The 56,376-nt window shown below is 63.9% G+C and carries 51 protein-coding genes (1 of these 51 only partly in view); 29 read left to right on the plus strand and 22 right to left on the minus strand.

Annotation, left to right across the window (positions count from 1 at the left end; translation table 11 throughout):
- The first annotated feature begins 314 nt into the window (after positions 1–314).
- Positions 315–1,421, plus strand: a complete 1,107-nt coding sequence (locus LOY53_RS05455; RefSeq protein WP_258703696.1) for an NADH:flavin oxidoreductase/NADH oxidase — start codon at positions 315–317, stop codon at positions 1,419–1,421.
- Positions 1,422–1,724: 303 nt separating this feature from the next.
- Here the strand turns inward: LOY53_RS05455 and LOY53_RS05460 are convergent, their stop codons facing one another.
- The 5 genes from LOY53_RS05460 to ydcS all read right to left on the minus strand — a co-directional run bounded on the left by LOY53_RS05460 (position 1,725) and on the right by ydcS (position 7,226).
- Positions 1,725–3,149: a gamma-aminobutyraldehyde dehydrogenase gene (locus LOY53_RS05460; RefSeq protein WP_258703697.1), complete on the minus strand. Its 1,425-nt coding sequence runs from the start codon at positions 3,147–3,149 to the stop codon at positions 1,725–1,727.
- Positions 3,150–3,166: 17 nt separating this feature from the next.
- Complete coding sequence (locus LOY53_RS05465) at positions 3,167–3,973, minus strand: ABC transporter permease (protein WP_027595737.1); 807 nt, start codon at positions 3,971–3,973, stop codon at positions 3,167–3,169.
- Entirely contained in the window at positions 3,963–4,895 is a 933-nt protein-coding gene (locus tag LOY53_RS05470; RefSeq protein ID WP_252826915.1) for an ABC transporter permease, read from the minus strand. The genes LOY53_RS05465 and LOY53_RS05470 overlap by 11 nt, the downstream gene beginning before the upstream one ends.
- 1 nt (position 4,896) lies before the next feature.
- On the minus strand, positions 4,897–5,937 hold the full coding sequence (locus LOY53_RS05475; protein WP_027595739.1) for an ABC transporter ATP-binding protein: 1,041 nt from the start codon (positions 5,935–5,937) through the stop codon (positions 4,897–4,899).
- A 137-nt stretch (positions 5,938–6,074) separates the two neighbouring features.
- Positions 6,075–7,226, minus strand: a complete 1,152-nt coding sequence (gene ydcS / locus LOY53_RS05480; RefSeq protein WP_027595740.1) for a putative ABC transporter substrate-binding protein YdcS — start codon at positions 7,224–7,226, stop codon at positions 6,075–6,077.
- A 217-nt stretch (positions 7,227–7,443) separates the two neighbouring features.
- Between ydcS and LOY53_RS05485 the strand changes: the two genes are divergently transcribed.
- From LOY53_RS05485 to LOY53_RS05555, 15 genes are all read left to right on the plus strand, one after another.
- Positions 7,444–8,142: a tellurite resistance TerB family protein gene (locus LOY53_RS05485; protein ID WP_085272725.1), complete on the plus strand. Its 699-nt coding sequence runs from the start codon at positions 7,444–7,446 to the stop codon at positions 8,140–8,142.
- Positions 8,143–8,270: 128 nt separating this feature from the next.
- Positions 8,271–9,893 (plus strand): methyl-accepting chemotaxis protein, encoded by a 1,623-nt coding sequence (locus LOY53_RS05490; protein ID WP_027595742.1) that lies wholly within the window; start codon positions 8,271–8,273, stop codon positions 9,891–9,893.
- A 5-nt stretch (positions 9,894–9,898) separates the two neighbouring features.
- The gene (locus LOY53_RS05495; protein WP_252826916.1) at positions 9,899–10,417 is read left to right on the plus strand and encodes a chemotaxis protein CheW; all 519 of its coding nucleotides are present in this window, start codon (positions 9,899–9,901) and stop codon (positions 10,415–10,417) included.
- Positions 10,414–11,688 carry a CheR family methyltransferase gene (locus LOY53_RS05500; protein ID WP_099453102.1) on the plus strand — a complete coding sequence of 425 codons (1,275 nt, stop codon included), beginning with the start codon at positions 10,414–10,416 and terminating at the stop codon, positions 11,686–11,688. The genes LOY53_RS05495 and LOY53_RS05500 overlap by 4 nt, the downstream gene beginning before the upstream one ends.
- Complete coding sequence (locus tag LOY53_RS05505; protein ID WP_252826917.1) at positions 11,685–12,350, plus strand: chemotaxis protein CheW; 666 nt, start codon at positions 11,685–11,687, stop codon at positions 12,348–12,350. Before LOY53_RS05500 ends, LOY53_RS05505 begins: the two co-directional genes overlap by 4 nt.
- Positions 12,347–14,650, plus strand: a complete 2,304-nt coding sequence (locus tag LOY53_RS05510) for a hybrid sensor histidine kinase/response regulator (protein WP_252826919.1) — start codon at positions 12,347–12,349, stop codon at positions 14,648–14,650. Before LOY53_RS05505 ends, LOY53_RS05510 begins: the two co-directional genes overlap by 4 nt.
- Positions 14,647–15,660, plus strand: coding sequence for a Wsp signal transduction system protein-glutamate methylesterase WspF (gene wspF, locus LOY53_RS05515; RefSeq protein ID WP_252826921.1), 1,014 nt, complete (start codon positions 14,647–14,649; stop codon positions 15,658–15,660). The genes LOY53_RS05510 and wspF overlap by 4 nt, the downstream gene beginning before the upstream one ends.
- A gap of 51 nt (positions 15,661–15,711) precedes the next feature.
- Complete coding sequence (gene wspR, locus LOY53_RS05520) at positions 15,712–16,716, plus strand: Wsp signal transduction system regulator diguanylate cyclase WspR (RefSeq protein ID WP_027595748.1); 1,005 nt, start codon at positions 15,712–15,714, stop codon at positions 16,714–16,716.
- Positions 16,717–16,843: 127 nt separating this feature from the next.
- Positions 16,844–17,939 (plus strand): peptide chain release factor 2 gene (prfB, locus tag LOY53_RS05525; protein ID WP_258703698.1). Its coding sequence is split into 2 segments (ribosomal slippage): positions 16,844–16,915 and positions 16,917–17,939, totalling 1,095 coding nucleotides; the frame shifts between segments, so codons are not numbered across the junction.
- 93 nt (positions 17,940–18,032) lie between these two features.
- Positions 18,033–19,535 (plus strand): lysine--tRNA ligase, encoded by a 1,503-nt coding sequence (lysS, locus tag LOY53_RS05530; RefSeq protein ID WP_027595750.1) that lies wholly within the window; start codon positions 18,033–18,035, stop codon positions 19,533–19,535.
- A 205-nt stretch (positions 19,536–19,740) separates the two neighbouring features.
- Complete coding sequence (locus LOY53_RS05535; RefSeq protein ID WP_027595751.1) at positions 19,741–20,445, plus strand: TetR/AcrR family transcriptional regulator; 705 nt, start codon at positions 19,741–19,743, stop codon at positions 20,443–20,445.
- A 29-nt stretch (positions 20,446–20,474) separates the two neighbouring features.
- Complete coding sequence (locus LOY53_RS05540; protein WP_027595752.1) at positions 20,475–21,023, plus strand: hypothetical protein; 549 nt, start codon at positions 20,475–20,477, stop codon at positions 21,021–21,023.
- Between the two features lie 170 nt (positions 21,024–21,193).
- Positions 21,194–22,471, plus strand: a complete 1,278-nt coding sequence (locus LOY53_RS05545; RefSeq protein ID WP_027595753.1) for a flavohemoglobin expression-modulating QEGLA motif protein — start codon at positions 21,194–21,196, stop codon at positions 22,469–22,471.
- Positions 22,443–23,366, plus strand: coding sequence for an alpha/beta hydrolase (locus LOY53_RS05550; protein ID WP_252826923.1), 924 nt, complete (start codon positions 22,443–22,445; stop codon positions 23,364–23,366). Before LOY53_RS05545 ends, LOY53_RS05550 begins: the two co-directional genes overlap by 29 nt.
- Positions 23,363–23,689: a hypothetical protein gene (locus LOY53_RS05555; protein WP_258703699.1), complete on the plus strand. Its 327-nt coding sequence runs from the start codon at positions 23,363–23,365 to the stop codon at positions 23,687–23,689. Before LOY53_RS05550 ends, LOY53_RS05555 begins: the two co-directional genes overlap by 4 nt.
- A 190-nt stretch (positions 23,690–23,879) precedes the next feature.
- Here LOY53_RS05555 and LOY53_RS05560 read toward each other — a convergent pair whose 3' ends face one another.
- The 3 genes from LOY53_RS05560 to LOY53_RS05570 form a co-directional block, all read right to left on the minus strand.
- The gene (locus tag LOY53_RS05560) at positions 23,880–24,668 is read right to left on the minus strand and encodes an OmpA family protein (RefSeq protein WP_099453108.1); all 789 of its coding nucleotides are present in this window, start codon (positions 24,666–24,668) and stop codon (positions 23,880–23,882) included.
- Between the two features lie 50 nt (positions 24,669–24,718).
- Positions 24,719–25,132 carry a DUF4398 domain-containing protein gene (locus LOY53_RS05565; RefSeq protein ID WP_027595759.1) on the minus strand — a complete coding sequence of 138 codons (414 nt, stop codon included), beginning with the start codon at positions 25,130–25,132 and terminating at the stop codon, positions 24,719–24,721.
- 275 nt (positions 25,133–25,407) lie between these two features.
- Entirely contained in the window at positions 25,408–25,752 is a 345-nt protein-coding gene (locus LOY53_RS05570; protein WP_099455792.1) for a pilin assembly protein, read from the minus strand.
- Between the two features lie 180 nt (positions 25,753–25,932).
- Between LOY53_RS05570 and ppc the strand changes: the two genes are divergently transcribed.
- The 7 genes from ppc to LOY53_RS05605 all read left to right on the plus strand — a co-directional run bounded on the left by ppc (position 25,933) and on the right by LOY53_RS05605 (position 33,085).
- The gene (gene ppc, locus LOY53_RS05575; protein WP_258703700.1) at positions 25,933–28,560 is read left to right on the plus strand and encodes a phosphoenolpyruvate carboxylase; all 2,628 of its coding nucleotides are present in this window, start codon (positions 25,933–25,935) and stop codon (positions 28,558–28,560) included.
- A 257-nt stretch (positions 28,561–28,817) separates the two neighbouring features.
- Positions 28,818–29,468 (plus strand): adenylate kinase, encoded by a 651-nt coding sequence (adk, locus tag LOY53_RS05580; RefSeq protein ID WP_252826925.1) that lies wholly within the window; start codon positions 28,818–28,820, stop codon positions 29,466–29,468.
- 86 nt (positions 29,469–29,554) lie between these two features.
- Positions 29,555–30,229 (plus strand): tRNA (adenosine(37)-N6)-threonylcarbamoyltransferase complex dimerization subunit type 1 TsaB, encoded by a 675-nt coding sequence (tsaB, locus tag LOY53_RS05585; protein WP_258703701.1) that lies wholly within the window; start codon positions 29,555–29,557, stop codon positions 30,227–30,229.
- Positions 30,230–30,360: 131 nt separating this feature from the next.
- Positions 30,361–30,657, plus strand: a complete 297-nt coding sequence (locus LOY53_RS05590) for a hypothetical protein (protein ID WP_099453111.1) — start codon at positions 30,361–30,363, stop codon at positions 30,655–30,657.
- 3 nt (positions 30,658–30,660) lie between these two features.
- Complete coding sequence (locus LOY53_RS05595) at positions 30,661–31,530, plus strand: DUF72 domain-containing protein (RefSeq protein ID WP_258703702.1); 870 nt, start codon at positions 30,661–30,663, stop codon at positions 31,528–31,530.
- A 28-nt stretch (positions 31,531–31,558) separates the two neighbouring features.
- Entirely contained in the window at positions 31,559–32,389 is an 831-nt protein-coding gene (locus LOY53_RS05600; RefSeq protein WP_099453113.1) for an oxaloacetate decarboxylase, read from the plus strand.
- 6 nt (positions 32,390–32,395) lie between these two features.
- The gene (locus LOY53_RS05605) at positions 32,396–33,085 is read left to right on the plus strand and encodes an extensin family protein (RefSeq protein WP_252826928.1); all 690 of its coding nucleotides are present in this window, start codon (positions 32,396–32,398) and stop codon (positions 33,083–33,085) included.
- A gap of 12 nt (positions 33,086–33,097) precedes the next feature.
- Here LOY53_RS05605 and LOY53_RS05610 read toward each other — a convergent pair whose 3' ends face one another.
- The gene (locus tag LOY53_RS05610) at positions 33,098–33,718 is read right to left on the minus strand and encodes an energy transducer TonB (RefSeq protein WP_258703703.1); all 621 of its coding nucleotides are present in this window, start codon (positions 33,716–33,718) and stop codon (positions 33,098–33,100) included.
- A 104-nt stretch (positions 33,719–33,822) separates the two neighbouring features.
- Between LOY53_RS05610 and LOY53_RS05615 the strand changes: the two genes are divergently transcribed.
- A complete protein-coding gene (locus LOY53_RS05615; RefSeq protein ID WP_099453115.1) occupies positions 33,823–34,599 on the plus strand; it encodes a class I SAM-dependent methyltransferase in 777 nt (258 codons plus the stop codon).
- Positions 34,600–34,744: 145 nt separating this feature from the next.
- Here the strand turns inward: LOY53_RS05615 and LOY53_RS05620 are convergent, their stop codons facing one another.
- Complete coding sequence (locus tag LOY53_RS05620; RefSeq protein WP_258703704.1) at positions 34,745–35,386, minus strand: TetR/AcrR family transcriptional regulator; 642 nt, start codon at positions 35,384–35,386, stop codon at positions 34,745–34,747.
- A 169-nt stretch (positions 35,387–35,555) separates the two neighbouring features.
- On the opposite strand from LOY53_RS05620, the gene LOY53_RS05625 reads away from it, so the two are divergent.
- Together LOY53_RS05625 and LOY53_RS05630 are read left to right on the plus strand one after the other, a co-directional pair.
- Positions 35,556–36,656 (plus strand): efflux RND transporter periplasmic adaptor subunit, encoded by a 1,101-nt coding sequence (locus tag LOY53_RS05625; protein WP_252826933.1) that lies wholly within the window; start codon positions 35,556–35,558, stop codon positions 36,654–36,656.
- A gap of 6 nt (positions 36,657–36,662) precedes the next feature.
- Entirely contained in the window at positions 36,663–39,737 is a 3,075-nt protein-coding gene (locus LOY53_RS05630; protein WP_252826935.1) for an efflux RND transporter permease subunit, read from the plus strand.
- Positions 39,738–39,865: 128 nt separating this feature from the next.
- Here the strand turns inward: LOY53_RS05630 and LOY53_RS05635 are convergent, their stop codons facing one another.
- The 3 genes from LOY53_RS05635 to plsB all read right to left on the minus strand — a co-directional run bounded on the left by LOY53_RS05635 (position 39,866) and on the right by plsB (position 43,550).
- A complete protein-coding gene (locus LOY53_RS05635; protein ID WP_258703705.1) occupies positions 39,866–40,555 on the minus strand; it encodes a DUF4197 domain-containing protein in 690 nt (229 codons plus the stop codon).
- 33 nt (positions 40,556–40,588) lie between these two features.
- Positions 40,589–40,987 (minus strand): YbaY family lipoprotein, encoded by a 399-nt coding sequence (locus LOY53_RS05640; protein WP_099453120.1) that lies wholly within the window; start codon positions 40,985–40,987, stop codon positions 40,589–40,591.
- 76 nt (positions 40,988–41,063) lie between these two features.
- Complete coding sequence (plsB, locus tag LOY53_RS05645; RefSeq protein WP_258703706.1) at positions 41,064–43,550, minus strand: glycerol-3-phosphate 1-O-acyltransferase PlsB; 2,487 nt, start codon at positions 43,548–43,550, stop codon at positions 41,064–41,066.
- A gap of 232 nt (positions 43,551–43,782) precedes the next feature.
- Here plsB and LOY53_RS05650 point away from each other — a divergent pair, with 232 nt between their 5' ends.
- Positions 43,783–43,992: a cold-shock protein gene (locus LOY53_RS05650; protein ID WP_027595776.1), complete on the plus strand. Its 210-nt coding sequence runs from the start codon at positions 43,783–43,785 to the stop codon at positions 43,990–43,992.
- 71 nt (positions 43,993–44,063) lie between these two features.
- On the opposite strand, the gene LOY53_RS05655 is transcribed toward LOY53_RS05650, so the two are convergent.
- The 4 genes from LOY53_RS05655 to LOY53_RS05670 all read right to left on the minus strand — a co-directional run bounded on the left by LOY53_RS05655 (position 44,064) and on the right by LOY53_RS05670 (position 49,120).
- Positions 44,064–44,441 carry a hypothetical protein gene (locus LOY53_RS05655; protein ID WP_027595777.1) on the minus strand — a complete coding sequence of 126 codons (378 nt, stop codon included), beginning with the start codon at positions 44,439–44,441 and terminating at the stop codon, positions 44,064–44,066.
- A gap of 17 nt (positions 44,442–44,458) precedes the next feature.
- The gene (locus LOY53_RS05660) at positions 44,459–45,271 is read right to left on the minus strand and encodes a putative RNA methyltransferase (RefSeq protein WP_258703707.1); all 813 of its coding nucleotides are present in this window, start codon (positions 45,269–45,271) and stop codon (positions 44,459–44,461) included.
- Positions 45,271–46,422 (minus strand): succinyl-diaminopimelate desuccinylase, encoded by a 1,152-nt coding sequence (gene dapE, locus LOY53_RS05665; protein ID WP_252826939.1) that lies wholly within the window; start codon positions 46,420–46,422, stop codon positions 45,271–45,273. The genes LOY53_RS05660 and dapE overlap by 1 nt, the downstream gene beginning before the upstream one ends.
- Before the next feature lie 106 nt (positions 46,423–46,528).
- A complete protein-coding gene (locus LOY53_RS05670) occupies positions 46,529–49,120 on the minus strand; it encodes a glycosyltransferase (RefSeq protein ID WP_258703708.1) in 2,592 nt (863 codons plus the stop codon).
- A 133-nt stretch (positions 49,121–49,253) separates the two neighbouring features.
- Here LOY53_RS05670 and tcdA point away from each other — a divergent pair, with 133 nt between their 5' ends.
- On the plus strand, positions 49,254–50,063 hold the full coding sequence (tcdA, locus tag LOY53_RS05675; RefSeq protein ID WP_027595781.1) for a tRNA cyclic N6-threonylcarbamoyladenosine(37) synthase TcdA: 810 nt from the start codon (positions 49,254–49,256) through the stop codon (positions 50,061–50,063).
- A gap of 9 nt (positions 50,064–50,072) precedes the next feature.
- On the opposite strand, the gene LOY53_RS05680 is transcribed toward tcdA, so the two are convergent.
- The 4 genes from LOY53_RS05680 to LOY53_RS05695 all read right to left on the minus strand — a co-directional run bounded on the left by LOY53_RS05680 (position 50,073) and on the right by LOY53_RS05695 (position 53,187).
- Positions 50,073–50,483 carry a SufE family protein gene (locus LOY53_RS05680; protein WP_252826943.1) on the minus strand — a complete coding sequence of 137 codons (411 nt, stop codon included), beginning with the start codon at positions 50,481–50,483 and terminating at the stop codon, positions 50,073–50,075.
- The gene (locus LOY53_RS05685) at positions 50,480–51,685 is read right to left on the minus strand and encodes a cysteine desulfurase (RefSeq protein ID WP_099453129.1); all 1,206 of its coding nucleotides are present in this window, start codon (positions 51,683–51,685) and stop codon (positions 50,480–50,482) included. Before LOY53_RS05685 ends, LOY53_RS05680 begins: the two co-directional genes overlap by 4 nt.
- A 78-nt stretch (positions 51,686–51,763) precedes the next feature.
- Positions 51,764–52,798, minus strand: a complete 1,035-nt coding sequence (gene dapD / locus LOY53_RS05690; protein WP_027595784.1) for a 2,3,4,5-tetrahydropyridine-2,6-dicarboxylate N-succinyltransferase — start codon at positions 52,796–52,798, stop codon at positions 51,764–51,766.
- A 41-nt stretch (positions 52,799–52,839) separates the two neighbouring features.
- A complete protein-coding gene (locus LOY53_RS05695; RefSeq protein ID WP_027595785.1) occupies positions 52,840–53,187 on the minus strand; it encodes an ArsC family reductase in 348 nt (115 codons plus the stop codon).
- A gap of 544 nt (positions 53,188–53,731) precedes the next feature.
- Here LOY53_RS05695 and LOY53_RS05700 point away from each other — a divergent pair.
- Positions 53,732–55,378: a Na+/H+ antiporter gene (locus tag LOY53_RS05700; protein ID WP_252826944.1), complete on the plus strand. Its 1,647-nt coding sequence runs from the start codon at positions 53,732–53,734 to the stop codon at positions 55,376–55,378.
- A 148-nt stretch (positions 55,379–55,526) separates the two neighbouring features.
- Here LOY53_RS05700 and dapC read toward each other — a convergent pair whose 3' ends face one another.
- Positions 55,527–56,376 carry the 3' portion of a succinyldiaminopimelate transaminase gene (gene dapC / locus LOY53_RS05705; protein WP_252826945.1) on the minus strand. 347 nt of this gene lie beyond the right edge of the window, so the window shows 850 of its 1,197 coding nt (coding positions 348–1,197); its start codon lies off the right edge, out of view — the gene reads right to left on this strand; its stop codon occupies positions 55,527–55,529.

Below are 56,376 nucleotides of genomic sequence, written 5' to 3' on the forward strand. Positions count from 1 at the left end.
GGCCAATGATTCCTGAGGCATGGGCGCGCGGCCCCTCACCGCCCACCTCAATATTGAGTAGGACCAACAAGGCGGTCGCGCGCAACTATCACAGGCCTCACTGGCCGGAAACAAATGTAGGAGCAGCCTTGTGCTGCGAAGCGCCGCGCGGGCGGCGCTCGATTTCACAGGCACCATCACCCTCAAGCCAACCCCCATGGAACCTTCCCCCCACCCATTCTGGTCTAGTCTGAAGTTATGACCGGACCTGGGCCAAGGACGTGCAATTGAGTGTCCGGGCCGGATCACCATTGGAGTCCTTGGGAGGTGCCCTCATGAGCCTGCTGCTCGAGCCTTACACCCTGCGTCAGCTGACGTTGCCCAACCGCATCGCGGTCTCGCCGATGTGCCAGTATTCCGCTGTCGATGGCTTGGCCAACGACTGGCATCTTGTTCATTTAGGTAGCCGCGCCGTTGGTGGCGCCGGGCTGGTCATCACCGAAGCAGTCGCTGTGACCGCCGATGGCCGTATCACTGCCGAGGACCTCGGTCTGTGGACCGAAGATCAGATTGCGCCACTGCAACGCATCACGCGCTTCATCACCGCCCAGGGCGCTGTGCCGGGCATCCAGCTGGCCCACGCCGGGCGCAAAGCCAGCACCCATCGCCCGTGGCTGGGCAAGCATGGCAGCGTCAAGATCGAGAACGGTGGCTGGCAGCCGGTGGGGCCCTCGAAAATTGCCTTCGACCCTGAACACACAGCACCGCGTGAGTTGAGCAAGGACGAGATCCAGGAGGTTGTAGCCGCGTTCGTCAAAGCGACCGAACGGGCATTGAAAGCAGGCTTCAAAGTGGTCGAAATCCACGCGGCGCATGGCTATTTGCTGCACCAGTTCCTCTCGCCACTGAGCAACCAGCGCCGCGATGACTATGGCAGTTGTTTCGAAAACCGCATCCGCCTGACCCTGCAGGTGACTGAGGCAGTGCGCAAAGTCTGGCCGCAGGAGCTGCCGCTGTTCGTTCGCGTTTCAGCGACCGACTGGGTAGAGGACGGCTGGAACCCTGACGAAACCGTCGAACTGGCACGGCGCCTGCGCTTGCTAGGCGTCGACCTTATCGATGTTTCATCCGGCGGCACGTCGGTCAACGCCGAGATCCCGACCGGCCCCGGCTACCAGACCCGCTTCGCCGAGCGCGTGCGCAAAGAGTCGGAAATCGCCACCGGCACCGTGGGCATGATCACCGAACCGGCCCAGGCCGAGCACATCCTGCGCACCGGCCAGGCTGACGTCATCTTCCTGGCCCGCGAGCTGCTGCGCGACCCTTACTGGCCGCTGCATGCCGACGATGACCTGGGCGGCAACAAGGCCACCTGGCCGGCGCAGTATCAACGGGCTACCAGCCGGGCTAACCCGATTCATGAGTCGGATTTGCGGGATTAGACTGAGTGGTTTGCGGGTGTCTGGCTTTGGGTGTGAGGGGGTGCTGACATCGAGCGCCGCCCGCGCGGCGCTTCGCAGCACAAGGCTGCTCCTACATCTGTTTCGGGCCAATTATTCCTGAGCCATGGGCGCGCGGCTCCTTGGCACCCGCCTTGATATCGAGACGTACAAACAAGGTGGTCGCGCGCGCAGGCACAGGCGTGACTGGCCCGAAACAAATGTAGGAGCAGCCTTGTGCTGCGAAGCGCCGCGCGGGCGGCGCTCGATCTCGAAGGCGCTACAAATCCACTGACAAGCCCCAACTCAATGCTTGATCATCACATGCCGCACACAGGTGTAGTCCTCCAGCCCATACACCGACATATCCTTCCCATACCCCGAATGCTTCTGCCCGCCATGGGGCATTTCGCTGACCAGCATGAAGTGGGTATTCACCCAGGTGCAGCCGTACTGCAAGCGCGCCGCCAGGCGATGGGCGCGGCCGGTGTCGCGGGTCCACACCGATGACGCCAGGCCGTAGTTGGAATCGTTGGCCCACGCGAGTGCCTGCGCCTCGTCGGTGAAGCGGGTTACCGAGACCACCGGGCCAAATACCTCATTGCGCACGATCTCGTCATCCTGCAGAGCATCGGCCAGTACGGTTGGCTCGAAGAAGAAGCCGTCGCCATCAATCGCCTTGCCACCTGTCACCAGACGAATGTGCGGTTGGGCGATGGCCCGCTCCACAAGGCCGGCGACCTTGTCGCGGTGCTGTGCGCTGATCAGTGGCCCCAGTTCCGTATCCTCGGCGTCCTGCAGGCCGGGCTTGAGGCTGGCCACCGCTTCGCCCAGTCGCTGCACGAATGGCTCATAGATGCCGTCTTGCACATAAAGGCGGCAAGCCGCGGTGCAGTCTTGGCCAGCGTTGTAGAAGCCGAACGTGCGGATACCCTCAATGGCGGCGTCAATGTCGGCATCGTCGAACACCAGCACCGGCGCCTTGCCGCCCAGCTCCATGTGCATGCGCTTCACACTGTCGGCGGTGGCGCTGATGATGTGCGCGCCGGTGGGGATCGAACCGGTCAGTGAGACCATGCGCACGTTCGGGTGGGTGACCAGCGGCGTGCCGACGGTTTGGCCACGGCCGAAGAGAATATTGAGCACGCCAGGTGGCAGCAGCCCTTGCGCCAGCTCGCCCAGGCGCAGTGCGGTGAGCGGCGTCAGTTCGGATGGTTTGATCACTACGGTGTTGCCGGCTGCCAGGGCCGGCGCGACTTTCCAGGCCAGCATCATCAATGGGTAGTTCCACGGGGCGATCGAGGCGACCACGCCCAGTGGGTCGCGGCGGATCATCGAGGTGTGCCCTGGCAAGTACTCGCCGGCCGCCGAGCCACCCAGGCAGCGCGCCGCCCCGGCGAAAAAGCGGAACACGTCGGCAATCGCCGGGATTTCGTCATTCAGCGCAGCACTGAAGGGCTTGCCGCAGTTCTGCGATTCGAGCCGGGCCAGTTCCTCGCCATGCTGCTCGATGGTCTCGGCCAGCGCGAGCAATGCCAGGGAGCGGTCCTTGGGGCTAGCCTGCGACCAGCTCTCGAAGGCCAGGTCGGCGGCACGCACGGCGCTGTCGACCTGCGCTTCGCTGGCTTCGTTGATTTGCGCCAGGGCGCTGCCCGAGGCGGGGTTGAGCACGGTCCAGGCCGGCCCCTCGCCGGCGACCAGTTGACCGTTGATCAGCATCTGCGTTTGCATGGAAGACTCCTCCAGGGTCATTTGCCACTGCCCGCGACGCTTTCGCCGCCGCGGGTCAGGTAATAGGCGCCGAGGATCGGCAGCATGGTCACCAGCATCACCAGCATGGCGACCACATTGGTCACGGGCACGTCGCGGGGGCGGCTGAGTTGGTTGAGCAACCAGATCGGCAGCGTGCGCTCGTGCCCTGCGGTAAAGGTGGTCACGATGATTTCGTCGAACGACAAAGCGAAGGCCAGCATGCCACCTGCCAGCAGTGCCGAGCCGAGGTTGGGCAGGATGATGTAGCGGAAGGTCTGCCAGCCATCCGCGCCTAGGTCCATCGAGGCTTCGATCAGGCTTTGCGAGGTCCGCCGCAGGCGGGCGATGACGTTGTTGTAGACGATCACCACGCAGAAGGTTGCGTGGCCGACCACGATGGTGAACAGGCCAGGTTCGATGCCCAGGCTCTTGAACGCGGAGAGCAGGGCGATACCGGTGATGATGCCAGGCAAGGCGATCGGCAAAATCAGCATCAGCGAGATGCCCTCCTTGCCAAAAAAGCTGCGCCGGTACAGCGCCGCCGAGGCCAGGGTGCCGAGCACCAGGGCAATCAGCGTGGCCAGGCAGGCAACCTGCAGCGACAGCTTGATGGCTTCGAGCACATCCGGGCGAGCGAAGGCCACGCTGAACCACTTCAGGGTAAAGCCCTGGGGGGGGAAGCTGAACGCCGCATCTTCGGTGTTGAAGGCGTAGAGGACGATGATCAGGATCGGGAAGTGCAGGAACAGCAACCCGCCCCAGGCCGCCAGGCGCAAGCCGGTTGATGCGTTTTCAGAGTGCATCGAATGCCCCCAGGCGCTTGACGATGGACAGGTAGACCGCGATCAGCACGATAGGCACCAAGGTAAACGCGGCGGCCATTGGCATGTTGCCGATCGCCCCTTGTTGGGCATAGACCATGCTGCCGATGAAGTAACCGGGCGGGCCGATCAGCTGCGGCACGATGAAGTCGCCCAGGGTCAGGGAGAAGGTAAAGATAGACCCCGCGGCAATGCCCGGGATCGACAGCGGCAAAATCACCTGCCAGAAGGTTTGCCTGGGCCTGGCCCCCAGGTCCGCAGAAGCTTGCAGCAAGGACGGCGGCAGGCGCTCCAGCGAGGCCTGGATCGGCAGGATCATGAACGGCAGCCAGATGTACACGAACACCATGAAGCGCCCCAGGTGCGAGGTCGACAGGGTACTGCCGCCAACGCCAGGCACTGTCAGCACCGCCTGCAGCAGGCCATCCAGGTGCAGCACCTGGACGAACCACTGGGCCACGCCGCCCTTGGCCAGCAGCAAGGTCCAGGCGTAAGTCTTGACGATGTAGCTGGCCCACATCGGCATCATCACCGCGATGTAGAAAAATGCCTTGGTCTTGCCGCTGGTGTAGCGCGCCATGTAGTAGGCGATCGGGAAGGCCAGCACCGCGCTGGCCAGCGACACCGCCACTGCCATGCCCAAGGTGCGCAGGATGATGTCGAAGTTCGACGGGTTGAACAGCGCGGCGAAATTGCCCAGGGTCAGGTCCGGGGTCACCGCCATGGTGAAGTCGTCGAACGTGTAGAAACCCTGCCACAGCAGGTTCAGCAACGAGCCCAGGTAGATCGCCCCGAACCAGGTCAGTGGCGGGATCAACAGCAGCATCAGGTAGAGGTTGGGGCGCCGGTACAACAGGTTGGAGAACCTGCGCATCGGGCTTGGGTTGGCGCGCGGGGCGTTCATCTCAGCGGCCCTCGTCGAGCACGGTTTCCTGCAGGGCGGTCATCGCTTCACGGGGCCAGCGCGCCAGCACCCGCTGGCCGGCCTGCCAGGTGGGCGGCTGTGCCTGCCAGCGGTCGTTGGCCTGGCTTACGGTCAGCAGCTGGCCGCTGTCCAGCTGCAGCTCGAAGCGGGTGGCACTGCCTTGATACTGCACATCGTGCAACAGGCCACTGACTTGCACTTCATGGCTGGCGGCGGCCTGTTCGCCCAGGCGGATATGCTCGGGGCGGATGGAAAACGGCGCGGGGCTGCCATTGAGTTGCTCGGCCAACGCCCCGCGCACCACGTTCGAGGTGCCGACGAACTCGGCGACGAAGGTAGTGGCCGGCTTCATGTACAGGTTGCGCGGGGTGTCGACCTGTTCGATGCGCCCGCGGTTGAACACCGCGACCCGGTCGGACATCGACAGCGCTTCGGTCTGGTCGTGGGTGACGAAGATGAAGGTGATCCCCAGCTGGCGCTGGAGTTTTTTCAGTTCGCCCTGCATTTGCTCGCGCAGCTTCAGGTCCAGTGCACCCAGCGGTTCGTCGAGCAACAGCACCCGTGGGCGGTTGACCAGGGCGCGGGCGAGGGCGACGCGCTGGCGCTGGCCGCCGGACAGCTGCGCCGGTTTGCGCGCACCGTAACCGGCCAGCGCCACCATCGCCAAGGCCTCTTCAGCGCGGGCGTGGCGCTCGGCCTTGGCCACGCCTTTGACCTTGAGGCCGTAGGCGATGTTGTCACGCACGTTCATGTGCGGGAACAGTGCGTAGTCCTGGAATACGGTGTTGACGTCGCGTTGGTAGGGCGGCACGCCTGCAGCTTCGACGCCATGGATGCGGATCGAGCCAGTGTTGGGTTGTTCGAAGCCTGCGATCAGGCGCAGGCAGGTGGTCTTGCCCGAGCCGGAAGGGCCGAGCATGGAAAAGAACTCGCCATCTTCGATGTCGATGCTGACCTGGTCGACGGCCTTGACCTCGCCGAAGGTGCGTGAAACGTGGGTGAACTGGACGGCTAGGGGCATGGGCGGTACTCAGCTGTGCTTGTAGTGCCTGCACCGGCCCTTTCGCGGGCAAGCCCGCTCCCACATGGACCGTAGCGACGCTGCCCTTGTGGGAGCGGGCTCGTCCCGCGAAGGGGCCGGGACAGGCTCATTCGACCTTAGCGTCCACCCATGATCGCAATATAATCCTGCGTCCACCGGCTGTACGGCACGAACTTGCCACCCTGGGCCTGCGGGGTCTTCCAGAAGGCGATCTTGTCGAAGTTATCGAAGCCATTGGTCTTGCACCCTTCGGCGCCCAGCAGTTCGCTGCCGGTGCAGGCCGCAGGCACCGCGGGCAACGAGCCGAACCAGGCCGCCACATCACCTTGCACCTTCGGTTGCAGCGACCAGTCCATCCATTTGTAGGCACAGTTGGGGTGTTTGGCCTCGCTGTGCAGCATGGTGGTGTCGGCCCAGCCCGTGGCGCCTTCTTTCGGAATGGTCGAGGCCACCGGCTGGTTCTCGGCTTTCAGGCCGTTGACCATGTAGCCCCAGGAGCTGGACGCGGCCACGCCTTCGTTCTTCACATCGCTCATCTGCACCGTGGCGTCATGCCAGTAGCGGTGAATCAGCGGCTGCTGCTGGCGCAACAGTTCGAGCACCGCCTTGTACTGGGTCTCGTTCAGTTCGTAGGGGTCCTGGATGCCCAGTTCCGGCTTGGCCGACTTCAGGTACAGCGCCGCATCGGCGATGTAGATCGGCCCGTCGTAGGCTTGCACGCGGCCTTTGTTCGGCTTGCCGTCGGGAAGGTTTTGCGGCTCGAAGACCACGCCCCAGCTGGTCGGCGGCTGCTTGAATACCGTGGTGCTGTACAGCAGCACGTTCGGCCCCCATTGGTACGGGGTGCCGTAGGCTTGCTTGTCGACCACGTACCAGCCGCCGTTTTGCAGGCGCGGGTCGATGTTCTTCCAGTTGGGGATCAGCGCGGTGTTGATCGGCTGTACCCGCTTGCCTGCGATCAGCCGCAGCGACGCGTCGCCCGAGGCGGTGACCAGGTCGTAGCCGCCCTTGGTCATCAGGCTGACCATTTCGTCCGAGGTGGCCGCGGTCTTGACGCTGACCTTGCAGCCGGTTTCCTTTTCAAAACCGGTGACCCAATCGTAGGCCTTGTCGCTTTCACCGCGCTCGATGTAGCCGGGCCAGGCGACGATATCCAGGCGCCCTTCGCCGGCTCCCAGGGCTTTGAGCGGTTCGGCGGCCTGCAGGCTGGCGCTGGCGAGCAACGCGCCAGTCATGGCGCCGAGCAATGCGGTCTTGTGCGCTGACATGGTGTTCCCTCTTCTTGGAGATCTGGGTCGGGGCAGTCATCAAGCAAGCAGTGGAGCGATCGTTATAAGCGTAGTGCGATTGCGCGAGGTATTGGCGATATCGAGTCTAGTTGGCTTTTTGCTGGCCAATGCAACATCCGGAAGCAAATCCCCCCGTGGCGATCGCGTGGGCAAGGCTTAATCTGGCCATTCTTTTGCGACGTCTGGAGGCACCTGAATGAACACCCGCGGACTGCTCGACCAACTGCTCAAGTCCGGCCAGCAACTGCTCGAAAAACAGGCCGGCAAAGGCGGCTCAGGCAAGCCCGGCACCAGCGCCGGTGGCCTTGGCGGCCTGCTCTCCGGCGTGGGTGGCGGCGCGTTGGGGGCAGGGGCGCTAGGCCTGTTGCTGGGGAGCAAGAAGGCCCGCAAATATGGCGGCAAAGCCCTGACCTACGGTGGCCTGGCTGCACTCGGGGTGCTGGCCTACAAGGCCTACGGCAACTGGCAGGCGCGCCAGCCGGGGGCAGGGCAGGCGCCCGAGCCGCAAACCCTCGACCGCCTGCCACCGGCCCAGGCCGAGCAGCACAGCCAGGCGGTGCTACGCGCACTGGTGGCAGCGGCCAAGTCCGATGGCCATATCGATGAGCGCGAGCGCGCCTTGATTGAAGGCGAGTTCACCCGCCTGGACACGGACCGCGAACTGCAACACTGGCTGCACGATGAGCTGAATAAACCGCTGGACCCGGCCGAAGTGGCGCGTGCTGCACAAACACCGGAAATGGCCGCCGAGATGTACTTGGCCAGTGTAATGATGGTCGATCAGGAAAACTTCATGGAGCGCGCCTACCTGGACGAACTCGCCCGGCAGCTGCGCCTGGACCCGGCATTGCGCCAGGAACTGGAGAGCCAGGTGCGCCTCGCCGCAGGCCAATAGCAGGCGACTTGGCTTGTCCATCAGGCAAGGATGCCTGAATACCCCGCATTTCAGCCGCAAAAGCGTAGGATGCCTGGGCTATACTTCGGCGATTTTTCCCGCTCGTTGTGAATTCCTGAGGGCTGAATGTGAAAAACTGGACCTTGCGCCAACGGATCCTGGCAAGTTTCGCCGTGATCATCGCCATCATGCTGCTGATGATCGTAGCCGCCTACTCGCGGCTGGTGGCGATCGAAAGTGCCGAGGAGGCAGTGGGGACCGACAGCATCCCCGGGGTCTACTACAGCTCGATGATCCGCAGTGCCTGGGTCGACAGCTACGTCACCAGCCAGCAACTGGTAGGCCTGTCCAACCACCGCGAAATCACCTCGGCGGACCTGGAACTGTTCAAGAGCTTCGAGGACCGCCTCAAGCAACACATGGCCAGCTACCAGACCACCATCAAGGACAGCGACGACCAGGCCCGCTTCGACAGCTTCGTGCAGCTGGAACAGAACTACCTCAAGATCGTCGGCCAGGTGCTGGACACCTATCGCCAGCACAACTATGCCGAAGCCGAACGGCTTATCATCGAGGTGCTCACCCCCACATGGGTTGATGGTCGCAAGCACCTGAACGAAGTCATCGAGAACAACCGAGCCTCGGCCGACGCTGCCACTCAAGATATCGTTAGCGCCGTGAGCACGGCCAAGGGCAGCATGATGGTTTCGCTGCTGCTGGCAATCGTTGCCGCCGGGATCTGCGGCTTGCTGCTGATGCGCGCCATCAGCGCCCCCATGCAGCGCATCGTCCACGCCCTCGACAGGCTGCGTTCGGGTGACCTGAGCATGCGCCTGAGCCTGGACCGCAAGGACGAGTTCGGCGCCATCGAAAGCGGCTTCAACGAAATGGCCGAAGCGCTGGCCAACCTGGTGTCCCAGGCCCAGCGGTCATCGGTGCAGGTGACCACCTCAGTGACCGAGATCGCCGCCACATCCAAGCAGCAGCAGGCCACAGCCACCGAGACCGCCGCGACCACCACCGAAATCGGCGCCACCTCGCGGGAAATCGCCGCCACCTCGCGTGACCTGGTACGCACCATGACCGAGGTCACCTCTGCCGCCGATCAGGCCTCCAGCCTGGCAGGCTCCGGCCAACAAGGCTTGGCCCGCATGGAAGAAACCATGCACCAGGTGATGGGCGCCGCCGACCTGGTCAATGCCAAGCTCGGCATCCTCAACGAAAAGGCCAGCAACATCACCCAGATGGTGGTGACCATCGTCAAGGTCGCCGACCAGACCAACCTGTTGTCGCTCAATGCCGCCATCGAAGCGGAAAAGGCCGGCGAGTATGGCCGTGGCTTCGCCGTAGTGGCGACCGAGGTACGCCGCCTGGCTGACCAGACGGCAGTGGCCACCTACGACATCGAACAGATGGTGCGCGAAATTCAGTCGGCGGTGTCGGCCGGGGTCATGGGCATGGACAAGTTCTCTGAAGAAGTGCGCCGCGGCATGTTCGAGGTGCAGCAAGTGGGCGAGCAGCTCAGCCAGATCATCCATCAGGTGCAGGCCCTGGCGCCGCGTGTGCTGATGGTCAACGAGGGCATGCAGGCCCAGGCCACCGGCGCCGAGCAGATCAACCAGGCGCTGGCCCAGCTGAGCGATGCCAGTACCCAGACGGTCGAGTCGCTGCGCCAAGCCAGTTTTGCCATTGACGAGCTCAGCCAAGTGGCAGCAGGCCTGCGTGGCGGCGTGTCGCGCTTCAAAGTCTGACGACCATGAATGACTTGCAACCCCGCGCAGCGCAGGCAAGCGACGCCAAGGGCACGCTGTACCTGCAGTTTCGCATCGCTGACCAGCGTTTTGCCCTGGACGTGCATGAGGTGATCGAGGTGCTGCCGCGCCGGCCGCTCAAGCCAATTGCCCAGGCGCCGTCGTGGGTCGCGGGTATCCTTGCGCACCGCGGCGCACTGGTGCCGGTGGTCGACCTGTCGGCACTGAGCTTTGGCCTGGCGGCGGCACAACGCACCAGTACGCGGCTGGTGCTGGTGCGTTACCGGTGCGACTTGCAGCTTGGGCTGATCCTTGAACAGGCCACCGAGACCTTGCGTTGCCGCCCCGAAGAATTCCAGCCGTATGGCCTGGACAACGGCGACGCACCCTACCTGGGGCCTGTGCGCCAGGATGGCCAAGGCCTGGTGCAGCGCATCGCCGTCGATGACTTGCTGACAGATGCCGTGCGCGAGCTGTTGTTTGCCGATGAACGCGGGGCCTCTGCGCCAGGAATGCCGACATGATTGAACAGCGTTTCTTCCGCTATCTGCACGAGCGCATCGGCCTGGACGTGGAGTCGGTAGGTGCGCCGATGGTCGAGCGTGCCTTGCGCCAGCGCTGCAGTGCCGTGAACGCCGTGGACCTGGACGACTACTGGCTGCGCCTGCAGCAGTCGGCGGACGAGCAACAGGCCCTGATCGAGGCGGTCATTGTCCCCGAGACTTGGTTCTTCCGTTATCCAGAATCTTTCACGGCCCTGGTGGGCCTGGCCCATAAGCGCCTGGCAGAACTGGCCGGCGCACGCCCGGTGCGGCTGCTCAGCCTGCCGTGCTCGACCGGCGAAGAACCTTATTCCCTGGCCATGGCGCTGCTCGATGGCGGCATGAGCCCTGGCGCGTTCGTGATCGACGGCATCGACATCAGCCCCCTTTCGGTGGCCAAGGGTGAGCAGGCGGTTTATGGCCGCAATGCGTTTCGCGGCAGCGACCTGGGCTTTCGCGAGCGCTTTTTCGATGCGCTCGGTGACGGCCATCGCCTGCATGATCGCGTGCGCCAGCAAGTCAGCCTGCAAGTGGGTAATGTGCTGGACCCGGCCCTGGCCAGCCGCGATGGCCTGTACGACTTCGTGTTCTGTCGCAATCTGTTGATTTATTTCGACGTGGCCACTCAGCAGCGCGTGTTCGAGGTGCTCAAGCGCCTGACTCATCCGCAGGGTGTGCTGTTTATCGGGCCTGCCGAAGGCAGCTTGCTGGCGCGGCTGGGCATGCGCCCGCTGGGTATCGCTCAATCGTTCGCCTACGTGCGTCAGGAGGGCGCTGTGGCACCGGCCCGCGTGCTACCCGCGCCGCCAGCCAAGCGCGCGCTGCCGCCTTTGCCCCTGCCCGTGTACCCGCCGCCGACGCCGTCATTGGCGCGGCCGTTGCGAGCGCTTCCGTTCACTGCCAAGGCGCCACTGCCGGCAGAACGCAAAGGCGAGAACGAAGCCGAACTGCTGGCCAGCATTGCCCGGCATGCCAACGCGGGCGCCAGTGCGCAGGCGCGTGCCGCCTGCCAGCGCTACTTGAGCCAGTTCGCGCCGACGGCGCAGGTTTACTACTGGCTGGGCTTGCTCAGTGATACCGAAGGCGATGCTGGCCAGGCGCTTACCCACTATCGCAAGGCCCTGTACCTGGAGCCGCAGCACCCCGAAGCCTTGGTGCACCTGGCGGCCTTGCTCGCGGCCCAGGGCGACCTGGCAGGCGCCCAGCGTTTGCAGGCGCGTGCTGCACGGGCGGGACGGGAGCCTGAACGATGAGGGGTGAATCCGCGATGCAACTGCTTGCCCAGGCCGACGAGCGCATCGACGACTGCTGGAACCGAATCGGCGTGCACGGCGACAAACAGTGCCCGCTGCTGGAGCGGCATATTCATTGCCGCAACTGTGACGTGTATGCCGCTGCCGCCACGCGCCTGCTCGACCGTTATGCGCTGCTGCAGGATGACCACGCCGCCGTTGCGCCAGCGGCCGAGGAATCGGTTGGCCGCTCCATGCTGCTGTTCAGGCTCGGCGAAGAATGGCTGGCCTTGGCGACCGCCTGCCTGGCTGAAATCGCCCCCTTGCAGGCGGTGCATTCGCTGCCGCACCAGCGTTCCCGAATGCTGCAGGGCGTTGCCAATGTGCGCGGTGCATTGGTGCCGTGCCTGTCGCTGGCTGATTTGCTGGGTGTGCAGCCGGCTGCTGGGCCGCAACGCAGCGGCCGCGAGATGCCGCGCATGCTGATCCTGGCTGCCGAAGGGGGGCCGGTGGTGATGGCGGTCGAGGAAATCGACGGCATTCACCGGCTTGACCCGACGCTGCTGGGCAGTGGCCAGGACGCTACCCACTTCACCGCGGCGGTGCTGCAGTGGCGCGGCCGCAGTGTGCGGGTGCTGGACGATCAACACTTACTGTCTGCGGTGCAGCGGAGCCTGTCATGACCCCAGAGCAAATGCGCGACGCATCGTTGCTCGAGCTGTTCAGCCTGGAAGCCGAGGCGCAGACCCAGGTACTCAGCGCCGGCCTGATGGCGCTGGAACGCAACCCCACCCAGGCCGACCAGTTGGAGGCCTGCATGCGCGCGGCCCACTCCCTGAAGGGGGCTGCACGTATTGTCGGGGTCGATGCTGGCGTGAGCGTTGCCCACGTGATGGAAGACTGCCTGGTGGCGGCGCAGGAAGGCCGCTTGCGGCTGAGCGCCGAGCATATTGATGCGCTGCTGCAGGGGACCGACCTGTTGATGCGCATCGCCACGCCGGGCGACGCGGGCGCACAAGCGACGCTGCCAGTGTTCCTCGCGCAGATGGCCAGCTTGCTGGACCCGGGCGCGGCGCCGGCGTCGGTGCCAATGGCGATGGCCATGCCGTCGCCGACACCGCCCGTGCCAACCCTGCCTGTCGAGCCCTTGCCGATGGCCCCCGAGCCCATGGACGTGGACGTCGAGCTTGAGCCTGCGCCACGGCGCAAGGCCGGTAAGCGCGCCGGCGAAGGCGCAGAACGGGTGCTGCGGGTCACGGCCGACCGCCTCAACAGCCTGCTTGACCTGTCCAGCAAGTCGCTGGTCGAGACCCAGCGGCTCAAGCCTTACCTGGCCACCCTGCAGCGCCTTAAGCGCATGCATGGCCAAGGCATGCAGGCACTCGATGGTTTGCGCATGCAATTGGAGGACAGTGGCCAGAGCAGCGAGGTGCTCGAAGCCCTGGCCCAGACCCAGCGTTTGTTGGTCGAGACCCAGCAGATTCTGCAGCAGCAGGCAGCCGACCTCGACGAGTTCGGCTGGCAGGCCAGCCAGCGTGCGCAATTGCTCTATGACACGGCGCTGGCCTGCCGGATGCGGCCCTTTGCCGACGTTCTGGCCGGGCAGAGCCGCATGGTCCGTGACCTGGGGCGATCTTTGGGCAAGCCGGTGCGCTTGGTGATCGAGGGCGAAAAGACCCAGGTCGACCGTGATGTGCTGGAAAAGCTCGAAGCCCCGCTGACCCACCTGCTGCGCAATGCGGTCGACCATGGCATCGAACTGCCAGAACGGCGCCTGCTGGCAGGCAAGGCGCAGGAGGGCGTGATTCGCCTGCGCGCCTCGCACCAGGCCGGCATGCTCAGCCTCGAGCTGATCGACGATGGCGCCGGCATCGATCTGGAGCGCCTGCGCAGCGCCATCGTCGAGCGCGCCATGTCGCCGGCCGACACCGTGGCACGGATGAGCGAGGCGGAGCTGATCACGTTCCTGTTCCTGCCCGGCTTCAGCCTGCGCGACAAGGTGACCGAGGTGTCAGGGCGCGGGGTTGGGCTGGACGCCGTGCAACACATGATTCGCGAGCTGCGCGGGTCGATCGAATTGACCCAGCTGGCCGGGCAGGGCTGCCGCTTCCACCTGCAGGTGCCGCTGACACTGTCGGTGGTGCGCAGCCTGGTGGTGGAAGTGGGCGGCGAAGCCTATGCGTTCCCGCTCGCGCACATCGAACGCACGCTGGAGGTGACCGCCGAGCAGATCGTGCAGATCGAAGGGCGTCAGCATTTTTGGCATGAAGGGCGGCACATCGGCCTGGTGGCGGCCAGCCAGTTGCTCAATCGCCCAGCAGGGCAGGCCGATGAAAGCAGCCTGCGGGTGGTGGTGATTCGAGAGCGCGAGCAACTCTATGGGGTGGCGGTGGAACGCTTGATCGGCGAGCGGGTGCTGGTGGTGATGCCCCTCGATCCCCGCCTGGGCAAGGTCCAGGACATCTCCTCCGGAGCATTGCTCGACGATGGCTCGGTGGTGCTGATCGTTGACGTCGAAGACCTGCTGCGCTCGGTGGAAAAACTGCTCAGTACTGGCAGCCTGGAGCGCATCGAGCGGGGCAACAGTGGCACCCGCGGCCTGGCGCGCAAGCGCATCCTGGTGGTCGACGACTCGCTCACCGTGCGCGAACTGCAGCGCAAACTGTTGGGTAACCGCGGTTACGACGTGGCCGTGGCGGTGGATGGCATGGACGGCTGGAATGCCCTGCGCGGCGAAGACTTCGACTTGCTGATCACCGACATCGACATGCCGCGCATGGATGGCATCGAGCTGGTCACCCTGGTGCGCCGGGACCAGCGCCTGCAATCGCTGCCGGTGATGGTGGTTTCGTACAAGGACCGTGAGGAAGACCGGCGGCGTGGCCTGGACGCTGGCGCCGACTACTATTTGGCAAAGGCCAGTTTCCACGACGATGCGTTGCTGGATGCTGTGGTGGAGCTGATTGGAGGTGCTCAGGGATGAAGGTCGCCATCGTCAACGATATGCCCATGGCGGTGGAGGCGTTGCGCCGGGCGCTGGCCTTCGAGCCCGCGCACCAGGTGATCTGGGTAGCAGGCAACGGCGCCGAGGCGGTGCAGCGGTGCGCCGAGCAACAGCCAGACCTGATCCTCATGGACTTGATCATGCCGGTGATGGATGGGGTAGAGGCGACGCGTCGGATCATGGCCGAGACCCCCTGCGCCATCGTCATCGTCACGGTCGACCGCAAGCAGAACGTGCACCGGGTGTTCGAGGCCATGGGCCATGGCGCCCTGGATGTGGTCGATACCCCGGCCCTGGGCGCGGGCGATGCCCGTGAGGCGGCGGCGCCATTGCTGCGCAAGATCCTCAACATCGGCTGGCTGATAGGCCAGCAGCGCACGCCGGCGGCGCGCCCGGTTGCCACGCCATTGCGCGAGGCGTCCCAGCGTCGCGGCTTGGTGGCAATCGGTTCGTCGGCCGGCGGCCCGGCCGCCCTCGAGGTGCTGCTCAAGGGCTTGCCGCCGGCGTTTCCGGCGGCCATCGTGCTGGTCCAGCACGTCGACCAGGTATTCGCCGCAGGCATGGCCGAATGGCTCAGCAGCGCTGCCGGCCTGCCGGTGCGCCTGGCCCGCGGGGGCGAGCCGCCGCAGCCGGGGCAAGTCCTGCTGGCAGGCACCAACCACCATATCCGCCTGCTGCAAAATGGTCAGCTGGCCTACACTGCCGAACCCGTCAACGAAATCTACCGGCCTTCGATCGATGTGTTCTTCGAGAGCGTGGCGCGCTACTGGAGCGGCGATGCGGTGGGTGTGCTGCTCACCGGCATGGGCCGCGACGGTGCCCAGGGCCTCAAACAGATGCGCCAGCAGGGCTTCCTGACCATCGCTCAGGACCAGGCCAGCAGTGCCGTATACGGCATGCCCAAGGCCGCCGCCGCGATTGACGCGGCGGTGGAAATCCGCCCGCTGGAGCGAATCGCCGGGCGATTGATGGAATTCTTTGCAAAATGACGATATGTAATGAATCACGCCGCCTGGTCGGCGGTGATCAGGTGAATAGGCATGAATGATCTACCGATCGAAGGTTTCGCGACCACCAACGAAAACTCGGCGATGGTGCTGTTGGTCGACGATCAGGCAATGATCGGCGAGGCGGTGCGACGTGGCCTGGCCCATGAAGACAACATCGACTTCCATTTCTGCGCCGACCCGCACCAGGCCGTGGCCCAAGCCATGCGCATCAAACCGACGGTGATCCTGCAGGACCTGATCATGCCGGGCCTGGATGGGCTGACGCTGGTGCGTGAGTACCGCAACAACCCGGCTACCCAGGATATCCCGATCATCGTCCTGTCGACCAAGGAAGACCCGCTGGTGAAGAGCGCGGCGTTTGCTGCGGGGGCCAACGACTACCTGGTCAAGTTGCCGGACAACATCGAACTGGTGGCGCGCATTCGCTACCACTCGCGTTCTTACCTGACGTTGCTCCAGCGTGACGAGGCGTACCGCGCCCTGCGGGTCAGCCAGCAGCAGTTGCTCGATTCCAACCTGATGCTGCAGCGGTTGATGAACTCCGATGGCCTGACGGGGCTGTCCAACCGACGGCACTTCGACGAATACCTGGAGCTGGAATGGCGCCGGGCCATGCGTGAGCAGCAGCAGTTGTCGTTGTTGATGATCGATGTCGACTACTTCAAGGCCTACAACGACAGTTTCGGGCATTTGGCGGGTGATGAGGCGTTGCGCCAGGTGGCTGAAGCGATCCGCGGCTCGTGCTCGCGGCCGACCGATCTGCCGGCGCGTTATGGGGGCGAGGAGTTTGCCCTGGTGTTGCCCAATACGTCCCCAGGCGGGGCGCGGCTGATTGCCGAAAAACTGCGCCAGACGGTGTTGGCATTGGGCATCCCGCACACGGCGCCAGCGGCGGATTCGCGGTTGACGGTGAGCATTGGCCTGGCGACCCAGACACCCGCGGTGGGCGGGCATTGCCGGCAGTTGATTTCGGCGGCGGACAAGGGGCTGTACCTGGCCAAGAATGGGGGGCGTAACCAGGTGGGTATTGCTTAAGGTTGCGGCTGCGGCGTAGTGCTTCGTAGTTCCGGGTGCAGGGTACCGCCCGGCGGGTCTGCCGCCATGCGTTGGACTCGGTTATACTCGCAGGCTTTTCACCGAATTCGCACGAGAGCCGTCGCCCATGGAAATCCAACCGATCCTGAACACCATCAAGGACCTCACCGAGCGTTCCCAGTCAATTCGGGGGTATCTTTGACTACGATCAAAAGCATGACCGCCTGATCGAAGTCAACCGCGAGCTGGAAGACCCGGCCGTCTGGAACAAGCCTGAGTATGCCCAGGCCCTGGGCCGCGAACGTGCCATGCTGGTACAGGTCGTCGAGACGTTGGACAAGATGGCCAACGGCCTGTCCGACTGCAAGGACCTGCTCGACATGGCTGTCGATGAAGAGGACGAAAGCGCCGTCGGCGACGTCGTGACCGAGCTGGAAGGCCTGGAAGAAAAACTGGCCCAGCTTGAGTTCCGTCGCATGTTCAGCGGCGAGATGGACATGAACAACGCCTACCTGGACATCCAGGCCGGCTCCGGCGGTACCGAAGCGCAGGACTGGGCCAACATCCTGCTGCGCATGTACCTGCGCTGGGCCGACAAGCGCGGTTTCGACGCCACCATCATCGAGCTCTCCGAAGGTGAAGTCGCCGGCATCAAGGGCGCCACCGTGCACATCAAGGGCGAATATGCCTTTGGCTGGCTGCGCACCGAAATCGGCGTGCACCGCCTGGTCCGTAAAAGCCCGTTCGACTCCGGCGCCCGTCGCCACACCTCGTTCTCGGCGGTGTTCGTGTCGCCCGAGATCGACGACAAGGTCGAAATCGACATCAACCCGTCCGACCTGCGCGTCGACACCTACCGCTCCTCGGGCGCCGGTGGTCAGCACGTAAACACCACCGACTCCGCCGTGCGTATTACCCACGTGCCGACCAACACCGTGGTGGCCTGCCAGAACGAACGCTCCCAGCACGCCAACAAAGACACCGCCATGAAAATGCTGCGGGCCAAGTTGTACGAGCTGGAGATGCAGAAGCGCAACGCCGCTTCCCAGGCGCTGGAAGACAGCAAGTCGGACATCGGTTGGGGCCACCAGATCCGCTCCTACGTATTGGATGACTCGCGCATCAAGGACTTGCGGACCGGCGTTGAGCGCAGCGACTGCCAGAAGGTGCTGGACGGCGACCTCGACCAGTACCTGGAAGCGAGCCTCAAGCAAGGGCTGTAAGCCGCACACCACTGCCGCGATGCCTGGCTACCCGCCGGCATCGCGTGCCCTGCCCGAAAAGGGCAACGAATACCTGATGGAAAGAATGACGACATGAGCGACCTCAATAGCGCACCGCAAGACCTGCAACAGGAAGAAAACGCCCTGATCGCCCTGCGCAAGGAAAAACTTGCCGCAGAGCGCGCCAAGGGCAATGCCTTCCCCAATGACTTCCGTCGCGACAGCTACTGCAACGACCTGCAGAAGCAGTACGCTGACAAGACTAAGGAAGAACTGGAAGCTGCAGCGATTCCGGTCAAGGTTGCCGGGCGCATCATGCTCAACCGTGGCTCGTTCATGGTCATCCAGGACATGACTGGCCGCATCCAGGTCTACGTCAACCGCAAGACTCTGCCGGAAGAAACCCTGGCCGCCGTCAAGACCTGGGACCTGGGCGACATCATCAGCGCCGAGGGCACCCTGGCCCGCTCTGGCAAAGGTGACCTGTACGTCGAGATGACCAACGTGCGCCTGCTGACCAAGTCGCTGCGCCCGCTGCCCGACAAGCACCATGGCCTGACCGACACCGAGCAGCGCTACCGTCAGCGTTACGTCGACCTGATGGTCAACGAAGAAACCCGCCACACCTTCCGTGTTCGCTCGCAGGTGATTTCGCACATCCGCAAGTTCCTGATCGAGCGCGACTTCCTCGAAGTCGAGACGCCGATGCTGCAGACCATCCCAGGCGGCGCTGCGGCCAAGCCGTTCGAAACCCACCACAACGCCTTGGACATGGCCATGTTCCTGCGCATTGCGCCGGAGCTGTACCTCAAGCGTCTGGTGGTCGGTGGTTTCGAGAAAGTCTTCGAGATCAACCGCAACTTCCGTAACGAAGGCGTTTCGACCCGGCACAACCCCGAGTTCACCATGCTCGAGTTCTACCAGGCCTACGCTGACTACACCGACAACATGGACCTCACCGAAGAGCTGTTCCGCGAGCTGGCGCAGCTGGTGCTGGGCAGCACTGACGTGCCGTACGGCGACAAGGTGTTCCACTTCGGCGAGCCGTTCGTGCGCCTGTCGGTGTTCGATTCGATCCTCAAGTACAACCCTGAGCTGACCGCTGCCGACCTGCAAGACGTCGACCGTGCCCGTGACATCGCCAAGAAGGCCGGTGCCAAGGTGCTGGGCCACGAAGGCCTGGGCAAGCTGCAGGTGATGATTTTCGAAGAGCTGGTCGAGCACAAGCTGGAGCAGCCGCACTTCATCACCGAGTACCCGTTCGAGGTGTCTCCGCTGGCCCGTCGCAACGACGACAACCCGGCCGTGACCGACCGCTTCGAGCTGTTCATCGGTGGCCGCGAAATCGCCAACGCCTACTCCGAGTTGAACGATGCCGAAGACCAGGCTGAGCGCTTCCTGGCCCAGGTGGCCGAGAAGGATGCTGGTGACGACGAAGCCATGCACTACGATGCCGACTTCGTCCGCGCCCTGGAATACGGCATGCCGCCGACTGCCGGTGAAGGCATCGGCATCGACCGCCTGGTGATGCTGCTGACCAACTCGCCGTCGATTCGCGATGTGATCCTGTTCCCACATATGCGTCCGCAGGCCTGAGTGATCTGAGAAAGCCGCCTCTAGGGGCGGCTTTTTCTTGCCTGAAGCCTTATGTTGTCCGTACCGGCCCCTTCGCGGGCAAGCCCGCTCCCACAGGAATTGCGCTGCCCTCAGGCGCGATACGATCCCTGTGGGAGCGGGCTTGCCCGCGAAGGGGCCGGTACAGCCAACACACCGTCCGTGAGGTAACCCCGTGACCCCCGCAATCGCCGAGCAAGGCGCCGCCGGCATCGCCACCGCCGTCGCCGAAAGTGTGCAGTACCAGGGCCGCAAGACCGCCCGCCAAGGCAGCGAGCAGCGCCGCCAGCTGATCCTCGACGCCGCCATGCGCATCGTCGTGCGCGATGGTGTGCGCGGTGTGCGCCACCGTGCCGTGGCCGCCGAGGCGGGTGTGCCGTTGTCGGCCACCACCTATTACTTCAAGGACATCGAGGACCTGCTCACCGATACCTTCGCCCAGTACGTCGAGCGCAGTGCCGCCTACATGGCCAAGCTCTGGGCCAACACCGAGGTGGTGCTGCGCCAGATGCTCGCCCAGGGCGATGGCAGCCCGCAGGCGCGGGCGCGTCTGGCCGACGAAGTGGCAAGCATGACCGCTGACTATGTGTCGCGTCAGTTGCTTAACCGGCGCGACTTTCTGATGGCCGAGCAGGCCTTCCGCCAGGAGGCACTGCTGTGCCCGCGTTTGGCCGAGCTGGTGTGCGCCCACGACCAGATTCTGCTGCACGGCACCCGGCAATTGCTGCAGGTGGTCGGCTCGCGGCAACCGGAACAAGACGCCCAAATGTTGACGGCGATTATCGAGCAGATGGAATATCAGGGCCTGCTCAAGGATGCGAACGCGCAAGCCGATGGGCAGATGCTCGCTATGCTTACCCGTTACCTGCACCTGGTGTTGGCATCGGCCTGAGCTGAGACCTTATTTTCAAGGAGAACCTGATGAAAGCCTGGCGTGTGGTGCTGTTGACGCTGTCATTCCTGCTGCTGGGCGGTTGTCTGGTGACCTTCCATGAGCCTTTGCCGAGCAACCAGGCCGCGCCCAAGGCCCTGCTCGGCAAATGGAGCAGCAAGGACGCCTGGGGCGAACCGCTGAAGCTGTCGATCAGCCGCAGTGGCGGCGATGCCTACAAGGCGGTGGCCACGGCCAAGGGCAAAGCCCCCGAAGAGTACGTCTTCACCGTCTCGCGCCACGGCAACCGTTGGTACCTCTCGGCCGGCGTGCCCAAGCGCCTGGGTGGTAATTTCCTGATTGGCGGTTTTGAAGTTGTCGATGGCAAGGAACTGGTGGTGTACAACCTGGATGTCGAGCAGGTGCAGCAGGCCGTAAAAAACAAAGAGCTGACCGGGCGCAACACCGAAGTGCCGGAAGACAACGGCGAGGGCGTGCTCATCGACAGCCCCTCGGCGCGGGTGCTGGCCTACCTGGACGACCCGGCCAACTCCGACCTGTTCGTTGAGGTGGCACGCTTCCAGCGCTCCGGCAAGTAATGACCTCTGTCGTGCTTTTCAGGGTTTGAAATTGCAATGCGATCCCGGTAGGAGCAGCCTTGTGCTGCGAAAGGGCCGGTAAGACAACATATTTGTTGCCGATAAAGGCCTCTTCGCAGCACAAGGCTGCTCCTACAGGGACCGAGGCCGAGGCAGATAAGGAGTCCCCGGTGGACGAGTACCAGCAGACCATACGCGCGCTGTCAGACCGCATCGTTGCGGCGCAGACCCCCATCCGCGTACTCGATGCGGTGAAGTGGGACGACAACATCCGCCACGGCTTCCTCAAGGCCAAGGGCAAAGAGCCACCCGCCGTTGACCGTGCCTATTACCAATCGCGGCCGCTGTCGTTCGACTCCAGCGCGGTCAAGGCCGAATTCCAGAATATAGAACGTGACATCACCCGCCGGCTCGGGCAGTTCAACCCGGTCGGGCAGATCATGCGGCGCATGTGCAAGGAATACCGCATGGTGGTGCGCATGCTCGAGGCGCGTGGCACCGAGGACTTCGGGCTGATCTCGCAGGAGCTGTACGGCGCGGCGTCCGACGCCTTCCACGCGGGTGACCCGACCCTGGCCGACCTGGGCCTGATGCTGTCGGACTACCTGAACAACATCGATGGCCGCGGCGACCTCAAGGACGAGCCAAAGAACCTCACCGCCAAAGAGGCTGTGGACATCCTCCAGCGCCGCCTGAACAAGGTGTTCGGCGAGGCCGAAGAAACCATCCGCGTGTTCGAGTCTGACGGCATCGTCGCCGATGCGGCGGCCGGTGCCGACTACATCAAGGTACGTGCCGATGCCATGTTCAACAGCCGCGACGTACGTGCGCTGGAGGTGCATGAAGGCCTGGTGCATGTGGGGACCACGCTGAACGGTCTCAACCAGCCGATCTGTACCTTCCTGGCCAAGGGCCCACCCTCATCGACGGTGACCCAGGAGGGGCTGGCGATCCTCATGGAGGTGATTGCCTTCGCCTCTTACCCCAGCCGGCTGCGTAAGCTCACCAACCGTACACGCGCCATTCACATGGTCGAGGAGGGCGCGGACTTCCTCCAGGTGTTCGAGTTCTTCCGTGCCCAGGGCTTTGAAATGGCGCAGAGCTACAGCAATGCCAGCCGAGTGTTCCGCGGCTCGGTGCCTAATGGTTTGCCATTCACCAAGGACTTGTCCTACCTCAAAGGCTTCATCATGGTTTACAACTACATTCAGTTGGCCGTGAAGAAGGGCAAGCTTGAGCAGATCCCGCTGCTGTTCTGCGGCAAGACCACGCTGGAAGACATGCGCACCTTGCGCCAACTGGTCGAGGAGGGGCTGGTCGAACCGCCCAAGTACTTGCCCGAACAGTTCCGTGACCTCAACGCATTGTCGGCCTGGATGTGCTTCTCCAACTTCCTCAACCACCTGAGCCTGGATCGCATTGAAGCCGACTACGCGAACATTCTCTGAACGCTGCCGCCTGCTGGCCCTTGGCGTGCTTCTGCTGGGCCTGAGCGGTTGCAGCAGCCTGCTGTTCTACCCCGAGCACGGCCAACCGTTCACCCCGGAACGGGCCAAGCTCGACTACCGTGACGTCACCCTGACCACCTCGGATGGCGTACGCCTGCATGGTTGGTGGCTACCGGCCAAGGCCGGGGTCGAGGTCAAGGGCACCGTGTTGCACCTGCACGGCAACGGCGGCAACCTGGCCGGCCATCTGGGGGGCAGCTACTGGCTGCCGGAGCAGGGCTACCAGGTACTGATGGTCGATTACCGGGGCTATGGGCTGTCCCAGGGCAAACCGAGTTTGCCCGAGGTCTATGAAGACCTCGCGGCGGCCATGGCCTGGCTGGACAAGGCGCCCGAGGTTAAGGGCAAGCCGGTGGTGCTGCTGGGGCAGAGCCTGGGCGGCGCCATGGCCATTCATTACCTGGCGGCCCACCCTGAGCAGCGCCAGCGCTTCAGCGCGCTGGTGTTCGATGGCGTGCCAGCCAGCTACCGTGCGGTCGGGCGGTTTGCCTTGAGTACCTCATGGATGACCTGGCCGCTGCAGGTGCCGCTGTCGTGGCTGGTGCCGGACGGCGACAGTGCCATCCGTTCGATCGAGCGCCTGGACAGCCCGCCGAAGCTGTTCTTCCACAGCATCGACGACCACCTGGTGCCGTTGGACAACGGCATCCGCCTGTACCAGCACGCGCCGCCGCCGCGTGTATTGCAGCTGACCCGAGGGGGCCATGTACAAACGTTCGCCGACCCCGTGTGGCGCCAGGTGATGCTGCGCTTCCTCGACGACCCGAGTCATTTCAACGGCCTGCGGCGGCTTGCCGAAGTGCCCAATTACCCTGACGAGAAGAACAAGCAATGAGTGAAGAACGCAACGCCATCCCGCTGATCCTGACCGGCGTCGGCAGCATCATCGTGACGGTGGGGGCTTTGTGGTACTACGGTTACTTGCATTTCGCCAAGCCTGAAGATGCCCTGTTGCTGCAGGATTTCACCATGCTCAAGACCCTGCCGGGCGAAGACTACAAAGCCTCCCTCGACCCTGCACCCCAGGTGGCCCAGTGCGTGGACGGTGTGCTGGTGTTGTTCGAGACCCAACAGAAAGGCCTGACCGGCGTGTTGGTCGATAACCGCAAACGTGCGGTGCGCTGCATGGGGGAGGAGACGCCGCAGCAGGTGCAGTGAGGCCTGTGATATCTGCGCGCGACCGCCTTAGGAATTATTGGCCCGAAAAAATGTAGGAGCAGCCTTGTGCTGCGAAGCGCCGCGCGGGCGGCGCTCAAGATTCGCCACAGCGTAGCCTTACAGCCATGCACCTCTCGCCCAATAAAAAGCCCCGCTTAGACAGCGGGGCTTTTCGTCCTACCTGCCAGCCTTACTGCGCCTGGCTTACCGAACGCGGTGCCACCGGCTGGTTGTCATTGGAGATGGTCACCTCCACGCGACGGTTCTGCGCACGGCCCGAGTTGCTGCCGTTGTCAGCCACCGGGTACTCCTTGCCGTAACCCTGGGCGACGATTCGCGCTGGGTCTACGCCAGCACGGATCAGCGCCATGCGCACGGCGCCGGCGCGACGCTCGGAGAGGCTCTGGTTGTAGTTGGCCGAGCCGACGCTGTCGGTGTAGCCCTCTACGATGACCTTGCGCTCCGGGTTTTCCTGAAGGAACTGGGCCAGCTTGGTCACGTTGGGGTAGGCGTTGCTCTTGAGTACAGCCTTGTTGAAGTCGAACAGCACGTCGCCGAAGGTGACCAGCGTACCGCGGTCGGTTTGCTTCGCATTGAGGCTGTCCTGCAGCTTGGCGATCTGTGCGTCGCGGGCATCCAGCTTGGCCTGGGCGCGCTGGGCGGAGGCGTTTTTCAGTTCGCCTTCAGCCGTACGCAGGGCAATGGTCTGCTTGGCGACTTCGACACGCTGGTTGGTCAGGTAGGCGAGCTGGTCGACCTTCTTCTGGTCCTCGCGGTCCATGTAGGCCTTGTCAGCTTTGTTCAGCCAATCCTGAGCATCTTTGGTTTCCAGCGCCGCGACTTTGCTCGACTGCGGGTCGCTCTGCAGCGCAGAGAAGTTGGTGCGGGCCGACTCAAGGTTGGCGTTCGGGTCGTGCGAGCAGGCTGCAAGACCGACGCTCAGGGCCAGCAGGGCGGGAATCATGACGTGTTTGCGCATAGTGTTCATCCTTTGATCGAGTGCGAAGGCTAAGGGTGGCGGGGCAGGGCTCACTGAGCGCTGCGCAGGCCTTCCTCACGTACGTCCTGAACGCCCTGGCGGGCATCCTGCACGGCCTTCTGGGCCTTGGCCGCCTGGGCCTTGCGTTCGGCGAGGCGGGCGTCCCATTCGGCTTGTTCGGCCAGACGCTTGGCGTCGTCGTACTTCTTGTCGTGCATGGCGATTTCGGCTTGCTTGAACTTGTCCTGCGCTGCTTTCATTTCCACGGCGGCGAACTCGGTGCCGCCGGCACTGACCGCAGAGTTCACGGCAGACTGGGTAACGGCATACTGCTCGGTGGGCGGGTTGCCCGCACAGCCGGCCAGGACCAGGCTACTGCCCAGGGCCAGCGCGGCCAGCTTGAACCCGCGCACATGAGTGGATGACGGTTTGAAAGTGCGGGTCTTCATGGTGGTCAGCTCCATTGGATCACTCCTGATAACGACGATGTCCGTAGCAGTCCATCGCTGAATCCCTGACAGTTTCCGTGCGCTTCAGCTGAACGGTGCACGAGGGCAGTGTGCAGGGTTTTAGCGTGATGGCTAATTGCTCGGACTCAGGCGTTTTTCGAATGGTTCAGAAAAAAATCCCTTAAACGGGTAAGTTTTTCTGACTGATCAGTCAGTGGGTTTTGTGCGGAACTTTCACGCTCAGGCGGGGTATTCCGGGCCTTGCAGGCCCGGAACAGTGTGCATCGTGGCTATTTTTCGCTGTCGTCAGCGGTGCTGCTCAGCTCATGCAAGTGGTGCCGGGACAGCGACAGAAAACGCGGGGTGGGGCCGACATCTTCGTACAAAGCGTCGCCTTCTTCGTCGGTGGCGATCACCTGGCTCCCCTTTACATAGGGGAAGCTGGCCTCGATTTCCTCGAGGGCCGCCGCCACCAGTTCGCCGAGCAGTTCTTCGGCGGTGCGCTTGGGGTACATGTCGATCAGCGCGGCCAGGCGCGCCTCGGACTCCAAGTCCAGATGCAGCACATGGCCGGTACGGCTGAGGGTGCCTGCGGCATTCTGTTCCCAGTGCTGGGCGAGTTCACGGATTTTCATGATGACCTCTGTCAACGCCTCGAAAGGCTGCATTGCATCGGAGTGCTCTGCTTGCACTTTAGTTTGCTTTGCCGATCACGGCTTGCCCTTAGGCTTGCTATCGGCGCTCGGCTGGGGGCACTCTTGGCCCAGTGCTGTTTCCTGAACGAGTGCGCCAAGGCTGCGCTACAGAGAGGGCCAATGACCGATATCGATGTGCGTTTGCGTGAAGATGTCCATGTGTTGGGGGAGTTGCTCGGCGACACCATTCGTCAGCAGCACGGCGAGGCGTTCCTGCAGAAGATCGAGGGCATCCGCCACAGCGCCAAGGCCGACCGTCGGGTGGCTGGCGAGCAACTGAGCTCGACCCTTGGGGACCTGGCTGACGACGATTTGCTGCCGGTAGCAAGGGCGTTCAACCAGTTTCTCAACCTGGCCAACATGGCCGAGCAGTACCAGTTGATCCGCCGCCGCGACGCCGACCAGCCAGAGCCCTTCGAGGCACGCGTGCTGCCTGAGCTGCTGGCCCGCCTCAAGCAGGCCGGGCATGGCAACGACGCCCTGGCCCGGCAGTTGGCCAAGCTAGACATTCAGCTGGTACTGACCGCGCACCCCACCGAAGTGGCGCGGCGCACGTTGATCCAGAAGTACGACGCCATCGCCGGCCAGTTGGCCGCCCAGGACCATCGCGACCTGACCCCCGCCGAACGCCAGCAGGTGCGTGAGCGCCTGCGCCGGCTGATCGCCGAAGCCTGGCACACCGAAGAAATCCGCCGCACCCGGCCGACCCCCGTGGACGAGGCCAAATGGGGCTTCGCGGTGATCGAGCATTCGCTGTGGCAGGCCATCCCCAACCACCTGCGCAAGGTCGACAAGGCGCTGCACGACGCCACTGGGCTGCGCCTGCCGCTGGAGGCCGCCCCCATCCGCTTCGCCTCGTGGATGGGCGGCGACCGCGACGGCAACCCCAATGTCACGGCTGCGGTAACCCGTGAAGTGCTGTTGCTGGCACGCTGGATGGCCGCTGATCTGTTCCTGCGTGATATCGATGCCTTGGCCGCCGAGCTGTCCATGCAACACGCTAGCAGCGCGCTGCGGGAGCACGTCGGCGACAGTGCCGAGCCCTACCGCGCTATCCTCAAGCAATTGCGCGACCGCCTGCGTGCGACCCGCATCTGGGCGCATGCCGCCTTGGGCAGCCGCACGCCCGCCGGTGCCGATGTACTGGTCGACAACCGTGACCTGATCGCGCCGCTGGAGCTGTGCTACCAGTCGCTGCACGAATGCGGCATGGGTGTGATCGCCGAAGGGCCACTGCTCGACTGCCTGCGCCGTGCCGTGACCTTTGGCCTGTACCTGGGGCGCCTGGACGTGCGCCAGGATGCCGCCCGCCACCGTGATGCGCTGACCGAGATCACCGATTACCTGGGCTTGGGGCGCTATGCCGACTGGGATGAAGAGCAGCGCATCGCCTTCCTCCTGGCCGAACTGAAAAACCGCCGGCCATTATTGCCTGCGCATTTCCAGCCCCAGGCGGATACCGCCGAGGTGCTGGCCACCTGCCGGGAGATTGCCGCAGCCCCGGCCGCCTCGCTGGGCTCCTATGTTATTTCCATGGCCGGCGCCGCATCGGACGTGCTGGCCGTGCAGTTATTGCTCAAGGAAGCCGGCCTGACCCGCCCGATGCGCGTGGTGCCGCTGTTCGAAACCCTGGCCGACCTGGACAACGCCGGCCCGGTGATGCAACGCCTGCTGGGCCTGCCTGGCTATCGCGCTGGCTTGCGCGGGCCGCAGGAAGTGATGATTGGCTATTCCGATTCGGCCAAGGACGCCGGCACCACGGCGGCCGCCTGGGCGCAGTACCGGGCGCAGGAAAACCTGGTGCGCATCTGCCGCGAGCATCAAGTGGAACTGCTGTTGTTCCACGGCCGTGGCGGCACCGTTGGCCGTGGCGGCGGCCCGGCCCACGCAGCGATTCTGTCGCAGCCGCCGGGTTCGGTCGCCGGGCGATTCCGTACGACTGAGCAAGGCGAGATGATCCGCTTCAAGTTCGGTTTACCCGGTATCGCCGAACAGAACCTCAACCTGTACCTGGCGGCCGTGCTCGAGGCCACCTTGTTGCCGCCACCCCCTCCGCAGCCTGCCTGGCGTGAGGTCATGGACCAATTGGCCGCCGACGGCGTGCAGGCCTACCGCAGCGTGGTGCGCGACAACCCCGATTTCGTCGAGTACTTCCGCCAGTCGACGCCTGAGCAGGAGTTGGGCCGCTTGCCGTTGGGCAGCCGACCGGCCAAGCGACGCGCGGGCGGCATCGAGAGCCTGCGGGCTATCCCGTGGATCTTCGGCTGGACTCAAACGCGCCTGATGTTGCCTGCCTGGCTGGGCTGGGAAACGGCCCTGAGCAATGCCTTGCAACGCGGTCAGGGCGAGCTGCTGGCGCAAATGCGTGAGCAATGGCCGTTCTTCCGTACCCGTATCGACATGTTGGAAATGGTGCTGGCCAAGGCCGATGCGCAAATCGCCGAGGCCTACGACGAACGTCTAGTGCAACCGGAGTTGCTTCCTTTAGGTGTGCACCTGCGCGACCTATTGTCGCAGTCCTGCCAGGTGGTGCTGGGCCTGACCGGGCAGCCGGTGCTACTGGCGCACAGCCCAGAGACCCTGGAATTCATCAGCTTGCGCAATACCTACCTGGACCCGCTGCACCGCCTTCAGGCCGAACTGCTGGCCCGCTCGCGCAGCCGCGAAGCCGCTCTGGACAGCCCGTTGGAGCAGGCCTTGCTGGTCACCGTGGCGGGCATTGCAGCAGGCTTGCGCAATACCGGCTGAGGTTACGCGCGGGCAGCCAGGCAAGGGTGCACCTTTAGCCGCAATAAAGGGCGAGGGGGGCGGTTGCGCCGAGCGCAACCGCCCTCCGGGCAGTGCGCAAGTGGCGCATTCCTGCAACTTTGGGACGCTTGTCTGGCTGCCGGGCGCTGTGTATCTTGAGCAGCCTTCTGACCGATTTATGGTCATACCCGATTTTCCGGACTTGGCCCTGGTTGCCGAATCCATTGAATTTCATAAAAAAATTTGAGGAGCACGAGATGCGCGTAATTCTGCTGGGAGCTCCCGGGGCCGGTAAAGGTACTCAGGCAAAATTCATCACCGAGAAGTTCGGTATCCCCCAGATCTCCACCGGTGACATGCTGCGTGCCGCCGTCAAGGCCGGCACACCGCTGGGCCTGGAACTGAAAAAAGTCATGGATGCCGGCCAACTGGTTTCCGACGAGCTGATCATCAGCCTGGTCAAGGAGCGCATCGCCCAGCCGGATTGCGCCAATGGCTGCCTGTTCGACGGCTTCCCACGCACTATCCCACAAGCTGAAGCCATGGTCGCTGCCGGTGTCGACATCGATGCCGTGGTCGAAATCGCCGTTGACGATGAAGAAATCGTTGGCCGCATGGCGGGCCGTCGCGTGCACCTGGCTTCGGGCCGCACCTACCACATTCAGTACAACCCGCCGAAAGTGGAAGGCAAGGACGACGTGACGGGCGAAGACCTGATCCAGCGCGACGACGACAAGGAAGAAACCGTCCGTCATCGCCTGTCGGTCTACCACACCCAGACCAAGCCGCTGGTCGAGTTCTACCAGAAGCTGTCGGCCGCCAATGCCGGCAAGCCAAAGTACAGCCACATCGAAGGTGTCGGTTCGGTTGACGCCATCACTGCCAAGGTGCTGGCAGCCCTGAACTGATCCAACGCCTTGCATGACAACGGCCCGCTTGCGGGCCGTTGTCGTTTATACTGACGCTCTTTTCCCTGCCCCTGGAAACCCGTTCGATGACCACCCTGCTGGCCCTGGATACCGCCACCGAAGCCTGTTCCGTTGCCCTGTTGCATGACGGCAAGGTAACCAGCCATTACGAGGTGATCCCACGTCAGCACGCGCAGAAGCTGCTGCCGATGATCAAACAACTGCTGGGTGACTCCGGTGTAGCGTTGAACGCGCTGGATGCCATCGCCTTCGGCCGTGGCCCGGGCGCCTTCACCGGCGTGCGGATCGCCATCGGTGTGGTTCAGGGTCTGGCGTTTGCGCTCGAGCGCCCGGTGCTGCCGGTGTCCAACCTAGCCGCGTTGGCGCAAGGCGCGTTGCGTGAGCAGGGTGTGCAGCAAGTGGCTGCCGCCATCGATGCACGCATGGACGAAGTGTACTGGGGCTGCTACCAGGCAAGCGAAGGCGAAATGCGCCTGATCGGCCAGGAAGTGGTACTGCCGCCCGAGCGCGTGGCGCTGCCCGACGCCAGCACAGGCGAGTGGTTCGGTGCCGGCACTGGCTGGGGGTATGCCGAGCGCCTGGCAGTGCAAGTCGCTGCCAGCAATGCCGCAGCGTTGCCCAATGCCCTCGACATCCTCAGCCTGGCCCGCTTCGCCTGGGCGCGTGGTGAGGCCATTGCTGCCGAGCAGGCGCAACCGGTGTACTTGCGCGATAATGTAGCCACACCCAAGAAACGCTGACGGCTACTCGTCGGTTATCGCCGATGACGATAAAACCTTTCGCGCGAACTGTGGTCTAGTTATCACTCGAGCATTAGCGACGGAACACTGATGCTGCTAAATTGCCATCATTGGTCCTGAGTGCTCACACCATGCGTATCGACGGTTTCTCCTCGCAGTCCTACCCGATCAAGCGCGCTCCGCGCAAAGCGTCGGTGCGCGACGAGGCAATCGACGATGCCGAAGTGATCGAGAATGACGCGCAAAGCGACGTCCCCCAAGAGGCCACCACTCGCCGTCGCAGCGGTGGCCTGCCAGCCCGCCAGCAAGACATGGTCTTCCCCCGCGCCCGTGACCGGCGCACCGCAACCGCACTGGCCAGTTACCTGAGCACGGCCGGTTTTACCGATTGGGACATGGAAGTGCTGGGGCTCGACCTGTACATTTGAGGGATGACTCCCTCTCTTCTGCCTTATTTTCTGGGTTGTCCGTCGTGGAGCGAAAGCGCCTGGCGCGATTACCTGTACCCCGCCGATGCCCGAACCACTGAATACCTGGGCCTGTACAGCCAGGTGTTCAATGCGGTCGAGGGCAACACCACCTTCTATGCCAGCCCCGCGCCCGCTAGCGTGGCCCGCTGGGCGCAGGTGATGCCGGCGCACTTTCGTTTCACGGCCAAGTTCCCCCGCGAGGTCAGCCATGCCGCAGACCTTCGCGAGCAACTGGACGCGGCGATCACCTTCACCCGGTTGATGGCGCCGCTGGGTGAGCGAGTATCGCCTTATTGGTTGCAATTACCTGCCATGTTCGGGCCTGCGCGCCTGGCAGAGCTGAGCCACTTTCTGGATGAAGTGGCGGTGCCGGTGGCCGTAGAGGTGCGTAACGACGCCTTTTTTGCGCGGGGTGAGGAGGAGCGGCAGCTAAACCGGCTGCTGCTCGAACGTGGCGTCGAGCGCATCTGCCTCGACCCACGGGCCTTGTTCAGCTGCACATCGCGCGACCCCGCCGTATTGCATGCCCAAGCCAAGAAACCCAAAGTGCCACCGCGCCCCGCTGCCTTCAGCCAGCACCCGCAGGTGCGTTTCATTGGCCACCCGCAACTGGACGCCAACGAAACCTTCCTGACCCCCTGGGTGGACAAGATAGCCAGCTGGATCGAGGAAGGCCGCAGCCCCTACATCTTCTTGCACACCTCGGATAACCGCCTGGCTGCGGCATTGGCCCAGCGCTTTCACCAGCGCCTGATGCAGCGTCTGCCCGGCCTTGCATCATTGCCGGAATTGCCACGCGCCCCTGAGGTCGAACAACTGGGACTACTCTGACCACTCCTTAATGCCTGAGGTTGAGACCATGGATGTGCAAACCCTGCGAGCCGAAGCCTTCAAGGCCCTGCATGAGCGCGACAGCGCGTTCGTCATCCCCAACCCGTGGGATGCCGGCTCTGCCAAGCTGCTGGCCAGTCTAGGCTTCGAGGCACTGGCCACGACCAGCGCGGGCCTGGCCTTCAGCCTGGGTCGGCCAGACGCCGAAGGCGCGTTGAGCCTGGACGAAACCTTGGCTAATGCCGGCGTGATCGTCGACGCCACGGCGTTGCCGGTTGCCGCCGACCTTGAAAATGGCTTTGGCGACCTGCCTGAGGATTGTGCTCAGACCATTCTACGTGCCGCCGAGGCGGGCCTTGTGGGGGGCTCTATCGAGGACGCCAGCGGGCGCAAGGACGCCCCCATCTATGACCACGGCCTGGCGGTGGAGCGCGTGCGCGCGGCGGTTCAGGCAGCGCGCAGCCTGCCGTTCCCCTTCACCCTCTGCGCCCGCGCAGAAAACCTGCTACACGGGCGAATGGACCTGGACGATACCATCCTGCGCCTGCAAGCCTTTGCCGAAGCGGGTGCCGATGTGCTCTATGCGCCTGGGCTGCGCACGGTCGAAGAAATCCGTGCAGTGGTACAGGCGGTGGCGCCCAAGCCGGTCAACGTGCTGATGGGGTTGGCAGGCGTGACGCTGAGCGTCAACCAACTTCAGGACCTGGGCGTGCGCCGAATCAGCGTGGGGTCTTCGCTGGCTCGCGCAGCGTTAGGGGCTTTCCACCGGGCGGCCCTGGAAATTCGCGATGAAGGCACGTTCGGCTACGGCGAACAGGCGTTGCCTTTCGCGCAGCTCAACGATCTGTTCCGTCGCTGATTGGCCATGCGTGCGTTGCTGGCGCTGCTGGTGGGCCTGTCCTTGATGGCAGGCCTGGCCTGGCACCTTGGCTGGCGCCTGCCCGATGCATGGAACCCCTGGGCGGCGCTGGACGTGCGCCAGCCACCCAACCTGCTCACTGCCTACAAACTGTCGCGCCTGCGCAATGACCCAGCGCTGTGCCGCGAAGCGCTGGCAACCAGTCGCCTGCGTTACCGGGCGCAGGCCGACAGCCCAGCCTCGGCCAACTGCCCGCTGAACAACGTGTGGCGCATCGAAGGCGGTCAGGCGCGGCTCAGCAGCAGTTTTCTCGCCAGTTGCCCGCTGGCAGTGGCCTACGCGCTGTTCGAGCAGCATGGTCTGCAGCCCGTGGCGCAGCGGGTCTTGGGGCAGCCGGTGACCCAGGTCGATCACCTGGGCAGTTTCGCCTGCCGCAATGTATACCACCGCAAACAAGGCCGACTCAGCCAGCATGCCACCGCCAATGCCTTGGACATCAGTGGTTTTCGCTTGCAGGACGGCCAGCGCATCGTGCTGGCGCAGGATTGGCAGGCGGGCGGGCAGAAGGCTGAGTTTTTACGCGAGGTGCAGCAGGTGGCCTGCAAGCGCTTCAGTACCGTGCTGGGGCCCGACTACAATGCCGCGCACCACAACCACTTCCACGTTGACATGGGCCTCTGGCAGATTTGCCGCTGAGCCGCTGTAGCTTTAGGCGTAGGCGCGAACGTTGTTGAGCACCACCGGGCGCGCCCAATGGATGTCGAATTCCAGGTCGTTCTGCTGTTTGGCCAGGGTGGTTTCGTCGTAGGGCTCGGGCGCCGGGTCCAGCAGGTTGGTCTCGAACTCGGCGATAGGCAGGAACAGTGGGCGCGGGGAGGGGCCTGGGCCCGGCTCGGCAAGCGGCTGGCCCTGGCTCATCACCACTGGGCGCAACCAGCTGTTGCTCAGGTCCAGTTCGCGCTGTTGTTGGATCAGCTCAATGGCACTGAACGGTTCGGGCACAGGTTCCAGCAGGTTTGCCTCAAGCTCTGCCTTGGGCAGGAACAGCGGCTCGGGTGGCGCGACTTCGGTATCGTGCACGGCGCAGGCGCGCTGGGCATCGATCAGCGCCAGCGCCCTGGCCCCGCCAATCGGCTCGCCGCTGTGCTGATCGTACTGCACGAACGACTCGCTGATACTGTCCGCGGGCACTTCCTGTTGCTCGGCCATGGCACGGGCAAAGAAATCCTGCCACAGGTGGCTGACGCCCCCGAGTGTCTGGGTATTCTGCTGACCGTAGTGGCCGACAGGCGACAGGTAGGTCAAACCGATGGGAAGAGTATCTGTCATGGCAGTCGCGCGCGTTGTGCTCTGGCAGAATAGCGGGATATTGCCTGTATCGGCCGTGGTTGCCGATTCATTAAGGGCTGGGTTTGATTTTTTAGGTGTGGACGATGGAAGAGCAAGGCACGGGTATCAGGGTTGAAGCGATGTCGGCTGAGTATGCGCAACAGGCCGCAGCGTGGGCCGAGCGCCTGGGCCTGCCGCTGCGGGACGATGCCGCCGGCTTCGCTGTGCAGGTGGGTGCTGAAGGCTTGCAGATCCAGCAGTTGGGCCCGCAGGCGCCTGGGCCGGTGCGGGTGGACTTCGTCGAAGGCCAGGCCGCGCACCGGCGTCAGTTTGGCGGTGGCAACGGGCAGATGATCGCCAAGGCGGTCGGCATTGCTCAAGGTGTTCGCCCGCAAGTGCTCGACGCGACTGCAGGGCTGGGCAAGGATGCCTTCGTGCTGGCCAGCCTGGGTTGCCAGATGACCCTGATCGAGCGCCAGCCGCTGATTGCCGCGTTGTTGGAAGACGGCCTGGCACGGGCCCGTGCCGATGAAGAGGTGGGCCCGATCGTTGGGCGTATGCGCCTGCTGACCGGCAATGCCATCGAGCGTATGCGCGCGTGGGAAGGCGAGCCGCCGCAGGTGATCTACCTCGACCCGATGTTCCCGCACCGGGACAAAAGCGCCCTGGTGAAGAAGGAAATGCGCGTGTTCCGGCCGTTGGTGGGGGATGACATGGATGCCCCGGCCTTGCTCGAAGCCGCCCTGGCGTTGGCCAGCCATCGGGTGGTGGTGAAGCGCCCGCGCAAGGCACCGATCATCGACGGGCCGAAGCCGAGCCATTGCCTGGAAGGCAAGTCGAGTCGGTATGACATCTACCCGAAGAAAGCGCTGAAGGCCTGATAACGAAGACGCCTGTAAGAGCAGCCTTGCGCTGCGAAGAGGCCGGTGAAAGCCGTGATGATTCAAGGTGAATTCACCGGCCTCTTCGCAGCACAAGGCTGCTCCTACCTTACCGGGTGGGTGCCGGTAGGCCGCATGGGTCACGCTAAGGCCGGAACGCCCGCATGAACACCCCCACCACCTCACGCACATGCGCCTCGGCCTCGTCCCCTTCCAGCGGCCCGGCGCACCCCAGCAGCAGCCGGTAGTCCGGCGCACCCTTGACCATGCAGAAGAAGTGCTCTGCCGCGCGCAACGGGTTGTCGATGCGCAGCAACCCGCGCTCATGCGCCCCGCGCAGCAGCGCTTCCATACCTGCCAGCACGCGTTTGGGCCCGGCTTCGTAGAAGTACTCGCCAAAACTTGGGTCCAGGCTGCCCTGGGCCATGATCAGGCGGCTGAGCTTGACCGCTTCGTCGCTGCTGATCAGCGCCTGGAAGTTACGGGCAATGGTCAGCAGCACCTCTTCCACCGGCGCCCCCTCGGGGTATTCGAACAGCAGGTCGGGCAGCTGGATCTGGCAGGTTGCCATGACCGCCGCGCAGAACAGCGTCTGCTTGTCGGTGAAGTGGCTGTACACGGTGAGTTTTGAAACACCTGCCGCCGTAGCGACCGCATCCATGCTGGTGTTGGCATAGCCAAGGCTGAGGAACAGTGTCTTGGCCGCTTCGAGGATCGCCTCGCGCTTGGCCAGGTCCTTGGGGCGACCGGGCCCGATGGGTGCGTCGTTGGGCATTGGAGTCTGCATCTGGTTGAAGAGTCGCCCATCTTAACGGGTCGCACGCCATCCGGCCTCAAGGAATGGCCAAACGTTGATGTTGATTTTCTTTCCGGCGCTGGCTTCCCGGCTTCGGTTCGCTGATTTAATATACCCGTCAGTATAAATATTCGATGTGCTCTTCGCGAAAGGATTCATCATGTTGCGCCATGCCTTGTCCATCGCTTTGCCCGCTGCCGTCGCCGTGTTGCTGACGGCGTGTGGCCAGGAAACCGCACCGCCCGCTGCGCCGCGCCCGGCACTGGTGATCCAGCCGCAGCCGGCCGAAGCGGCAGCCGACAGCTACCCCGGCGAAGTGCGTGCGCGCTTCGAGCCGGAACTCGCCTTCCGCATCGCTGGCAAGGTCAGCAAGCGCCTGGTCGAGGAAGGGCAGCGGGTCAAGGCCGAGCAGCCGCTGGCCGAGCTGGACCCCCAGGATGTGCGCCTGCAACTGGAAGCCAATCGCGCCCAGCTGGCGGCCGCCGAAGCCAACCTGGCACTGGTGCGCGCCGAGCGTGATCGCTACCAGAAGCTGCTGGACCGGCAGATGGTCAGCCACTCGCAATACGACAATGCCGAAAACCTCTACCGCGCCGGCATGGCCCGCCTTAAACAAGCCAAAGCCGAGTTCGACGTTGCCGGCAACCAGGCCGATTACGCGGTGCTGCGTGCGCCGCAGGCTGGGGTGATCGCCAAGCGCCAGGTCGAAGTGGGTCAGGTGGTCGCTGCCGGGCAGACCGTGTTTACCTTGGCTGCAGATGGCGAGCGTGAGGTGGCCATCGGCCTGCCGGAGCAGCAATTCGCCCGTTTTGCGGTGGGGCAGGCGGTCAGTGTGGAACTGTGGTCGCACCCTGGTGAGCGTTTCGAAGGGCGCATCCGTGAACTTTCGCCGGCAGCCGACCCACGTTCGCGCACCTTTGCCGCGCGCATCGCCTTCACTTCCGCCAAGGCACCGGCCGAGCTGGGCCAGAGCGCGCGTGTGTTCATTGCCCATGAGGGCCTCATCCCACTGGCGGTGCCGCTGTCTGCGGTGACCGCAGAAAATGGCCAGGCCTATGTCTGGCGGGTCAACCCGGACCACCGCCTGGCGCGCACGGTGGTGCGCCTTGGGCCTTACGGCACCGACAGCGTCCCGGTACTCGAAGGCTTGAAGCCGGGCGACTGGGTGGTCGCAGCGGGCGGCCATGTGCTGCGCGAGGGGCAGGAGGTGCGCCCCGTGGACCGCACCAACCGTGTAGTGAACCTGACGGCCAAGGAGTAAGTCCCGATGGGTTTCAACCTTTCCGCCTGGGCGCTGCGCAATCGCCAGATCGTACTGTTCCTGATGATCCTGCTGGCTGCCATTGGCGCCATGTCCTATACCAAGCTGGGCCAGAGCGAGGACCCGCCTTTCACCTTCAAGGCCATGGTCGTGCGCACCCTGTGGCCCGGCGCCACCGCCGAAGAAGTGTCGCGCCAGGTCACCGAACGCATCGAAAAGAAACTGATGGAGACCGGCGAGTACGAGAAGATCGTTTCGTTCTCCCGACCGGGCGAGTCGCAGGTGACCTTCATGGCTCGCGATTCGCTGCATTCCAAGGACATCCCCGAGCTGTGGTACCAGATCCGCAAGAAGGTCGCGGACATCCGGCACACCCTGCCACCGGAGGTGCAAGGCCCGTTCTTCAATGACGAGTTCGGCACCACGTTCGGCAACATCTATGCGCTGACCGGCGCGGGCTTTGACTACGCGGTGCTCAAGGATTACGCCGACCGTATCCAGGTCCAGCTGCAGCGGGTCAAGGACGTCGGCAAGGTCGAGCTGGTCGGGCTACAGGACGAGAAAATCTGGATCGAGCTGTCCAACCTCAAGCTGGCAACCCTCGGGGTGCCACTGGAGGCGGTCCAACAGGCTCTGCAGGCGCAGAACGCGGTGAGCACTGCCGGCTTCTTCGAAACCCCCAGCGAGCGCCTGCAACTGCGGGTAAGTGGGCGCTTCGACAGCGTCGAGCAGATCCGCCAGTTCCCGATTCGCGTGGGCGATCGCACCTTCCGCATCGGCGACGTTGCCGAGGTGCACCGCGGCTTTAACGACCCGCCCGCACCGCGCATGCGCTTCATGGGTGAGGACGCCATCGGCCTGGCTGTGTCGATGAAGGACGGCGGCGACATTCTGGTACTGGGCAAGGCCCTGGAGGGCGAATTCGAACGCCTGGCGAGCAACCTGCCGGCGGGCATGGAGCTGCGCAAGGTCTCGGACCAGCCGGCGGCGGTCAAGGCGGGCGTCGGTGAGTTCGTCCAAGTGCTGGCCGAAGCGTTGATCATTGTGCTGCTGGTGAGCTTCTTCTCCCTGGGCCTGCGCACCGGGCTGGTAGTGGCGTTGGCCATCCCGCTGGTATTGGCCATGACCTTTGCCGCCATGCATTACTTTGGCATCGGCTTACACAAGATCTCGCTCGGTGCCCTGGTGCTGGCGCTTGGCCTGCTGGTGGATGATGCGATCATTGCCGTGGAAATGATGGCGATCAAGATGGAGCAGGGCTACGACAGGCTCAAGGCGGCGAGCTATGCCTGGAGCAGCACGGCCTTCCCGATGCTCACCGGCACGCTGATCACCGCGGCGGGCTTCCTGCCTATCGCCACGGCGGCCTCGAGTACCGGCGAATACACCCGCTCGATCTTCCAGGTGGTGACCATTGCGCTGCTGACCTCCTGGGTCGCTGCGGTGGTGTTCGTGCCGTACCTGGGCGAGCGGCTGCTGCCAGACCTGGCCAAACTGCATGCGGCGCGGCACGGCAGTGATGGGCAAGCGCCCGACCCGTATGCCACGCCATTCTACCAACGCGTACGGCGGGTGGTGGAGTGGTGCGTGCGGCGGCGCAAGACGGTCATCCTGCTGACCCTCGCGGCGTTTGTCGGCAGCATTCTGTTGTTCCGTTTCGTGCCGCAGCAGTTCTTCCCGGCCTCCGGGCGCCCGGAGCTGATGGTCGATCTGAAACTGGCCGAAGGTGCATCGCTGGCCAACACCGCCGAGCGGGTCAAGCAACTGGAAGCACTGCTCAAGCAGCAGGACGGCATCGACAATTACGTGGCCTATGTCGGCACCGGTTCACCGCGCTTCTACTTGCCACTGGACCAGCAACTGCCGGCCGCCAGCTTTGCCCAGTTCGTCGTGCTGGCCAAGTCGATGGAAGACCGTGAGCGCCTGCGCAGTTGGCTGATCAACACCATGGACCAGCAATTCCCCGATCTGCGCGGCCGCGTCACCCGCCTGGAGAACGGCCCACCCGTGGGCTACCCGGTGCAGTTCCGGGTGACCGGCGAGCATATCGAGAAGGCCCGTGCGCTGGCCCGCGAGGTGGCCGACAAGGTGCGTGAGAACCCGCATGTGGTGAACGTGCACCTGGACTGGGAAGAGCCGAGCAAGGCGGTGTTCCTGGAGATCGACCAGGACCGCGCGCGCGCCCTCGGCGTCAGTACCGCGCAGTTGTCCAGCTTCCTGCAGAGCTCGCTGACCGGGACCACGGTCAGCCAGTACCGCGAAGACAACGAATTGATCGAGATCCTGCTGCGCGGTACGCACAAGGAACGCAGCGAGCTGGCCAACCTCGGCAGCCTGGCGTTGCCCACCGACAACGGCCAGAGCGTGGCGCTGTCGCAGGTGGCGACCCTGGAGTATGGCTTCGAGGAGGGCATCATCTGGCACCGTAACCGTTTGCCGACGGTGACCGTGCGCGCCGACATCTATGACAAGGAACAGCCGGCGACGCTGGTGCGGCAGATCGAGCCGACACTGCAGGCGATCAAAGCCAAGCTGCCGGATGGCTACCTGCTCGAGGTAGGCGGCACGGTAGAGGATTCGGAGCGCGGGCAGAAATCGGTGAATGCCGGCATGCCGCTGTTCATCGTGGTGGTGTTGAGTTTGCTGATGATCCAGCTGCGCAGCTTCTCGCGCACGGTGATGGTGTTTTTGACCGCGCCCTTGGGGTTGATTGGGGTGACCCTGTTCCTGCTGGTGTTCCGCCAGCCGTTTGGCTTCGTCGCCATGCTCGGCACCATTGCCCTGGCGGGGATGATCATGCGTAACTCGGTGATTCTGGTGGACCAGATCGAACAGGACATCGCAGCGGGCATGGCGCGTTGGCAGGCGATCATCGAGGCCACGGTACGGCGCTTCCGCCCGATCGTGCTGACCGCGCTGGCGGCGGTATTGGCGATGATCCCGTTGTCGCGCAGTGTGTTCTATGGGCCGATGGCGGTGGCGATCATGGGCGGGTTGATTGTTGCGACCGCGTTGACCCTGCTGTTCTTGCCAGCGCTGTATGCGGCGTGGTTCAGGGTGAAGAAGGATTCCACTGACTGAGCAGCCACTGCCCTGTGTAGGAGCAGCCTTGTGCTGCGAAGAGGCCGGTGCAGGCACCCTTGATGTCAGGTGCTTGCACCGGCCTCTTCGCAGCACAAGGCTGCTCCTACACAGGGGCTGAGCTGCGCTTAAAGCACGCCGAAGACCTTCTTGGCCAGGCTGGTTGCAGCCTCGGCCGGGTTCTGGCGAATGCTTTGTTCTTGCTTGCCGATCATCTCGAACAGGCCATCCAGCGCCTTTTCGGTCACGTAGTTCTCGATGCTGGCGCTCTTGGCGTCGACCACGCCCAATGCCACCGCTTGCCCGGCAAAGTTGTTGTACTGCTGGGCCAGGCCCACCTTGTCGGTGGCTTGCTTGACGATCGGCAGGAACTTGGCGCGGATCTGTTCGCGGCTGCTTTTGTTCAGGTACTGGGTGGCCGAGTCGTCGCCACCGCTGAGGATGCCCTTGGCATCGGTCACGCTCATTTTCTTGACAGCATCGACCAGGATCGCCTGGGCCTGTGGCACGGCAGCCTCGGCGGCCTTGTTCATGCTGGTTTCCAAGGCATCGACCTGGTCACCCTTGCCGAACATCTTCATGGCTTTGGCGGCCTTGCCGAGGTTGCCCGGCAGTTCGATGCGCACGTCCGGGTTGTTGTTGAAACCGCCTGGGGTGCTCAGTTGCTTGACGGCAATCTGCGCGCCTTGGGTCAGCGCGTCTTTCAGGCCACCGGTGGCGTCCTTCTGGGACAGGTCGCCCAGCGACAGGGCCAGGGCACTGGCAGACAGCAGCAAGCCGGCGCACAGGGTGGTGAAACGCAGGGAAGAGCGAATCATGAAGCTTTCCTTCTGAACAGAAATGTACGGGTGTCAGCGAACCTGATCGACCTTGATCCGCACGGGCTGGGTGTCGCTGCCGTCGAGTTTCACGCTGTGGTGTTCGGTGTTGATGAACAGCAGCTTGCCGTCGAGCTCGATACGCGCGCTGATCGCATAGCGGTGGCCGGGCTTGACCTGGGCCGGGTCATAAGTGAGGTGGAACGGCAGCGGTACGTTGCCTTTTACCGGGCCGGCCTGGCTGGCCAGGGTCACTGCGGGTGCGTCCATCAGCGACACGTCCTGCAAGCTCACGCTGAGGGTGGCGGTTGGGGGCAGGGCGATGCGCTGCAGGTAGAAGACTTCGCCGTCCAGGCTGGCCTGGGTCGATGGGGTGTGGCTGGAGCAGGCTGCAAGCAGGGATGCGCAACACAGCATAAAGAGCTTTTTCATGGAATCTCCGTAGTCCTTGGCGCTGGCTTTTGGCCAACCCCAGGGACTTTAGCGGATTTGCGCCTCAGATGAAGCCTCAGAGGGCCGAAGTTTCCAGGGAGTCGTCGCGGTGCAAGGCCACTTGGCGGATCGACAAGCGTAACTCCGCCGACAGCACGCGCTTGGCGACCGCTTCGGCCACCTCGGCGAGCTTGTCGTGGTAGCCCAGCTTGCCCTGCGCGTCTGCTTGCAGCACGCCTTGCTCGATCAACGTCTGGATGAAGTGGCGGAACAGGGTCTTGTCGAAGAATTCCGGGGCGTTGAGGCCATGCAGAATCGACAGGCGCTGGGCCATCATCACGCAGAGGTCCTCCAGCGCTTCGGCACTCAAGGTGTGCTGGCCGCTGTTGAGCAACAGCGAAGTGGCCATGTAGAAGCGCTGCAAGGTCTGGGTGATATTGCGGGCCAGCAACGTCAGCAATACGAACGGCCGAGAGCTCGGCGCCGGGCGCAGGTAGACATCGTTTTCCTGGCGCAACAGCCCTTGCTCGACCAGTGCAGCCAGCCACTGGTCGATCACCTCGTCCAGTTGTTCCGGGGTCCAGCGCAGGAACAGCTCGGTTTGCAGGTACGGGTACAACGCCCGGACATACTGGCCAAGCAGTTCGCGGCTCATGCGTGAGCTGCTGAGGAAGAAGCTGGCCAGCAGGGCCGGCAGGGCGAAGATGTGCAGGACGTTGTTGCGGTAATAGGTCATCAACACCGCATCGGCTTCATCCAGATACAAGATGCGGCCCAAGGCGTCCTTCTGCTCGGACAGCAGCTTCATGCCCTTCACATGCTCGATCAAGGCCAGGCCATCCCCCTCCGGCAAGGTGGTATGGGGCGAATACGGCACTTTGCGCAACAGCGACAGATACAGGTCCAGTACGCGGCTCAGGGCACGTTCGTCGAGGGCGTGGCGGCTGGTGGACAGCAATGCCAGGGCCACCAGGTTGACCGGGTTGATCGCCGCGGCCTCGTTGAGGTGGCGCGCCACGGTGTCGCCCAGGCGTGAAGTGGCCTGGTTGAGCCAGGCCGGGCGGAACTGCGGGCCGTGGTCCTGTTCACGCCAGCCGGGTTGCTGCTCGTCGAGGAAGCCTGCCAAGCGGATCGGCTCGCCGAAGTTGACGTAGACCTGGCCAAAGCGCTGCTTCAGGGCACTGAAGACCTTGAAGATGTCGAAGATCGACTCCTTCTTCTTGCTCGCGCCGCGCAGTTCGCCCAGGTAGGTGCGGCCTTCGAGCACGCGCTCATAGCCGATGTACACCGGCACGAAGACGATGGGCGTGCGCGACGAGCGCAGGAAGCTGCGCAGGGTGATCGCCAGCATGCCGGTACGCGGTTGCAGCATGCGCCCGGTGCGCGAGCGGCCGCCTTCGACGAAGTATTCCACCGGGAACCCTTTGCTGAACAACGTGTGCAGGTACTCGTTGAACACGGCGGTATAAAGCGGGTTGCCCTTGAAGGTGCGGCGCATGAAGAACGCCCCGCCACGGCGCAGCAGGCTACCGACGACCGGCATGTTGAGGTTGATGCCGGCCGCCACGTGCGGCGGGGTGAGGCCGTTGCGGAACAACAGGTACGACAGCAGCAGGTAGTCGATGTGGCTGCGGTGGCAGGGCACGTAGATCACTTCATGGCCCGGGGCGATGCCTTGCACCTGCTCGATGTGGTTGACCTTGATGCCGTCGTAGATCTTGTTCCAGAACCAGCTGAGCACCACTTCGAGGAAGCGGATTGCGGTGTACGTGTAGTCCGAGGCGATCTCGTTGCCATAGCGCAGCGCCTGGGCCTCGGCCTTGGCCAGCGGGATACCCTCGCGCTCGGCTTCTTCGCTGATGGCCTGGCGTACCTGTGGCGCATGCACCAGGCCTTTGACCAGGTTGCGTCGGTGCGAGATGTCTGGGCCGATCACGGCTGTCTTGAGGTTACGGAAGTGCACGCGCATCAGGCGCTGGGCCATGCGCACGGTGCGCTCGTGGCCCTTGTTGTGCTGCACCAGTTCACGCAGGTGGATCGGTGCAGAGAACTGCACACGCGTCTTGCGCCCCAGGATCAGCAAGGTCAGCAGCCGGCGCAGGCGCCCGGTGACCGCCCAGCTGTCGGCGAACAGCAACTTCCAGGGGCTGGACTCACTGGCGGGGCTTTGACCCCAGAACACACTCACCGGAATGATCTGCGCGTCTTCCTCGGCATGCTGGGTCACGGCCGCGACCAGGCGTTCGAGGGTGGGCGGGGCGCCGCTTTTGTCCTGGCGGCCCAGCCAGTCGGGGTCGGGCGTCAGGTAAAAGAACGCGGCCGGCTCGTGCAGGCTGCCCACGGCCACCGGCAGCACCGGGCGTGGCAGCCCTGCCTTGGTGCACTCGCGGTCGAGTACTGCCAGGTCAGTCAGCGAGGGCGACGGCAGGGCATAGAACACCGGGCGGCTGCGGTCGAGCTTGAGCGTCAGCGACGACTGGTTGATGGTCTCGGAGCGCACCCACAGGTACAACAGGCGACGCAGGGCGCCGAAGATCAGGCGGCGCAGGGGGGAACGGGTCATGAGGAGTGGGCCCTGGGAGTGATTTTCAGGTGAGTATCCAGCCAATTAGTCTGCCGTATGTGCGTAAGTTCAGCAAAAACCGGCAAAAATCCGGACCGTCATCAATTTTTTTTAATCTGTGTCATATACTCGGCCTGCCACTTGCAGGATATTTCGGCAAGCGGCGTCGGCACGCGGTGATGACTGCGTGCCTACAAGGCGATCTTCACAATAAAAATCCGGAGTAGTTCAGATGTCGTCTCGTGAGACTGGGAATGTAAAGTGGTTCAACGATGCCAAGGGCTATGGCTTCATTCAGCGCGAAGGTGGTGCGGATGTGTTCGTCCATTATCGGGCGATCCGCGGTGAGGGGCATCGTACCCTGGTCGAAGGGCAACAGGTCGAGTACGCCTGCGTGCAGGGCCAGAAAGGCCTGCAAGCCGAGGACGTAGTAGGGCTCTGAGCCTCATGTGGTAAGCCTCAAGCTGCAAGTCCGTGTCACTTGCAGCCTGATGCGATCAGTTTCCAGCCTGTTCAGCTGGTGCGCCAGGTGATTTCCTCTTCACCGTCGGCGCTGATGCGGATCCAGCGATCGGCATCTTCTTCACCGTCTTCCTCGACCCAGCCACCCGGTGCGCAGCGTACTTCGACGCCGAGCGCGGCATGCGCGGCGCGTGCACAGGCGACGTCATCAGCCCACGGCGTCTGGTCGCTTTCCAGGTAAAGGCTGTTCCATTTCCCTACAGCCTTGGGTAACCAAGTGACTGGAATGTTACCGGCCTTGCATTTGAAGGTCTGGCCTTTTTGCTGCCATTCGCTGCACGGGCCGACGGCCTCGGCGAGCCAGGCGGCAATTTGCTTGTGGTCGACGTCGGCGTCCTTCAGGTAAATCTCGATATCAGGTTGGCGCATAAGGGCTCCGGGTGTGCTCAGTCTTGGCGCACGAAATAGTCATAACGCATGGAAACCGTGACCTCGAACGGCTCGGCCTGGTCGATCACCAGTGCCCGTTTTTCGGCGCTGGCGCGCCAGCCGTGCGGGGTCATGGCCAGCAGGTCGGCACGTGCCTTGGGCGCAGCCAGGCTCAGGCGGAACTCAAGGGTTTCGCTGTGCGCATGGGCCATGCCCTCCGGCACCAGGGCCAGGTGCTTGTCGTCGGCGTACGGGCGCACTTCATCGTAGAGCACTTCACGCAGCTCCATCAGGTGGCCGCTGGTCGGGCCGACCCGCATCAGGCCACCGCCAGGGCTGAGCAGGCGCTTGGCTTCGGCCCAGTCCAGCGGGCTGAACACGCTGGCGATGAACTGGCAGCTGGCGTCGGCCAGGGGCACGCGGGCCATGCTGGCGACCATCCAGGTGACCGACGGATCACGCCGGCAGGCGCGCTTGACCGCTTCGCGAGAAATGTCCAGGGCGTAGCCGTCGGCGTCGGGCAGGGCTAGGGCCAGCTGGGCGGTGTAGTAGCCTTCACCGCAGCCGATGTCCAGCCAGGTAGCAGGCTGGCGCTCGGCGGCGAGCTCGGCCAGGCGACCGGCCACCGGGGCGTAGTGCCCGGCGTCGAGGAAGTCGCGACGAGCTTCGACCATGGCCTGGTTGTCACCTGGGTCTCGGCTGTTCTTGTGCTGCACCGGCAGCAGGTTCAGGTAACCCTGGCGGGCGCGGTCGAAGCGGTGGCCGGCAGGGCACACCACGCCATTGTCGAGCCGCGACAGGGCTGCCTGGCAGAGGGGGCAGGCCAGCATCAGGCGAGCAACCGGACCAGGGTCTGATAGTAGATCTCGGTCAGCAGGTCGAGGTCACTGGCCAGGATGCGCTCATCGACCTGGTGAATGGTGGCGTTGACCGGGCCGAGCTCGACCACCTGGGTGCCCATGGTGGCAATGAACCGGCCATCGGAAGTACCGCCACTGGTGGACGGGTGGGTATCCCGGTCGGTGACGGCCTTGATGCTGGCCGACACCGCATCCAGCAGTTCGCCCGGTTCGGTGAGGAAGGGCAGGCCGGACAGCGCCCAGTCGACGCTCCAGTCAAGCTGATGCTTGTCGAGGATCGCCGCCACCCGCTGCTGCAGGCCTTCGACGGTCGACTCGGTAGAGAAGCGGAAGTTGAACAGCGCAGTCAGTTCGCCGGGTACCACGTTGGTGGCGCCAGTGCCGGAATTGAGGTTGGAGATCTGGAAGCTGGTTGGCGGGAAGAACGCGTTGCCTTCGTCCCAATGCTCGGCCGCCAGTTCTGCCAGGGCGGGGGCGGCGAGGTGGATCGGGTTGCGCGCCAGGTGCGGGTAGGCCACATGGCCCTGCTTGCCCCGTACGGTCAGCTTGGCACCCAGCGAGCCGCGGCGGCCGTTCTTGACCACGTCGCCGAGCAGGGTGGTGCTTGAAGGCTCACCGACGATGCACCAGTCCAGGCGCTCGTTGCGTGCTTTCAGGCGCTCGACCACGGCTTTGGTGCCGTGGTGGGCAGGGCCTTCTTCGTCGCTGGTGATCAGGAAAGCGACCTTGCCGCGGTGGTCGGGATAGTCGCGCACGAAGCGCTCGCTGGCCACCACCATCGACGCCAGGCTGCCTTTCATGTCGGCGGCGCCACGGCCGCAGAGCATGCCATCGGCATCGATCAGTGCTTCGAACGGCTCGTGCTGCCATTGCTGCACCGGGCCGGTCGGCACCACGTCGGTATGGCCGGCGAAGCACAGCACCGGGCCGTCCTGGTTGCCATGGGTGGCCCAGAAGTTGTCGACGTCTTCGATGCGCATGGGTTCGAGCTGGAAGCCCACGGCGCCCAGGCGATTCATCATCTGCGCCTGGCAGTCGGCATCGACGGGGGTGACCGAGGGGCGACGGATCAGGTCGCAGGCCAGTTGAAGGGTAGGCGAGAGCTCGGCAGGGGCCGTCATGGGGAACTCCGGGGCAAGGCAAGGCGGAAAACGAGGGGCGTTATCTTATATCAAACGAGGGTTGTCGGCACGGGGCAATGGGGCCGCAGGGCGGCCCCGGCCTGTTTCACGTGGCTTGTGCTTCGACGTTCTTCTCGGCAGGTTTTGGCAACGACGACAGCAACGCCATCACCAATGCCGCCAGGTACGGCAACGACTGCACCAGCAGCATCGCCACCCAGAAGCGCATGTCCGAACTTGGCAGCCCTTGCACCAGATAGATGCCCAGCGCCGCGCCCCACAATAGCAGCATGATGAACAGTTCTTCGCGCGCTTCGGAGAGGGCCACCAGCACACCATGGCTGTCGGCATTCTTGGGCGTGCGGATGAACGGCATGCTGCTGGTGAAGAACCCGTACAGCACCGCCTTGGCGATGGTGTGCGACAACGCCAGCCCCGCCAATGCCGCAGCGAAGGCATCCTTGAGGTTGACCCCGACCGCCCGGCGGTACAGGAAGATGATCTTGCCCACCTTGAAGAAGAACAGCGCCAGCGGGGGGATGGCGAAGATCATCAGCGGCGGGTCGACCCGGTGCGGCACGATGATCATCGCCGCCGACCACAGCAGTGCGCCGACGGTGAAGAAGATGTTCATGCCGTCGGCGATCCACGGCAGCCAGCCGGCCAGGAAGTGATAGCGCTGGCCACGGGTCAGCTCGCTGCCCTTGCCGCGCAGCAGGGCGCCGGCATGGTGCTTGATGATCTGGATGGCGCCGTAGGCCCAGCGGAAGCGCTGCTTCTTGAAGTCGATGAAGGTGTCGGGCATCAGGCCCTTGCCGTAGCTGTTGTGGGCGTAGGCGGCCGACAGGCCTTTTTCGAACACGCGCAGGCCCAGCTCGGCGTCCTCGCAAATGCACCATTCGGCCCAGCCCAGCTCTTCAAGGACTGAACGGCGGGTCATGGTCATGGTGCCGTGCTGGATGATCGCGTCACGGTCGTTGCGGGTGACCATGCCGATGTGGAAGAAACCCTTGTATTCGCTGTAGCACAGCTTCTTGAAGGCGCTTTCGTGCTGGTCGCGGTAGTCCTGGGGCGACTGCACCACGGCGATTTTCGGGTCGGCGAAATGCGGCACCATGTGCTTGAGCCAGTTGCGGTCGACGCAGTAGTCAGAGTCGATCACCGCGATCACTTCGGCATCTTTAGCGGTGTGCGGGAGCAGGTAATTGAGCGCGCCGCCCTTGAAACCGGCCAGGGGCGCGACATGGAAGAACTTGAAGCGCTCGCCAAGCTTCTCGCAGTGGGCCTTCAGGGGTTCCCACACGGCCGGGTCCTTGGTGTTGTTGTCGATCACCAACACTTCGTAGTCGGGGTAGTCCAGCGCGGCCAGGGCATCGAGGGTCTGTTTGACCATCTCGGGGGGCTCGTTGTAGCAGGGGACGTGCACCGAGACTTTGGGCCGGTAGGCGCTGTCGGCCTGCACCGGCAGGAATTCGCGACGGCGCTTGTGTATCCATACCGCCTCGGCCAGTTCGTGGGCTTCTGTAAGCAACACGATGAACACGCCTAGCGCACCTAGCGCCAACAGCACGCCCACGGTGAGGCTGAACCAGGTGCTGTATTGCTGGCTGTAGTCGTAGGCAATCCACACCAGCACCGACCCACACAAGAAGGTGATGAAGGTCAGGAAGGTGCGGCCGCGCTGGCGCAGGGCCGAGCCATCGATGAACAGCACCATCAGGGCAATCATCGCCAGTACCACCGAAGCGACCGCCAGGGCACGCCACTGCGGGATGGCGACTACCGGGCCATCGAAGTTGAACTTCTGCTGGCGCTCGGCGTTGAACACGCCCCAGTAAGCCCCCACCGAACCTTCGTCACTGGCTTTCCAGGGCTGGTCATAGGCCTCGATTACAAAGTAGTTGTAACCGCGGCGGTTGAGCGTGTTGACCAGGGTACGCAGGTAGATGGCCTGGTCAGCCTGGGTAGCATCGGCGCCGCCACGCATGCGGCCATTGCTCGGCCAGCCGACTTCCGATAGCAGCAGCGGCTTGCGCGGGAACTGCTGCTTGAGGTCGCGGGCGCGGTCGAGCACGAACTCCACCGAGTCCTGCATCGGCACGAATTCCCAGTAAGGCAGGATGTGCGCGGCGATCAGGTCGACGTGCTTGGCCAGCTCCGGGTGTTCTTTCCAGATGTGCCACTGCTCACTGGTGGTGACCGGCACCTTGACGGCGGCGCGTACCCGGTCCAGGTACTGGATCAGTGCCTCGGGCGTGACTTCTTCGCGGAACAGCGCCTCGTTGCCGACCACCACCCGCACCACGCTGCGCGAGGTGTTGGCCAGTTCGATGGCGGTGGCGATTTCGCGCTCGTTGCGCTCAAGGTCCGGGCTGATCCAGATGCCCAAAGTCACCCGCAGGCCGAATTCCTCGGCCAGGCGCGGGATATCTGCCTGGGTGCCCTCTACGGTATAGATGCGGATGCTGTCGGTCAGCTTGCTCATCTGCTCCAGGTCTTGGCGCATCTCGTCGTCGCTGGGGTATTGGCCCTTTTGCGGGCTCTCGCCGAGGCGGAAGGGCGAGTACGAGAAACCAGAGATCTGCTCCGGCCAGGCAGGTGCGGAGACGGGGCGGTTGATCAGCGCCCAGAACCCGGTGAACAGCGCCGCGATGGCCAGGACCACGACCAGGTTGAGGCCGAATTTGCGTGATGACATTGTCGTCCAAGTCTGTCGAATTGAGTGAATATTAAAGCAGGATTGGCCGGCACTTTCCTAACCATGGAGGCCAACGGCGCCATTGGCATATAATGCGCGCCGTTTTTAGCGGTATGCGCTTCGGGGTAGCAAGATGAGCACAGAAGATCCACGCTTTGCCGGCGTCGCTCGGTTGTATGGCGATGATGGCCTGCAACGGTTGAAACAGGCCCATGTGGCGATCGTCGGTATCGGCGGCGTTGGCTCGTGGGCGGCCGAGGCGTTGGCGCGCAGTGGCGTGGGCGAGATTACCCTGTTCGACCTCGACGATGTCTGTGTCAGCAATACCAACCGTCAGGCCCATGCCCTCGAAGGGCAAGTGGGGCGGCCCAAGGTCGAGGTCATGGCCGAGCGTCTGCGGGCGATCAACCCGGCGTGCACGGTGCACGCGGTAGCTGACTTCGTCACCCGCGAGACCATGGCCGAGTACATCACCGAAGGCCTCGACTTCGTTATCGACTGCATCGACAGCGTCATGGCCAAGGCTGCGCTGATTGCCTGGTGCAAGCGGCGCAAGATCGGCGTTGTGACCACCGGTGGCGCGGGGGGGCAGATCGACCCAACGCAAATCCAGGTCGGTGACCTCAACAAGACTTTCAACGACCCGCTGGCTTCACGGGTACGGTCCACCTTGCGCCGCGACTACAACTTCTCGCGCAATGTCAGCCGTAACTACGCCGTGCCGTGTGTGTTTTCCAGCGAGCAGCTGCGCTACCCCAAGGGTGATGGCAGCGTTTGCCTGCAGAAGAGCTTCGTCGGTGAAGGCGTGCGCTTGGACTGCTCGGGTGGTTTTGGCGCGGTGATGATGGTGACCGCGACCTTTGGCATGGTCGCGGCCAGCAAGGCCGTGGAAAAACTGGTGGCGGGTGCCAGGCGGCCGTCAGAGCGGGTCAAAGCCGAGTAAGGCGCTGATTCAACTGACAGCACCCAGCTCCGCCATCCGCAGCAACACCGCATGCAGGCCATTGCTGCGCGAGGGGGACAGTTGCCGCTCCAGGCCTAACTGGCTGAACCAGCCCGGCAAATCCAGTTCGGCCAGCTCGCTGCTGGCCAGACCCTGCACCCGCACCAGCAGCAAGGCCAGCAACCCGCGCAACAACCGCGCATCGCTGCTGGCCTTGAATCGCCACTGGCCATCCTGCTGTTCAGCCACCAGCCACACCAGGCTTTCACAGCCATGCACGCGGTTGTGCTCGCATTTGTCGGCATCACTCAGCGGCTCAAGACGATCACCCCACTGCATCAGCAGCCGCGCACGTTGCTCCCAGCCACGGGCCTGCTCGAACTGTTCCTGCGCCTCGCGGGCAGCTGTCGATAAACTCATCGCAACATCTCCAGCCCTTGATCCAGCGCCTCGAAAAAGCGCTGCAGGTCATCGCTGTCGTTATACAGCCCCAGCGATACCCGAATCGCCCCCTCAAGCCCCAGCCCTTTGAGCAGCGGCATGGCGCAATGATGGCCGGCACGCACGGCGATGCCTTGCTCGGTCAGCAGATGGGCGATATCGGCGTTGTGCACCCCTTCGATCACGAAGCTGGCCAAAGCCGTCTGTGGCGAGCCGAGCACGCGGATGCCATCGCGGTCGGCCAGGCCGCGCAGCAAGTGCTGGTGCAAGCTGGCCTCATGCCGTTCGACCGCCTGAGCATCGAGGCTGGCCAGGTAATCGAGCGTGGCGCCCAGGCCGATGACACCCGCGATCGGTGGGGTACCGGCTTCGAAGCCCAGCGGGGCGGGGCGGAAGCTGGCGCTCTGGTACTCGGCCAGTTGCACCATCTCACCGCCAAATTGCCAGTGGCGCAGCAGCGCCAGCGCCTGGCTGCGGCCGTACAGCACGCCAACCCCTTCCGGCCCATACAGCTTGTGGCTGGAGAAGACATAGAAATCGCACGCCAACTGCTGCACATCATGGCGGCCATGCACCACGCCCTGGGCGCCGTCGACCACGGTCAATGCGCCTTGGGCGCGGGCATGGGCCAGCAACGCCGACAGCGGTTGCCAGGTGCCCAGCACGTTCGACAGCTGGCTGACCGCCAGTACCCGCGTGCGTGGCCCGATCAGTTGCAGGGCCTGATCGAGGTCGATGCAGCCGTGAATGTCGAGCGGCAGGATGACCAGGCGAAGGTTGCACCGCCGGGCCAGCTGTTGCCAGGGCAGCAGGTTGGCATGGTGTTCCAGGGCACTGACGGCGATTTCGTCACCGGCTTCGAAGCGGTGCTCCAGGCCATAGGCCAGCAGGTTGAGGGCCGAGGTGGCGCCATGGGTGAAAACGATCTGCCGCGAATCGGCGGCATTGAGCCAGGCGGCAACCTTGTCGCGGCTGGTTTCGAACGCCTGGGTCGCCAGCGCGCCGGGCAGGTGCTGGGCACGGTGCACGTTGGCCGCGCCATGGCCGTAGTAATGGCTCAGGGCATCGATCAGGGCTTGTGGTTTCTGGCTGGTGGCGGCGCTGTCCAGGTAAGTCTGGTGCTGCCGTTGCAGGGCGGCGATGGCGGGGAAATCGGCACGCCAGGGGGAGGGCTGGAACATGGTCGCGGGGCCTGGAATGAAAAACGGGTCTGGCATTACGCCAGACCCGATCTTATCACTTCAAACCGAGGAAGGTTCTCAGTTGTGGGCGTGCAGCGCCTCGTTCAGCTCGATGGCCGACTTGTGGGTCTTGCATTCCACCGCGCCGTTCAGCGAGTTGCGACGGAACAGCAGGTCGGTCTGGCCGGCCAGGTCGCGGGCCTTGACCACTTTGACCAGCTCGTTGTTCTCGTCGAGCAGGTTCACCTTGGTGCCAGCGGTGATGTACAGGCCGGCTTCAACGGTGTTGCGGTCGCCCAGCGGGATGCCGATACCGGCGTTCGCGCCGATCAGGCAGCCTTCGCCGACCTTGATGACGATGTTGCCGCCACCAGACAGGGTGCCCATGGTCGAGCAGCCGCCGCCCAGGTCCGAACCCTTGCCGACGAAGACGCCCGCCGAAACGCGGCCTTCGATCATGCCTGGGCCTTCGGTGCCTGCGTTAAAGTTGACGAAGCCTTCGTGCATGATGGTGGTGCCTTCGCCAATGTAGGCGCCCAGGCGCACACGGGCGGTGTCGGCGATACGCACGCCGGCCGGGACCACGTAATCGGTCATTTTCGGGAACTTGTCCACCGAGAACACTTCCAGCAGCTCGCCCTTCAGGCGTGCTTCCAGTTGCAGTTCGGCCAGCTCGCCCAGGTCGACGGCGCCCTGGTTGGTCCAGGCGACGTTTGGCAGCAGCGGGAAGATCCCGGCCAGGCTCACGCCATGCGGCTTGACCAGGCGGTGGGACAGCAGGTGCAGCTTGAGGTATGCCTCTGGGGTCGAGGTCAGCGCGGCGTCTTCGGCCAGCAGGGTGGCGACCAGCGGCTTGTGGCTTTCAGCCAGGCGGGTCAGCAGGGCAGCCTGGGCGGCATCGACGCCTTTCACGGCTTCAGCCAGCTGCGCTGCTTGCGCGTTGCTGAACGCAATGGCCTGGTTGCCGCCTTCGTAGCCGAGGATCGGGGTAACGGCAGCGATCAGCTCGGCGCTTGGGTTGACCAGCGGTTGTGCGTAGAAGACTTCAAGCCAGGTGCCCTGGCGGTTCTGGGAGCCGACACCGAAGGCCAGGCTGAACAGGGTATTGGACATGGGATTACCTCGTGCGAAATAGGGTGGAAGCGCAGGCGGGCTCAGGCCAGGGCTGCGGCATACGAATCAGGTTTGAAACCAACCAGGGTGCGCTCGCCCAGATCGAGCACCGGGCGCTTGATCATCGAAGGTTGGGCAAGCATCAGCTCGACGGCCTTGGCCTGGTCGATATCAGCCTTGCTGGCGTCGTCGAGCTTGCGGAAGGTGGTGCCGGCACGGTTGAGGATGACTTCCCAGCCGTGCTCGTCGCACCAGCGGTTCAGGCTGTCACGGTCGATGCCTTGGGTTTTGTAGTCATGGAATTCGTAGGCGATGGCTTTGTCTTCGAGCCAGGTACGCGCCTTTTTCATGGTGTCACAGGCTTTAATGCCGTAGAGCGTGTAAGTCATTGTGTACATTGGGGCAAAGGTTCCCCAATTTCTCCATTTCCGAAAGTCAGTCGCGGGATTATGCGGGAACGATTCGGTGAGCGCCACGGGGTGTGGGCGAATGGGGAAGGGTTGAGCGTTGTAGCGCCTATGAGACCGAGCGCCGCGCGGGCGGCGCTTCGCAGCACAAGGCTGCTCCTACATCTGTTTCTGGCCAGTCACGCCTGTGGAATCTGCGCGCGACCGCCTTGTTTGTCCGACTCGATATCAAGGTGGGCACCAAGGGGCCGCGCGCCCATGCCACAGGAATAATTGGCCCGAAACAGATGTAGGAGCAGCCTTGTGCTGCGAAGCGCCGCGCGGGCGGCGCTCGTTCTCATAGGCGCCAACGCACTTCAGCCTTGCCCCCCGTCACCCAAACACATGCATCATCGTGTTACATATTCCCGCCGCACCTGCGACTATCGTGCAGCGGCCGCGGATTGCCATACGCCGCTAACATATTGTTTCAATGGCGAAGTTTCGCCTCGCTACGGTTATTGATTCATAAAGGAAGCTTTCACGGATGCAGTCAGCCTATACCGTCCTCATTTTGCTCACGCTGGTCAGCGTGTCGAAGCTGGTCGGGCGGATGATTCCGCTGCCCCTGCCATTGGTGCAGATTGCCGCTGGCGCGCTGCTGGCCTGGCCCACCCTGGGGCTGCACGTGGCCCTGGACCCCGAGCTGTTCCTCTTCCTGTTCCTGCCGCCGCTGCTGTTCGCCGATGGCTGGCGCATTCCCAAGCGCGAGTTGTGGCGCATTCGCGGGCCGGTGGTGGCGCTGGCCGTGGGGTTGGTGCTGTTTACCGTGGTCGGCGCCGGTTACTTCATTCACTGGCTGTTGCCGAGCATCCCGCTGCCGGTCGCCTTTGCCCTGGCCGCGGTACTGTCGCCTACCGATGCCGTGGCCGTTTCGGCCATTGCACAGGACCGTCTGCCAACCCCGCTGATGCATATGCTGCAGGGTGAGGCGCTGATGAACGATGCCTCGGGCCTGGTGACGTTCAAGTTCGCCTTGGCCGCAGCGATCACGGGGGTGTTCTCGTTGGCCGATGCAAGCTTCAGCTTCGTCCTGGTCGCCCTTGGCGGCCTGGCGGTCGGCGTTGCCCTGAGCTGGCTGATCGGCCGTCTGCGCGCCTGGATGATCGCCCGCGGCTGGGACGACCCCGCCACGCACGTGGTGTTCATGCTGTTGCTGCCCTTTGCGGCGTATGTATTGGCCGAGCGCCTGGGGGTATCCGGCATTCTGTCGGCGGTGGCGGCTGGCATGATGCAGAGCTGGCTCGACCTGCTGCCCCGCCAGACCAGTACCCGCTTGCTCAATCGCAGTGTGTGGTCGTTGCTGGAGTTTGCCTTCAATGGCCTGATCTTCCTGCTGCTCGGCCTGCAATTGCCGGACATCATCAAGGCCGTCGTGAGCCACGAGGCCACCGTGTGGCCGACCCTGGCCTGGCGCTGCCTGGATGTGCTGGCGATCTTCGCAGCGTTGATCCTGCTGCGGTTTATCTGGGTGCAGAGCATCTGGCGGGCCATTGGTGTGGTACGTCGCTGGCGGGGCAAGCCGGCGCTGGTGCTGATGCCTACGGCGCGCTCCTGCTGGCTACTGACCCTCGGGGGCGTACGTGGCGCCGTGACCCTGGCGGGCGTGATGTCGGTGCCGCTGTTGATCAGTGCGGGCCAGGCGTTCCCCGAGCGCGACTTGCTCATCTTCATCGCTGCAGGGGTCATTCTGCTGTCGTTGATCAGTGCCTGCATTGCCTTGCCGATTCTGCTGCGTGGCGTCACCCAAAGCCCGGACGAGCGGCTGCATCAAGAAGTGCTGGAGGCTTGGCGACGCACGGCCGAGGCCGCGATTCATGCCCTGGAGGCGGAAGAGGTGATCGATGCCAGCGCGCCGCAGGATGCCGCGCAGGCGACACTGGCGACCGAGCTCAAGGCACGGTTGATGGCCGAGTACCGGGACGAATTAGACAGTTATAACGACACCGCGGAAGCGAGGGCCTTGGCTGAGCAGATGGACCTGCTTGAGCGGCGTTTGCGCTTGCGTGCGCTGCGGGCGCAGCGGCTGGAGTTGTACAACCTGCATCGCCAGCACCTGGTGGGCGATGAGGTGGTGCGGCAGGTGCTGGGTGAGCTGGATATGAGCGAGGCGAACCTGGGCGCTGTCCGGTAGGTCGCAGGGGCTGCTGTGCAGCCCATTCGCGGGCCAAGCCCACTCCCACAAGGTCCTCACAAGGTCTGAGCCTGCGCAGTTACCTGTAGGAGCTGGCGTGTCGGGGCGCAGAACCGCTGCGATGGGGCGCAAAGCGCCCCCTGCCTAATCAGCGGTTCTGCAGGAACGCGCGAATCCGCTCGGCGGCCTCGATGCACTCGGCCAGCGGCGCAACCAGCGCCATGCGCACTCGGCCAGCGCCAGGGTTCACGCCTTCCACTTCACGCGACAGGTATGACCCCGGCACCACGGTCACATGCTGGGCTTCGAACAGGTCACGGGTGAACGCGGCGTCGCAGCCCGGCACCTTGGCCCACAGGTAGAAGCTGCCATCCGGGCGTTGCACATCCATCACCGGCTGCAGGATATCCAGCACGGCATCGTACTTGGCGCGGTACTGGTCACGGTTTTCACGCACGTGTGCTTCGTCTTGCCAGGCAGCGATGCTGGCCAGTTGGGTCTGCACGGGCATGGCGCAGCCGTGGTAGGTGCGGTACAGCAAAAATGGCTTGATGATGTCGGCATCGCCCGCAACGAAGCCCGAACGCAGGCCTGGCAGGTTGGAACGCTTGGACAGGCTGTGGAACACCACGCAGCGTTTGAAATCGCTGCGGCCCAGTTCGGCGCAGGCGCTGAGCAGGCCCGGTGGCGGGGCGTCTTCGTCGAAGTACAGCTCGCTGTAGCATTCGTCGGCGGCGATCACGAAATCATGCTCGTCGGCTAGGGCAATCAGCTTCTTCAGGGTGTCCATCGGCACCAGCGCGCCGGTGGGGTTGCCTGGCGAGCACAGGAAGAGGATTTGGCAACGCTGCCAGACATCTGCAGGCACCGCGTCGAAGTCAGGGTTGAAACCGTTGTCTTCTAGGCACGGCAGGTAGTGCGGGGTGGCGCCTGCCAGCAGCGCCGCGCCTTCGTAGATCTGGTAGAACGGGTTGGGGCTGACCACCAGGCCATCATCG

Source organism: Pseudomonas sp. B21-031 (assembly GCF_024748985.1).
GTDB lineage: Bacteria > Pseudomonadota > Gammaproteobacteria > Pseudomonadales > Pseudomonadaceae > Aquipseudomonas > Aquipseudomonas kermanshahensis.

Coding starts and splice junctions, on each gene's coding strand:
- LOY53_RS05610 (WP_258703703.1), bottom strand. CDS start 33,718: ATGACAGATACTCTTCCCATCGGTTTGACCTACCTGTCGCCTGTCGGC.
- wspF (WP_252826921.1), top strand. CDS start 14,647: ATGAAGGTCGCCATCGTCAACGATATGCCCATGGCGGTGGAGGCGTTG.
- LOY53_RS05700 (WP_252826944.1), top strand. CDS start 53,732: ATGCAGTCAGCCTATACCGTCCTCATTTTGCTCACGCTGGTCAGCGTG.
- LOY53_RS05460 (WP_258703697.1), bottom strand. CDS start 3,149: ATGCAAACGCAGATGCTGATCAACGGTCAACTGGTCGCCGGCGAGGGG.
- LOY53_RS05695 (WP_027595785.1), bottom strand. CDS start 53,187: ATGACTTACACGCTCTACGGCATTAAAGCCTGTGACACCATGAAAAAG.
- LOY53_RS05655 (WP_027595777.1), bottom strand. CDS start 44,441: ATGCGCCAACCTGATATCGAGATTTACCTGAAGGACGCCGACGTCGAC.
- plsB (WP_258703706.1), bottom strand. CDS start 43,550: ATGACCCGTTCCCCCCTGCGCCGCCTGATCTTCGGCGCCCTGCGTCGC.
- LOY53_RS05600 (WP_099453113.1), top strand. CDS start 31,559: ATGGATGTGCAAACCCTGCGAGCCGAAGCCTTCAAGGCCCTGCATGAG.
- LOY53_RS05685 (WP_099453129.1), bottom strand. CDS start 51,685: ATGTTCCAGCCCTCCCCCTGGCGTGCCGATTTCCCCGCCATCGCCGCC.
- wspR (WP_027595748.1), top strand. CDS start 15,712: ATGAATGATCTACCGATCGAAGGTTTCGCGACCACCAACGAAAACTCG.
- LOY53_RS05615 (WP_099453115.1), top strand. CDS start 33,823: ATGGAAGAGCAAGGCACGGGTATCAGGGTTGAAGCGATGTCGGCTGAG.
- dapE (WP_252826939.1), bottom strand. CDS start 46,422: ATGACGGCCCCTGCCGAGCTCTCGCCTACCCTTCAACTGGCCTGCGAC.
- tsaB (WP_258703701.1), top strand. CDS start 29,555: ATGACCACCCTGCTGGCCCTGGATACCGCCACCGAAGCCTGTTCCGTT.
- LOY53_RS05455 (WP_258703696.1), top strand. CDS start 315: ATGAGCCTGCTGCTCGAGCCTTACACCCTGCGTCAGCTGACGTTGCCC.
- LOY53_RS05465 (WP_027595737.1), bottom strand. CDS start 3,973: ATGCACTCTGAAAACGCATCAACCGGCTTGCGCCTGGCGGCCTGGGGC.
- LOY53_RS05470 (WP_252826915.1), bottom strand. CDS start 4,895: ATGAACGCCCCGCGCGCCAACCCAAGCCCGATGCGCAGGTTCTCCAAC.
- dapD (WP_027595784.1), bottom strand. CDS start 52,798: ATGTCCAATACCCTGTTCAGCCTGGCCTTCGGTGTCGGCTCCCAGAAC.
- LOY53_RS05680 (WP_252826943.1), bottom strand. CDS start 50,483: ATGAGTTTATCGACAGCTGCCCGCGAGGCGCAGGAACAGTTCGAGCAG.
- LOY53_RS05660 (WP_258703707.1), bottom strand. CDS start 45,271: ATGCTGGCCTGCCCCCTCTGCCAGGCAGCCCTGTCGCGGCTCGACAAT.
- LOY53_RS05595 (WP_258703702.1), top strand. CDS start 30,661: ATGACTCCCTCTCTTCTGCCTTATTTTCTGGGTTGTCCGTCGTGGAGC.
- LOY53_RS05570 (WP_099455792.1), bottom strand. CDS start 25,752: ATGAAAATCCGTGAACTCGCCCAGCACTGGGAACAGAATGCCGCAGGC.
- LOY53_RS05605 (WP_252826928.1), top strand. CDS start 32,396: ATGCGTGCGTTGCTGGCGCTGCTGGTGGGCCTGTCCTTGATGGCAGGC.
- LOY53_RS05505 (WP_252826917.1), top strand. CDS start 11,685: ATGAGGGGTGAATCCGCGATGCAACTGCTTGCCCAGGCCGACGAGCGC.
- LOY53_RS05500 (WP_099453102.1), top strand. CDS start 10,414: ATGATTGAACAGCGTTTCTTCCGCTATCTGCACGAGCGCATCGGCCTG.
- tcdA (WP_027595781.1), top strand. CDS start 49,254: ATGAGCACAGAAGATCCACGCTTTGCCGGCGTCGCTCGGTTGTATGGC.
- LOY53_RS05640 (WP_099453120.1), bottom strand. CDS start 40,987: ATGAAAAAGCTCTTTATGCTGTGTTGCGCATCCCTGCTTGCAGCCTGC.
- LOY53_RS05650 (WP_027595776.1), top strand. CDS start 43,783: ATGTCGTCTCGTGAGACTGGGAATGTAAAGTGGTTCAACGATGCCAAG.
- LOY53_RS05590 (WP_099453111.1), top strand. CDS start 30,361: ATGCGTATCGACGGTTTCTCCTCGCAGTCCTACCCGATCAAGCGCGCT.
- LOY53_RS05670 (WP_258703708.1), bottom strand. CDS start 49,120: ATGTCATCACGCAAATTCGGCCTCAACCTGGTCGTGGTCCTGGCCATC.
- LOY53_RS05620 (WP_258703704.1), bottom strand. CDS start 35,386: ATGCAGACTCCAATGCCCAACGACGCACCCATCGGGCCCGGTCGCCCC.
- LOY53_RS05510 (WP_252826919.1), top strand. CDS start 12,347: ATGACCCCAGAGCAAATGCGCGACGCATCGTTGCTCGAGCTGTTCAGC.
- LOY53_RS05635 (WP_258703705.1), bottom strand. CDS start 40,555: ATGATTCGCTCTTCCCTGCGTTTCACCACCCTGTGCGCCGGCTTGCTG.
- LOY53_RS05495 (WP_252826916.1), top strand. CDS start 9,899: ATGAATGACTTGCAACCCCGCGCAGCGCAGGCAAGCGACGCCAAGGGC.
- adk (WP_252826925.1), top strand. CDS start 28,818: ATGCGCGTAATTCTGCTGGGAGCTCCCGGGGCCGGTAAAGGTACTCAG.
- LOY53_RS05565 (WP_027595759.1), bottom strand. CDS start 25,132: ATGGAGCTGACCACCATGAAGACCCGCACTTTCAAACCGTCATCCACT.
- LOY53_RS05560 (WP_099453108.1), bottom strand. CDS start 24,668: ATGCGCAAACACGTCATGATTCCCGCCCTGCTGGCCCTGAGCGTCGGT.
- LOY53_RS05475 (WP_027595739.1), bottom strand. CDS start 5,937: ATGCCCCTAGCCGTCCAGTTCACCCACGTTTCACGCACCTTCGGCGAG.
- lysS (WP_027595750.1), top strand. CDS start 18,033: ATGAGCGACCTCAATAGCGCACCGCAAGACCTGCAACAGGAAGAAAAC.
- ydcS (WP_027595740.1), bottom strand. CDS start 7,226: ATGTCAGCGCACAAGACCGCATTGCTCGGCGCCATGACTGGCGCGTTG.
- LOY53_RS05485 (WP_085272725.1), top strand. CDS start 7,444: ATGAACACCCGCGGACTGCTCGACCAACTGCTCAAGTCCGGCCAGCAA.
- LOY53_RS05540 (WP_027595752.1), top strand. CDS start 20,475: ATGAAAGCCTGGCGTGTGGTGCTGTTGACGCTGTCATTCCTGCTGCTG.
- LOY53_RS05625 (WP_252826933.1), top strand. CDS start 35,556: ATGTTGCGCCATGCCTTGTCCATCGCTTTGCCCGCTGCCGTCGCCGTG.
- LOY53_RS05630 (WP_252826935.1), top strand. CDS start 36,663: ATGGGTTTCAACCTTTCCGCCTGGGCGCTGCGCAATCGCCAGATCGTA.
- LOY53_RS05555 (WP_258703699.1), top strand. CDS start 23,363: ATGAGTGAAGAACGCAACGCCATCCCGCTGATCCTGACCGGCGTCGGC.
- ppc (WP_258703700.1), top strand. CDS start 25,933: ATGACCGATATCGATGTGCGTTTGCGTGAAGATGTCCATGTGTTGGGG.